The sequence below is a fragment of the Streptomyces spinosus genome, assembly GCF_020400655.1.
GTDB lineage: Bacteria > Actinomycetota > Actinomycetes > Streptomycetales > Streptomycetaceae > Streptomyces > Streptomyces argyrophylli.
In genome coordinates this window covers 115,344-168,446 of the sequence record NZ_JAINRC010000020.1, presented here as the reverse complement: position 1 = coordinate 168,446, position 53,103 = coordinate 115,344, and the positions used below count along the sequence as shown (strand labels likewise).

The window sequence follows — 53,103 nt, the reverse complement described above, 5'->3', positions numbered from 1 at the left end:
CGCCACCGCTCCCCCCTTGTCGTCCCGGGCCGAGGCCCGCAGCGAGACGGAGGACGCGCCGCGGGGCCCGCGCCGGGGCCCGCGCCAGGAGGTGTCCCGGCCGGTGCTCAGGGGGACCGTCCGCCAGGTCGTGCCGTCGTCGTACGACACCTCCAGCCGGCCGCCGCCGAGCCTGCCGGTGCCCGGGGCGTGCGCCACGTACGCGGCGCCGATCCCGACCGGTACCCGCTGCCCGCCGCGCACGGCACCGGCGAGGCCGGTGTCGAGGTCGTAGGAGAGGTTGATCAGCGGCAGGTACGTCCAGTGGTCCTCGGGGGTGGCCGCCGAGCGGAAGGTCCACTCGGTGTGGCCCCGGGTGCCGAGCGGCCACCGGGCGGCGTCGAGGGCGGTGTCGGTGACGACCTGGTAGGTGTGCTCGTCGGCGGGCGCGTCCCAGACGTAGGCGGCGGAGCCGGTGTTCCGGTCGGCCAGGGTGCCGTCGAGCCGGACGGAGGTGGTCTGGCGCATCCCGCTGTCCTCGCTCCACACGTCGCCGAAGCCGGTGTGGTCGGGTCCGCCGTCGCCCCAGCCGGGCACGTTCACCTGGATCCGGTTCCCGGCCCGCTGCTGGCCCCAGCCGAGTCCGGTGCCCAGCCAGGGGTGCCACACCGGCCGGAACCAGTGCAGCTCCGGCCGGGTCCCGCCGTCGTAGCGGACGAGCCCGCCGCGCTCCTCCAGCGCGCCGTCGCCGGCGGTGACGGACTCGTGCCACAGCTGGCCGGGGCCGGTGGAGACGTAGTCGGTGCGCTCGGCGGGCAGGGCGACGCGCTCCCGGAAGCCGAGGCCGACCGGGAAGGTGCCGGTGATCGAGTAGCGGAACTCGTCGCCGCTCCGCGGCCCCGCGGCGTGGAAGGTGACGTGCACGGCGGCCAGTCGCCGGGCGCCGGGCGCGTACGTGAGGTCCCGGTCGGGGACGGCTCCGCGGTGGCCCTCGGAGAGGTCGTACACGTACGGCGAGTCGGTGGTGCCGGTCATGTCCGCCCGGCCCGCCGCCCTGAGGCGCGCCGCGTCCGCCTGGTCGACGGTGGCGATCAGCAGGGGCCGGTCGGCGTTGTCGTCGGTACCCCACCAGGCCATCAGCCGGCCGGGCACGTCGTCCGTGACGAACAGGGCCCGGGCACCCGCGTCCTGCGCGGCCCGCGCGAGCGCGGCCGGGTCGGCGCCGGGGGCGAGGCGGGCGAGGACGGCCTTGCCGGACACCCCGGTGACGGGCCCGTCGCCGACGTCCACCAGCGGGAGCCGGGTGCGGCCCGCGGTGAGGGTGCCGCCCGGCTGGACGGTGGCCTCGCCGACGCCCTCGACCTCCAGCCGCGGCTTGGCCAGCCGCCACACGGTCCGGTACTCGAAGGTGCCCTGCGTGACCCGTGGAGTGGGCGCGGCGAAGACGCTGTCGTAGGTGAGGGGCACCTGGACCGCGCCGAACAGGTCGGCGCCGTTCGCGTTCCGGTCGTACTCCATGACGAGCTGGCGGGTCTCGGTGCGCCGGTCCACGTCCGCGCGGACCTCGCGCAGGGTGCGGCCGTCCAGGGTGATGTCGCGGTCCCGGTCGAGGGTGATCTCGGGGGCGGTGAGGAAACCGAGGCCGAGGGAGTCGGGGCCGTGGCTGCCGGGCACGTCGAGGAAGGTGGCGAGGGAATAGGTGCCGGGTTCGAGACGCAGCCGGAGCGTGCCCGAGTCGCCGACGCGGGCGGGTTCGGCGTCCGCGCCCTCGGCGAGCCGCCGCACGGTGAGGTCGGCGGCGGCGGGCGCGCCCGACCGGTCCTTGACGTGGACGGTGAGCGTGTACCGCTCCTCCTCCTTGACCAGTCCGAACACGGTGTGCGCGACCGGGTCGCCGGCCGGGTCGGTGGCCACGATCTGCCCGCTGGTGGCGCCTGTCGGAGCCTTGGCGGCGTGGCCGGTGACGGTGGTGGAGGCCGTGCCGTGGGCGGGCACGGTGAGACGGTCGTCGGCGAGGCGGGCGACGCCGTCCGGGGCGCCCCGCACCGACAGCCGCAACTCGGCCGGCGAGCCGGAGGAGTTGGTGTAGGTGACGGTCCGGGTGACCGGTTCGTCCGCCGCGTACGGCCAGCGGTGGAAGCCGAGGTCGGCGCTGCCGGTGGCGGTCACCGTCGCGCGCACCGCGTCCGGCACGCTCACCCGGCCCGCGCCCAGGGTGTAGGCGGGGGCGTCGAGCTGTGCGGAGCTGGACATCAGCGCGTCCTTCAGCCGCGCGCCGGTCCAGTCCGGATGCCGCTCGGCGAGCAGTGCCGCGGCCCCCGCGACCTGGGGGGTGGCCATGGAGGTACCGCTCATGGAGGTGTAGGGGCCGGTGCCGCCGGTGAGCCCCGAGCGGGCGGCGAGGATGTCCACGCCGGGGGCGGCGAGGTCGGGTTTGAGGGCGTTGTCGCCGTACCGGGGTCCGGCGGAGCTGAACCAGGCGGCCTGGTCGGCGGAGTCGACGGCGCCGACGGTGAGGGCGGCGTCGGCGGCGCCCGGTGAGCCGATGGAGGAGGGGGCGCCGGTGTTGCCGGCGGCGACGACGAACAGCGCGCCGGTCTCCTGCGAGAGGGTGTCCACCGCCTGTGCCATGGGGTCGGTGCCGTCGCTCGCCTCCGTGGAGCCCAGGCTCATGGAGACGATCCGGGCGTGCACGTCCCGTGCCGCCCACTCCATCCCGGCGATGATCTGGGACTCGCTGCCCGAGCCCTGGTCACCGAGCACCTTGCCGACGGCGAGGGTCGCGCCCGGCGCCACCCCCTTCTCCTTGCCGTCGGAGGCGGCGCCGCTGCCGCCGACGGTGGAGGTGACGTGGGTGCCGTGGCCGTTGCGGTCGGCGACGTCCTGGCCCTCGACGAAGCTCTTGGCGGCGCTCACCCGGTCCACGAGGTCGGGATGGCCGAGGTCGGCGCCGGTGTCCAGGACGGCGACGGTGACGCCCTTGCCGGTCAGCCCCGCGTCCCAGGCCGCCGCCGTGCCGATCTGGGCGTTGCTCTCGGCGAGTTCGGCCTTCACCCGCCCGTCGAGCCACACCTTGTCGATGCCGGGCGTCCGGGTGAACGACCGCCAGAAGGCGCGCCCTCTGCCGGCCTCCACGGCGGCGCCGCGCAGGCTGGGCAGCGCACGGGTCCGCTCGGCACCGGCCGGGGTCGCCGCCCGCGCGTTCCTGCCGTAGGCGACGATCAGCGGCAGGGTGCCGGCCTGGGCGTCGGTGAGCCCCTGCCGGATCAGCCCGCTGACGTCGAACAGCCGCCGGTCCAGGGTGCCGGCCCGCAGATACGGCAGTGCCTCGTCCGGGACGACGGTGAGGCGGCCGTCGACGCGTTGTGTGCGTACGGCGCCGGTGGCGCCCACGGGCCGTTGTACGGTGACGGTCTGTCTGCCGTGCCCGAGGTCGGTGACGGCCACCTTGTCGCCGGTGACGAGGGTGACGGTGGTGGTGCCGCTCGCGCCGGGGCCCTGGGGACGCGGTGCCGCGACCGCCGGGCCGGCCGGGAGCAGGGCGCTCACCAGCCCCGCGGCGAGCAGGGCGGCCCCGCGTCTGACTGATCCTGTGCTCATCCACGCCTCTTCTCGTGTGCGCCGAGTGCGTCGCGTGCTGGAACGAGTGTGATGTGCCGCTTGTCGTACGGGAGTTGGCCGGCGCTGACGGAAAGACGCCGTGGCGGGTTCTCGCCCGCCCCGGAACACGGCCCGCTCCTCGGTGCCGTATGTGTGACTCCCGCCGCACCGTCCGTAACATGGGGTGGTCACTGGTCGGGTACGACGGGGGAGCGAGCGTCACCGTGGACGAATTGGTGGAGTTCAGGACCGAGGACGGCGCGCTCGTCGTGGTGGAGGGCGCCGCGGGCACCCGGTCGGGAGCCCGCCTCGTCTCGCGCGGCGACGGACCGGCGCAGGCCGCGCGCACCTTCGAGGGAGCGCTCGACGGCGTACGGGCGGCCGCCGCGTCCGCGCTGCGGGTCTTCCGGGACGGCAGCCTGTGCCCGGACGCGGTGGAGATCGAGTTCGGTGTGCGGCTGTCCGCCGAGGCCGGTGCCGTCATCGCGAAGGGGTCGGCGGAGGGCCATCTCGTCGTCAAGCTCAGCTGGTCCCCCGGGCAGGTGCCGGACCAGGCCGCCGTGGTGCAGCACCCGCCCGCGCGGGCCGCGTCCGCGCAGCACGCCTCACCGCCGGCCCTGCCCGGCCAGGCCACGCCCGACCGGACCGTGCCCGGCCCGGAGTCCGCCGACCGGTGATGCGTGCCGCTGCCTGGCAGGCCCGGATCGCCTGCGGCGACGCGGTCGGGGCGGGATTCCTGGTCACCGGCCGCCGGCTGCTCACCTGCGCCCACGTCGTGGGCCGGAGCGAGGCGGCGGCGGTGACCGTCACCTTCCCGCACGCCAGGGAGCTGGGCGTGCTGTCCGCCTCGGTCGTCGCCCACGGCGGCTGGGCGGGCGAGGTCACCGACCCCGGCGATGTCGCCGTGCTCGAACTGGACCGTGACGTCCCGCTCGCCCCGGCCGGTTTCGCCCCGCCCGACGCCGCGTACACCGAGCCGTACCCGCGGCTGGTCGCGTACGGCTTCCCCGAGGGCTACGACGAGGGCACGCTCGCCGAGTGCCAGGCCGTCTCCGGCCAGTTGATCGCCGGGGAGTGGCTGGAGCTGGTGGCGTGGCAGGGGCACGGGCAGCCGCTCGTGGACGGGTTCAGCGGGGCGGCGGCGACGCTCCCGGACGGCCGGGTGGCCGGGATGGTCACCGCGGCCGTGGGGTCGTCGCCGGACGTGCGCAAGGGCCGGATGCTGCCACCGGACGTGCTGGCCCGGTACTGGCCCGAGCTGGGCGAACTGGTGCCCGCGCCCGGCTCGGACGACGCCCGCAGGCGGCTGTACGCCCTGCTGCGCCGGGCCGGGGCCGCCGCGGGCCGGGTGGGCGACCCGAACCGGCTGTACGTGGACGCGGTGGGCGCCTTCGGGCCCCCGCTGCCCCCGGGCGGTTTCCCCTCGCTGTGGGCCGCCGCCGCCTACGTGCAGTGGGAGGTCCCCGATCCGCGGGCGGTGGACAGGTTCGCCGGCCGGCTGCTGGAACTGCTGGAGGCCAAGGCGGCGTTACCGACCCCGGCGGCCCCGGACACCCGGGCCCCGGACACCCCGGCCCCGGACACGCGGGTCCCGGCCGGCACGCCGGCGGCCCCCGCCTGGTCCCCGGTCGTCGTGGAGATCGACCACAGCGGTGCCGGTCCCGACCAGGTGACGGTGGAGGTGTCCGCCTACCGCGACGGGCGGCGTCGGCCGGTGGGCGCCCGCAGGCTGCCGCGCACCGGGGTGCGGGCCTACGTCCAGAGCCGCATCGACGAAGCCGTCGCCCACCTCGCCCCCGACGCGGACGAGCTGGTGACGTTCGTCCTGCCGCGCGAGTGGCTCAACGAGGCGGTGGCGCACTGGGAGTGCGGCACGGACGACAGCACACCGCTCGGCTGCGCCTACCCCCTCGTGGTGACCGACCGGGCGCGCCACCACAGCGGCCGGCTGCGCCACCAGCTGCGCAAGAAGTGGCAGAAGCTGGACTCCGGCGGCGGGGTCGAGGTGCACCGGGTCGAGTGCGGCACCCGGGAGCGGCCGCCCAGCCTGCGCAAACGGCTCTGGGACGGCGACGCCGGGGTGGCGGGTTACGCGGCCCCGCCCGCCGCGGCACGGCAGCACTTCGAGGTCGGTCTCACCGTGCCCGTCCCGATCCTGCTGTGGCCGCGCACCGGTTCCCCCTGCGCCGCGCACGAGGACCCGCCCGGCCCGCGCACCGGGCCCGCCGCTCCCCCCGGTCCCGGCACCGCCCCCGCCGATCCACCCCGCGCGGACACCGCCCCCGCTGGTCCGCCCTGCCCCGGCACCGCCTTCCTCGACCGGCTCGCCGCCTCGGTCGCCGGTGTGCCGCCCGCCGAACTCCCGCGCCACGTCCTGTCGTTGCGGCTGACCGCGGACGCCGCCGACGAGCCGGAGCTGCACTGGGCGAGAGACCTCCAGCTGCTCTGGGACGACCCGCGCTGCTTCCCCGGGACCACCGCGAGCCTGCACTCGCCCGTCGCCTGACCCACCGCCCGGCCGAACCGCCCCCACGGAGAAGAAGAGCCCATGCCCCTGTGGCCCGTCTACACCGGTACGAACGCGCCGCACGACGGCATCACCGAGCTGCCCCCGCCGCCGCCCTGGCGGGACTTCGACGGCGGGCCGGCGCTCCCGGCACCGGACGCGTCCGCCGACGCCTCCGCCGTCTCCCCCGACCGCACCCACCGCGCCGAGACGTACCAGGCCACCGCGGAGACGGTCCAACTGGTCAACGCGGCCCTGTACCTGCGCCGCCCGCTGCTGGTCACCGGCCCGCCCGGCACCGGCAAGTCCTCGCTCGTGTACGCGGTCGCCCGTGAGCTGCGGCTCGGCCCGGTGCTGCGCTGGAACATCACCAGCCGCAGCACGCTCCACGACGGCCTCTACCAGTACGACCCGCTCTCGCGGCTGTACGCGGCCCGGCAGGGCGGGGCCGGGGACGCGGACGACCGGTCGGGCGTCGAGCACCATCTGCGCCTGGGCCCGCTCGGTACCGCCCTCCTGCCGTACGCCCGGCCCCGCGCGCTGCTCATCGACGAGATCGACAAGAGCGACCTCGACCTGCCCAACGACCTGCTGAACGTGCTGGAGGAGGGCCAGTACGAGATCCCCGAGCTGGTGCGTGCCGCGCGGCACGCGCCGGACGGCGTCGCCGAGGTGCTGGCCGACGGCACCGACGAGCGGGTCCCGGTGGCCCGCGGGCGGGTCCGCTGCCGGGCCTTCCCCTTCGTCGTCCTCACCAGCAACGGCGAGCGCGAGTTCCCGCCCGCCTTCCTGCGCCGCTGCGTCACCCTGCACCTGCGGCAGCCCGACGACCGGCAGCTCGCCGGGATCGTCCGCGCCCACCTGGGCGAACCCGACGCCCACGCGCGCACCCTGATCGACCGGTTCCTGTCCCGCGCGGGCACCGGCGACCTGGCCACGGACCAGCTCCTCAACGCGATCTACCTGGCCCGCTCCGCCGACCTGGACGCCGATTCCCTCGACCGGCTGGCCGAACAGCTGATGCCGTACCTGGGGCAGACCGCGCCGTCCGACGTCTTCTGAGACCCCTGACGGCTCCTGATGGCTTCCGAATCCTCCCGGGCCGCTGAACGCCCCGGCTCCGCGGACCCCTTCGTCCGCCTGGCCGACATCCTGGCCGAGGCGTCCCACGGGGTGCGCCCGACCCCGCGGGAACTGGCCGAACTGCTCTGGCTGGCCCGGCACATGACGCCCGGCGCCGGCGACGACGCTCCCGCCGGCCCCGCCGCACCGGCCGCCGCCGGGCCCGGGACCCCGGACCGGGAAGCCCCGGCCTCGGCTCCGCCCCCTCCGCCGGGCGAGCCGGTGCGGGAGCCGGAGCCCGCCGCCCAGCCGCCCTCCCGCGTCCCCCTGTACCTGCCCGCCCGCCGTCCCGCCCCGGCCGCGAAGCGGTCCCACACCCCGCTCCTGGCCCCCGCGCCCCCGATGCTGCGCCACCCGCTCGCGCTGCAACGCGCGCTGCGCCCCCTGGGACGCCGGGTGGAGGCGCCCGTGGGCCTGGAACTGGACGAGCCGGCCACCGCCGACCGCATCGCCCGCCTCGGCGCCGACCCCGCCTGGTGGCTGCCGGTGCTGCGGCCCGCGCGGGAACGCTGGCTGCGCCTGAACCTGGTCCACGACACCGGCCCCACCATGCCGGTCTGGCGGCCCCTGGTCCGCGAACTGCACACGGTCCTCGCCCAGTCCGGCGCCTTCCGCACGGTCGCCCTGCACCGCGCCGCCGCCGACGGCACCGTGCACGGCCCGCACGCCCCCGCCGACGGCCGTACCGTCACCCTCCTGATCAGCGACTGCACGGGCCCGCAGTGGCGGGAGGGCCCCGCCGGCACCCGCTGGTTCGCCACCCTGCGCCGCTGGGCGCGACGGATGCCCCTTGCCGTCGTCCAACCGCTCCCGGAACACCTGTGGCGGGACACCGCCCTGCCCACCGTCCCGGGCACCCTGTCGGCCCCGCACCCCGCCGCCCCCACGGCGACGCTCGCGTTCACCCCGTACGAGCCGCCCGAGTCCGCCGTGTCCGGCGGCACGGTCCCGCTCCCCGTACTGGAGCCGGAGCCGCGGTGGCTCGCGCACTGGGCCGGGCTGCTCGCGGCCCCGGGCGGCGGGGGGTTCCCGGGCGCCGCCGCCCGGCTGGGGCGCCCCCTGCCGGCGGACGCCGCAGACCGTACGGACGTCGGGCTGCTGTCCGCCGAGGAACTGGTCCTGCGGTTCCGGGCGACCGCCTCCCCGGAGGCGGTCCGGCTGGCCGGCCATCTCGCGGTGGGCCGCCCCGACCTGCCGGTGATGCGCCTGGTCCAGGCCGCCGTCGAACCCGATCCGCGCCCCCGGCACCTGGCCGAGGTGATCGTCAGCGGGATGCTCACCACCGCCCCGGACGGCCCGCCCGGCTCCTATGCCTTCCGGGACGGCGTACGCGAGCTGCTGCTGCTCGGCCTGCCCCGCACCGAACGCCACCGCACCACCGGACTCCTGCGGAGCGTGGGCGAGTTCATCGACCGCAGGGCGGGCCGGGCACCGGGCGAGTTCCGGGCGTCGGTCCCGGCCGCGCGGGACGCGGGGACGGCCGCGGAGGGCGATCCGTTCGCCACGGTCAGCGAGGACAGCGTCCGGCGGCTGACCGCGGACGGCGCCGGGGAGCTGTTCGCGGGACGGTACCGGCTGCTGCGGCGGGCCGAGGACACGGACGGCACGGGCTGGCTCGCGCGGGACACCCGGGACGGTGACTCCCTCGTCGTGCTGCGCCGGTATCCGCCGGGCCCCTCCCCCGCCGCCTTCCTGGACCTCGGCCGGCGCCTCGGCGAGGTGCGCCACCCCGGGATCGCACGGGTGCGGGACCACGGCGTCGCCGACGGATCCCCGTACCTGGTCCGGGAGTCCGTCGCCGGCCCGACCCTGCGCCGGCGCCTGCGGGACGCCCCGGACGGCCTGCCCGCCGAGGAGGTCCGCGCACTGCTGCCGCCGCTGGCCGAGGCGGTCCTCGCCCTGCACGCGCAGGACGGGCCGCGCGGCGAGCTGACCACGCGCTCCGTCGTGCTCGCCGCCGGCGGGCCGGTGCTGACCTGCCTGGACTCCGCGCCACTGGTCCACGGGGACCGGGAGGAGGCGCTCCGGGCGCTCGGGGGCATCGCGCGCGCCCTGTACCCCGGCGCCTCCGACGTGCTCGGGACGGAGCTGGCCCCGGCCGTCGCCGCGCTGCTCTCCGGCGGCCCGGAGGAACAGCGGCGCGGTGCCGAGCGGCTGCTGCGGCTGGGGCGGGGGCCGCGGAGCGAGCCGGCCGCGGCGGCCGCCGGCCGGGCCGAGATCCACTTCACCGCCGACGGCCTCACCGGCCGCCCGGAGGCCCGCGTCACGCTCGAAGCCACCGTGCACGAGATCCTCGCGCGCGGCTCCCTCGGCCCCCGGCGCTACGAGGCGGAGGTCCGCCCGGACGGCTACCTGGTGCGCACCGCGCCCGGCGCCTATCTCCTGCCGGTCCTCGTCGCCGTGCTGCGCGAACTCCCCCAGGCGCTCGCCCGGCTGAGCGACCCGCCGCGGCTGCGGGTGACGTTCGGCCGGCCGCCCGTCCGGCCGCCGGAGGAAGCCGCGGACGTGGTGGTCGTCGTACCGCCCGCCCTCTACGACGACTTCGCCGCCAGCTCCGTCGCCCGGCGCTCGCAGCGGTTCCGGCCGCTGTTCCGCGACAGCGCCCCGGACAGCCCGCCGGCCGCCTGGTACTGCCCGCTCGGGCCGGGGTCCGCCGAGCCCGGGGAGCGGGATCTGGTGCGGGGCCCGTTCATCACGGCCGACCTGCGCGAGCTGGGCGTGCCCGCACCGGGGCGCACGGCCGTCGTCCACACCCGCCCCGGCGGCCCGCTGGCGCTGCTCGACCCGATCCGCCCCTACGGCACGCGTCCGCCCCGCCCGGAGACGTACTACACGGTCGACCTCACCCCGCACGAGACGCGGGAGATCGTGTCCCTGCCGAGTTCCGGCAAGGGCGCGTTCACCGCCGCGGTGAAACTGTCCTGGCGGGTCGACGATCCGGTGGCGTTCGTCCGCGCCGAGGTCACCGGTGTCTCCGGAGTCCTGCTGGAGCACCTGCGCGGCGCGGCGGCCCCCGTCACGGGCCGCTATCCGCCGCGCCGGGCGGGCGCGGCCCAGCGGGCGGTGAACGCCGCGGTGGACGACTGGCCGGTACCGGGACTGGCGGTGTCGTACGCCGTGCAGCTGGTCCCCGAGTGGGCGCCCGCGCCGGCGGCGGAGCCACCGGTCCCGTCCCGGCGGCGGCTGGCGGCGCTGCTGTCGGGCGCCGAGACGGTGCTGGTCGGCTTCGACGGGCCCCTCGCCCGGCTGTTCCCGGGGCAGACGGCCCGGGAGGCCGTCCTCGACCTGCTGTCCGTCGTCGCCGACCACCGCGATCCGCCGGACGCGCTCAGCGGCCGGCCGCTGCCGGTCGCGGGCGCCCTGGGCCGGGAGGCGTTCGCGCACCCGCTGGACCTGCTGCGCGCCTTCGCCCACGACGGGCTCGGCCCGCTGCTGCGGGCGCGGCTCGACGAGCTGGAGCTGCGGGCCGTGCCGGACGCGCCCACGACCCACCGCTCCCTCGCGCTCGTCCGTGCCCTGCACCGGTCCGGCCGCCGGGTCTGCGTGGTGACGGACGTGTCCACCCAGGCCGTCCACCGCTGTCTGGAGCCCCACCGGCTGCCCCTCGCGGGCGTCCACGGCCGCCGCGCCGACCTCAGCCTGCTCACGCCGCACCCCGACTGTCTGCTGCGCGCCCTGGACGCCGTCGGCACGCCGGCCCGCTCGTGTGTGCTGATCAGCTCCTCGGTCGCCGAACTCACCGCCGCCCAGCAGCTGGGCCTCCGCTTCGTCGGCTACGCGCCCACCGCCGCCGGCCGGCGCCTGCTGCGCGAGGGCGGCAGCGAGGTCACGGTCTCCTCCCTCGAACCGCTGGAGGAGGCCCTGCGCGCCCGCTGACACGCCGACACCCCGTGGCGGCCGGGAAATACGCCCGTTCGGCGGCACCCCGCCCGGCGGCCCAGGAAAGGCGCCCGCTCCCGGGCCAGCGCAGGATTCCAGTGAGCCCGCCGGACAGGCGGGAACCTCAAGGCCCGCGCACTCGGGAGGATCCGCCGTGACCGTCGACCTGGAGCGGCTGCGCCGCTGTCACTTCGCCGTCGACCTGGGGGCGGCCCGCACCCGGGTGTATGTGAAGGGCCCCGGTCTGGTCGTGGACCAGCCCTCGGTCGCCGCCGTGAACACCCGTACCGGCGCGCTGATAGCCGTGGGCGAGTTCGCGGAGAGGATGACGGGGCGCACCCCGGACTACATCAGGGTCGTACGGCCCATCGCCGGTGGCACGGTGGTGGACATCGAGATGGCCCAGCGGATGCTGCGGCACCTGCTCGGCGACAAGATGCGCCGGGCGCTGCGCCGCAGGCCCCGGCTGCGGGCGGCGGCCTGCGCCCCCTACGACGCCGATCCGCTGGCCCGGCGCGCCACGACGGAGACGCTGGTCGGGCTGGGGGCCAGGCGGGTGGAGCTGGTCGACACGCTGATCGCCGCCGCGGTGGGGTGCGGGCTGCCGGTGGAGCGGCCCGAGGCCACCATGGTGATGGTGTGCGGGGCGGCGGCGACCCAGGTCGCGGTGCTCTCGCTGGGCTCCATCGTCACCGCCGAGCGGATCCCGGTGGGCGGCGAGGCCGTGGACCACGCGATCGTGCAGCACCTGCGGCACGCGCACGCGCTGATGCTGCCCAGCCAGGCGGTGCGGCCGCTGCAACTGGCCCTGTCGGGCAACGGGCTGACCCCGCACGGTCCGGCGTCGACCGAGATCCACGGCCGGGACGTGGCGACGGGGCTGGCGCGCAGTGTGCGGGTGGACACCGCAGCCGTGCGCAACGCGATCCAGACGCCGCTGACGGCCGTCCTGGACGCCATCGGCAAGGTGCTGCGCGAGTGCCCGCCGGACCTGGTGGCCGACCTCGCCGACCGCGGGATCGTGATGGTCGGCGGTTCGGCGCTGCTGCCCGGCTTCGACCAGATGCTGCGGCGGGCCACCGGGATGCCGGTGCACATCGCCGAGCGGCCCGACGTGTGCGCGGCGCAGGGCCTGGGCGCCATGCTGGAGGGCCGGATCGAACCGCTGGTCCTGGACCCGCTCGCCACCTGAGCCCGTCCGGGGCGTGCCGTCAGCGGGGCAGGTAGGCGCGGATCGTCGTGCCCTGCGGGCCGGTGTGCGTACGGACCAGGTCCGCCACCAGATTGACCAGCAGCAGTCCGCGTCCGCCCCGCTGGTCGCGGGTGGCGGGGCGGCGGCCGGCCAGCGGGTCGGCGAGGCGGCCCTCGTCGCGGACCTCGCACAGCACGTACCCGTCCTCGGGCCACACGGTGAGGGTGCCGGTGCCGCCGCCGTGGACGACGCTGTTCGTGGTCAGCTCGGCGGTGATCAGCGCCAGGTTCTCCAGGCCCAGGCCGGTCAGGCCCAGCCGGGCGCCGTGGTCGGTGGCCAGGTGCCGTACGGCGGACAGGGAGTCCTCGTCGAAGGAGAGGCGCAGCACACCGGGGCCGGCGCCGGGGGCGGACGGGAGCGGCTCGTTGTAACGGGAGACCACGGTGTCGGGGTCGTAGGCCGCGCTGGGCCGTTCGGTGCCGGAGCCTTCCGCGATGACGACCGGGTGGGTGGCGTGCGCGTCGGCGAGCGCCCGCTCGTCCAGGCGGGCGGTGTCGTAGGGGCACAGGATGGTGACCGCGCGGCCCTGGAACGCGGCGTTGATGAGCGCCTCGTGCTGGGCGCAGGCCGGGTACTCGGCGGGGCTGCGGTCCGCCCAGACCGGCTCGCCGATGATGTGGACCCGGCGGCCGGGCTGCTGGGCGTCGGCGAAGGCGCGCAGCACACCGGGGATGATCCGGCCGGGGTTGCGTCCCGCCTCACGCATGTCGAGGAAGCGCACGGTGGCGCCGTCGGCGCCCAGCTCGTCCTTGATCAGCCGCAGGTTCTCGCCGGGGACGGCGACCGCGACCGGCTCGCCGGCCGTCAGCGCGGCCCGGACGAACGGCACGGTGCCGGCGAGGTACTCGCGCGCGCCGGCGTAGAAGAAGGCGGGATGCACGAACGGGTCCACGGGCTCGGTCGTGGTCGTCATGACGCCCGCACCTCGATCCCCGGCAGACCGGGCCACAGCAGGTCCAGTATCCGTGGCAGGGCGTGCGGGGGCCGGTCCAGCACCAGACGCCGGTGCCCGCCGAGGCCGCCGGCGGCGGCCGCCAGCGCGCCGGCGCCCGCGACGTCTACGAAGGTCAGCGCGGAAAGCTCCAAGTAGTACACGTCCTCGCCCTCGCGAACGGCCCGCTCCAGCGCGCGCTCCCAGATGCCGCGCGTGCGCAGGCTCACCTCCCCCGCCGCCCGGAATCCGCTCCGCCCGGCCAACGGGGACACGTCGAGCCGCGGCGCCGCGGGCTTCGGCCCCGGCACGACGGCCGGCCGGGGCCGCGCCGGTTCAGCTGCGTTCACGCCGTCTCCCAGCCGCACGGTTCCATGAGTGCCCAGTATGCGCCTCGGCTCCCCTGGACGGGGTGCGCGTCCGCGCGGGGCGGGCGGGCGAGGCGCCGCGCGGCCTTCGAGACCGGGGGGACGGGCCGGCGGTCAGTACGGCAGGATGCGTCCCGAGGGCGTCCTGCGGTCGATCTCCTGCCCGCGCGGCGCGGCGGGCCGCCGGCTGACACGTACCCGGATCCGACGGTCCATGAGGCCCTCCTGCTGCCGACACCGTCCGGCTGCGCGCCGGTAGGAGGTCCGTGCCCAGGACACGACCGCTTCAAGCCTGGACCGGCTCAAGTCTTCTCGCCGGCGCGGTGGTTGACGGGGGCCGGCCCAGGTTCTCCGCTCTGCGCCGAGGGCGGGGCCCGGCGGGCTGACGCGGTGCGTTGACGCCCCGTCAGCTCAGCAGTACTTGTCCTCGGCCCGCGTGTACCCGTCCGAGTAGCCGTCGGTGTAACCACGGGTGTAAGAGCCGTTGTTCCTGGCGAAGTTGTTGCTCCCACCGCTCTTCTCGCAGTCGTCCTTGGCGTCGGACCACCCGGCACGGAACCCGGCCTTGTAACCCTGCCGGTAGCTGTTGTCGCGCTGGAGCGTGGTGGTGGCGCCGGCGTGCGTTCCGCTCGGCGACGCCGCCGACGCCTGCTGGATGCCGACGGGGCTCAGGGCGAGAGTGGCGGCGATGAGGGTGGTGCCCAGGACGGCGGATCGCTTGCAGTGGCTGGCACGCATGATCTGCCCCCTTTGACGTATAGGTTACTTTCTGTCACTTTCCACCCTAATCACCCTGGTCACTCTCGCAACCGGCCGCACTCCGGCCACACGGGAACCCCCTTCTCATGGGGAGAGACGTTCCGCGGCCCTGTCCGCGTATGTGACGACGACCCCGCAGCACCCGCCCGATGCGCCATGCTTGGAGGCCGTACGGCACAGCGCCTCTCGCCCTGCCTGTCGGCGAAGCGCGGCATCCCCCTCGACGAGGTGCACTGATCAGTGAAGTCCGGTAAGTCGACCCTCGCGGCATGGCTCCACCACCTCGACGCCGAAGCGTTGGAGCAGGTGCTCACGGCACGGCCGGATGCCGTGTCCCCGCCGGAGCCCCGGTCTGTGAGCGAACTGGCCGAACGCCTGCAACGCCCGGGCTCGGTCGCGCTCGCGCTGCCCCGGCTCACGCTGCCCGCCCTCCAGACGACCGAAGCGCTGGCGGCACTGGGCGCGCCGGCCTCTCGGGACGCCCTGGCGAGCCTGTTGGACGCTACGGAGGACGAGGCCGCACGCGGTCTGGAAGCGGCGCTCCGGACACTGTCCACGTATGCGCTGGTCTGGCCGGACAGCGAGGGAACGCTGCGCATGGCCACGCCCTTGCGGCAGGCCTGGGACACGCCGCTCGGACTCGACCAGCCGCTGGCAACGCTGTTGAAGGACACGACCTCAGAGGAGTTGCGCCGCACGCTCATGGCTCTGGGCGTGCGGCCTCCCGGCACCAAACCGCAGCGCCTGGCGACGCTCGTGGAGCACCACAGCGACCCGGCACGCCTCGCCGCCGTGCTCGCTCAGGCACCGGGTGAGACCCGGAGACTGCTGGGGCGCAAGGCGGACCCCGCACACCGCCCGCGGGCGTTCGTCCCCTCCGGAGGGTGGTCGGCTCCCGAACCGGGCGCTCACTGGGCGCTGGAGCGGGGATTGCTGGTCCAGCCGCGATACGGCCATGGCCCTGTACGGATGCCCGCGGAGGTGGCGCTCGCCCTGCGCGGGCCGGACTGGCACGCTCCGTTCGACCCCACGCCGCCCGTCACACCCCTGGTACCCGTCTCCCCGGCGGAGATTGACAGTGAGGCGTCCGCCGCGGCCTCGGCCTTCGCCGTCCACGCCGCCTCGGTCCTGTCGGTGTGCGCGACGACTCCGCCCGCCCGGCTGAAGTCGGGCGGCGTCGGGTCCCGCGAACTGGCCAGAATCGGCAAGGCGGCACGCTGCGAGGAGCCCGTCGTACGCCTCACTCTCGAGACGGCGCACGCAGCCGGTCTCGTGGCCCGTGACGGTGACCGGGTCGCGACGACGGACGCCTACGACACCTGGGCGGAGTCGGAGCCCGCAGAGCGACTTCCGGTGTTGCTGCACGCCTGGTGGACACTTGGGCTCACCCCCTCACAGGCCCGGGACGACGACAACAAGGTGCTGCCCGCCCTGGCCGGGACCCCGTCGTGCACCGGCTGTCTCCAGGCCCGGAAGGGGCTGCTCGCCGCCGCTTCCCGTCTCCCGGCCGGGCAAGGTGCGAAGAACGCGGCCGAACTGGGTCCTCTTGCCCACTGGTCACGGCCACTGGCCGAGGTGCTGCCACAGGACGCGACACCCTTCATCACCGTGATCCGGGAGGCGGAGCTGGTCGGTGTCCTCGCTCGCGGTGCACTGTCCCCGATCGGCGCCGCTCTGCTGGCCGACAGCGGCGAGGAACTGGCCGCCGCCTGCCACCGCCTGCTTCCCGCCGCCACCGCGACGGCCCGTCTCGGCAGCGACCTGACCGCCGTCGTCACCGGCACGCCCGCAGCGCGGCTGGTCACGCTGCTGGACTCGTGCGCCGACCGGGAGACCAGCGGCACGGCTTCGCTGTGGCGGTTCAGCCCGGCGAGCGTCCGCCGCGCCCTGGACGCCGGCCGCAGCCCGGAGTCCATCGAGGCCGACTTGGCTGCCGTCGCCGCGGGCCCGCTGCCCCAGCCGCTGTCCTACCTGATCACGGACACGGCACGCAGCCACGGCCGGATCCGCGTCGCCTCGGCCGCCTGCGTCATCCACGGCGAGGAACCCGCCCTCCTCACCGAGATCGCCGCCCACCGCAAACTCTCCGGACTGGGCCTGCGGCGCCTCGCCCCGACCGTCCTCCTCAGCCGCACCCCGCTGGAGAAAACCCTCGCCGCACTGCGGACCGAGGGATACGCGCCGGTCGCGGAGGCAGCCGACGGGACCGTGCGCGTCGAACGGCCCCGCAGCCACCGGGCGACCACGCCGGTACCGCCCCCGCGCAAAGCGGCCGGCGGGCCCGGCACCGGTTCCCGTACGACCGACGCCCCGGAGCGAGCCGAACTGACCACACTGGCCACCCGGCTCGTGGGCACCCCGCTCGCCCCTCCCGAGCCCGACCCGTACGACGGCGTTACCTTCGCCACCGACACCGAAGAGATCATCGCCGGGTACGCGACCCGCCTCCCCTCGTGCGATGTCCGTCAACTCGCCCACGCCGTCGACAGCGGGGCGGCGGTCGTCATCGAGTACGCCGCCGCCACGGGCAGCCGCACGATCCGCACCATCAGTGACCTCGACCTCGATCCCCCGTATCTGCGTGCCTGGTGCCATCTGCGCGATGCGGATCGGGTGTTCACCCTGTCGCGGATCCACGGGGTGATGCCCCCGGCGTAACGCCGGAGCGGCGGACCGGGGCGTTCTGTCACAGCGGTCGCCCGCGCGTTCACCAAGGGGCGCGACGCGCCCAGTGGCGGGCGGCCCTCCTGCCGAAAGGAGACGCTCGCGCACGAGAGGCGAGATGTGGTGGGGCGGGTGGGACTCGAACCCACGGCCGACGGATTATGAGTCCGCTGCTCTAACCGGCTGAGCTACCGCCCCATAGCGGCGTGTCGCGTACAAGTGTGCGCGCCGTCTGCCGCAGCATAGCCGCTCATACGATCTCCTGCCTCGGATGGTCGGCTTCCGCGCTGCTCATGACCGTGAGGACAGCGCCGCAGGCCGCGACGGTTCCCGGGGACATGAAAAAGGACCCCGGAGGGGTCCTCGTTCAGCGCTCCCCCGACTGGACTCGAACCAGTAACCTGCCGGTTAACAGCCGGCTGCTCTGCCAATTGAGCTACGGAGGACCGAAGCTCCCCCGACTGGACTCGAACCAGTAACCTGCCGGTTAACAGCCGGCTGCTCTGCCAATTGAGCTACGGAGGATCGCCTCGTTGCATCGAACGTACCTACCTGGGTATTCGCCAGGGGGCGGGCGCTCGCTGCGACACATACATTAGCGCAAGCAGGGGGGTGCTTCGCCAATCGGTATCCCCGGCGCCAGCGCGGTACCAGAAACCTACGCACGGGAAGGGTGGCAGCCATGCGCTACCGGCTCACGTTCCTCGCCGGACTGGCCCTCGGTTACGTACTCGGCACCAGGGCCGGTCGCGAGCGCTACGAGCAGCTGAAGAAGTCGGCCCGCCGGATCGCGCAGAACCCCGCGGTGCGCAACACCGCCGAGACGGCCGCCCAGCAGGGCCGCGTCTACGCGGGCAAGGCCCTGCACACGGTCAGCGACAAGGTCGGCGACCGGGTCCCGGAGTCGGTGGCCCACCCCGTGCGCTCGCTGCGTGACCGCAACGGCGACGGCAGGACCGAGGACGACTGGGGCACCAGCAACACGTAAGGGCCACTCCCGGGAATGCGGCAAAATTCTCCGCATGGGGATAGTCGCCGGCTTGGACAGCTCACCGGACTTCACACGCATCGTGGTCTGCGACACGGACACCGGTGCCGTACTACGGCAGGGGTACGCCCCGCACCCGGTCGAGGGCCGGCCCAGCGACATCGACCCGCAGGCCTGGCTGCTCTCACTCGGTGAGGCGGCCGGCGGCGGGCTGCTGGAGGGCGTGCAGGCCATCGGCGTGTCGGCCCAGCAGAACGCGGTGATCCCGCTCGACGCCCAGGGCAACACCGTGCGTCCCGCGATGGTCGGCGGCGACAAGCGCGCCCAGGTCGCGGCCGCCGACCTCGTGGACGCGCTCGGCGGCCGGGAGGCGTGGGCGCAGGCGGTCGGATCCGTCCCGCAGGCGGCCCAGCCCGTCACCAAACTGCGCTGGCTCGCGAAGAACGAACCCGAGAACGCGTTGCGCACGGCCGTCCTGCTCCAGGCCCACGACTGGCTGGTGTGGCAGCTGCTCGGGCGCCCCGTGCGGCGGACCACCGACCGCGGCGGGGCCTCCGGCACCGGCTACTGGTCGGCGGCCACCGGCGCCTACCGGCCCGACCTGGTCGAGCTGGCCCTCGGTCACCAGGCGGTGCTGCCGGAGGTGATCGGCCCGTCCGACGCGGCCGGTACGACCCCGGAGGGCCTGCTGATCTCCGCCGGCACCGGGGAGACCATGGCCGCCGCGTTCGGGCTCGGCATCGGGCTGGGTGACGCGGTCGTGTCCCTCGGGGCGTCCGGCTCCGTGATGGCCGTGCACCCGGAGGCGCTCACCGACCAGTCCGGGATGATCACCTCCCTCGCCGACGCCACCGGCATGCACCTGCCGGTCGTCACCACTCTCAACGCCGTACGCGCCCTGCGCGGCGCCGCGGAGCTGCTCGGTCTGCCGGACCTGGAGAGCCTGTCCGAGCTGGCGATGAAGTCCACGCCGGGCTCGCACGGCCTGGTGCTGCTGCCGTACCTGGAGGGTGAGCGGACGCCGAACCTGCCGCACACCGCGGGGACCCTCGCGGGACTGCGGCGCGAGTCGATGAAGCCGGAGCACCTGGCACGGGCCGCGTTCGAGGGCATGCTGTGCGGGCTGGCCGACGCGCTGGACGTGCTGCGCGGGCGGGGCGTGGACGTGCGCCGGATCTTCCTGCTCGGCCCGGCCGCCGAGCTGCCCGCCGTACAGGCCTCGGCGCCGTCGCTGTTCGGCGCGCAGGTCGTCGTACCGCAGCCCGCCGACTACACGGCGATCGGCGCGGCCCGGCAGGCGGCCTGGGCGCTCGGCGTGTCGCAGGGCACGCTCGACCCCCGCACCCCGCCGGCCTGGCAGGGCGCGGCGGCCCAGGTGCTGGAGCCCGGCGAGGAGCTGGCCGTGGGGCAGGCGGTGCGTCAGCAGTACACGGCCGTACGGGAGCAGACCCATCCGGGGGCCTTCCGCTCGTGAGGACCGGCGGCGGATTAAACAGTTGAGGTAACGCCGGTGGAGTGTCCGACGATAGGGGCCAAGGGCAACCGACCAGCCCCTGTCGCCGACTCCGAGAGACGTAGCGTGCTCATACGACTTCTGCGGACCTATCTCAGGCCCTACAAGAAACCCATCGCCCTGCTGGTGGTGCTGCAGTTCCTGCAGACCTGCGCCACCCTCTACCTGCCCACCCTGAACGCGGACATCATCGACAACGGTGTCGTGAAGGGTGACACCGGTTACATCCTGTCCTTCGGTGCCCTGATGATCGGCATCTCACTGGTGCAGGTGGTGTGCAACATCGGTGCCGTGTACCACGGCGCCCGGACCGCCTCCGCGCTCGGCAGGGACGTGCGCGGTGCCGTCTTCGACCGGGTCCAGTCGTTCTCCGCGCGTGAGGTGGGTCACTTCGGGGCGCCCTCGCTCATCACCCGTACGACGAACGACGTGCAGCAGGTCCAGATGCTGGTCCTGCTGACGTTCACCCTGATGGTGTCGGCACCCATCATGTGCGTGGGCGGCATCGTGCTGGCCCTCGGACTGGACGTGCCGCTGTCCGGGGTACTGGTCGCGGTGGTGCCGGTGCTCGGCGTCTCGGTGACGCTGATCGTGCGCCGGCTGCGCCCGCTGTTCCGCGCGATGCAGGTCCGGCTGGACACGGTGAACCGGGTGCTGCGCGAGCAGATCACCGGCAACCGGGTGATCCGCGCCTTCGTCCGGGACGAGTACGAGCAGGGCCGGTTCGGGAAGGCCAACGGCGAGCTGACCGACATGCAGCTGGCCACCGGCCGGCTGCTGGCCCTGATGTTCCCGATCGTCATGACGGTGGTGAACCTGTCGTCCATCGCGGTGGTCTGGTTCGGCGCCCACCGGATCGACAGCGGCGGGATGGCCATCGGTGACCTCACCGCGTTCCTCGCCTACCTGATGCAGATCGTCATGTCCGTGATGATGGCCACCTTCATGTTCATGATGGTGCCGCGCGCGGAGGTGTGCGCCGAGCGCATCCAGGACGTCCTCGGGACCGATTCGAGCGTCGTACCGCCGGCGGCCCCGGTCACCGAGCTGCGGGCGCACGGGCACCTGGAGATCCGGGGCGCGGGCTTCCGCTACCCGGGTGCCGAGGAGCCGGTGCTGAAGTCCATCGACCTGGTGGCCCGGCCGGGGCAGACGACCGCCGTGATCGGCTCCACCGGCAGCGGCAAGTCGACCCTGCTGGGTCTGGTCCCCCGGCTGTTCGACGCCACCGAGGGCGAGGTCCTGGTGGACGGCGTGGACGTCCGCGAGGTCGAGCAGCACCTGCTCGCCCGGACGGTCGGGCTCGTGCCGCAGAAGCCGTACCTGTTCGCGGGCACCGTCGCGACCAACCTGCGGTACGGCAACCCGGACGCCACCGACGAGGAACTGTGGCACGCGCTGGAGGTGGCGCAGGCCGCCGGCTTCGTGCGGAAGCTGGAGGGCGGCCTGGACGCGCCGATCGCCCAGGGAGGCACCAACGTCTCCGGTGGCCAGCGGCAGCGGCTCGCCATCGCCCGCACGCTGGTGCAGCGCCCGGAGATCTACCTCTTCGACGACTCCTTCTCCGCGCTGGACTACGCCACGGACGCGGCCCTGCGCGCCGCGCTCGCCCGGGAGACCGCCGAGGCGACCGTCGTGATCGTCGCCCAGCGGGTGGCGACCATCCGGGACGCGGACCGGATCATCGTGCTGGACGAGGGCCGGGTGGTCGGTTCCGGCCGGCACGCCGAGCTGATGGCATCCAACGAGACCTACCGGGAGATCGTGCTCTCCCAGCTGACGGAAGCGGAGGCCGCCTGATGGCCGGGCCCATGGGACGCATGATGGCCGGGGGCGGCCCCGACCAGCGCTCGATGGACTTCAAGGGGTCGGGCAAACGGCTCGTCGCCCGGTTCGGACCGGAACGCCTCACGATCTACGGCCTGCTGCTGTGCGTGGTCGTCAGCGTGAGCCTGAGCGTGATCGGCCCGAAGATCCTCGGCCGGGCCACCGACCTGGTGTTCGCGGGCATCGTGGGCCGGCGGTTCCCGGCCGGCGCCACCAAGGAGCAGGTGCTCGACTCCCTGCGCGAGCGCGGCCAGGGCCGCATCGCGGACGTGCTGGGGGGCACCGACTTCACGCCCGGCAAGGGCATCGACTTCGACGCGGTCGGGCACGTCCTGCTGCTCGCGCTCGGTGTGTTCCTGGTCGCCGGCCTGCTGATGGCGGTCGCGACGCGGCTGGTCAACCGGGCCGTGAACCGCACGATGTACCGGCTGCGCCAGGACGTGCAGGCGAAGCTGTCGCGGCTGCCGCTGTCGTACTTCGACAAGCGCCAGCGCGGTGAGGTGCTGTCCCGGGCGACCAACGACATCGACAACATCGGGCAGACGCTCCAGCAGTCGATGGGCCAGTTGATCAACTCGGTGCTGACCATCGTCGGCGTGCTCGTGGTGATGTTCTGGGTGTCCTGGCTGCTGGCGCTGGTCGCGCTGGTCACCGTGCCGCTGTCGTTCGTGGTCGCCACCCGGGTCGGCAAGCGGTCGCAGCCGCACTTCGTGCAGCAGTGGCGCTCCACCGGCCAGCTGAACGCGCACATCGAGGAGATGTACACCGGGCACACCCTGGTGAAGGTGTTCGGGCGGCAGGAGGAGTCGGCCCGTCAGTTCGCCGAGCAGAACGAGGCGCTGTACCAGGCCGCGTTCAAGGCGCAGTTCCACAGCGGTGTGATGCAGCCGCTGATGATGTTCGTGTCGAACCTGAACTACGTGCTGGTGGCGGTCGTCGGCGGTCTGCGGGTCGCCTCCGGCGCCCTGTCCATCGGCGATGTGCAGGCCTTCATCCAGTACTCGCGGCAGTTCTCGATGCCGCTGACACAGGTCGCGTCGATGGCGAACCTGGTGCAGTCCGGTGTCGCCTCGGCCGAGCGGGTCTTCGAACTCCTGGACGCGGAGGAGCAGGAGGCGGATCCGGTGCCGGGCGAGCGGCCCGAGCAGCTGCGCGGGCGGGTGCGCCTGGAGCACGTGTCGTTCCGGTACGACCCCGAGAAGCCGCTGATCGAGGACCTGTCGCTCACGGTGGAGCCGGGGCACACGGTGGCGATCGTCGGCCCGACCGGCGCGGGCAAGACCACGCTGGTCAACCTGCTGATGCGGTTCTACGACGTCTCCGGCGGCCGGATCACCCTGGACGGGGTCGACATCCGGAGCATGACCCGGGACGAGCTGCGGGCCGGGATCGGCATGGTGCTCCAGGACACCTGGCTGTTCGGCGGCACCATCGCGGAGAACATCGCCTACGGCGCCTCCCGCGAGGTCACCCGCGGGGAGATCGAGGAGGCGGCACGGGCGGCCCACGCGGACCGCTTCATCCGCACCCTGCCCGACGGCTACGACACCGTGATCGACGACGAGGGCACGGGCGTCAGCGCCGGTGAGAAGCAGCTGATCACCATCGCGCGGGCGTTCCTGTCCGACCCGGTGATCCTGGTGCTGGACGAGGCGACGAGTTCCGTGGACACACGGACGGAGGTGCTGATCCAGAAGGCGATGGCCAAGCTGGCGTCCGGCCGCACGTCGTTCGTGATCGCGCACCGGCTGTCGACCATCCGGGACGCGGACACCATCCTCGTGATGGAGAACGGCTCCATCGTGGAACAGGGCGCGCACCAGGAGCTGTTGGCTGCGGACGGGGCCTACGCCCGGTTGTACAAGGCGCAGTTCGCGCAGGCGGTGGCCGAGGTCGACTAGGCACGAGAGGGGGGCCGCCGCGCGGCGGCGGCCCCCCTCAGTCCAGGTAGCCCCGCAGCTGGTCCGCGAACGCGTGGTCCCGGAGCTTGTTCAGCGTCTTGGACTCGATCTGGCGTATCCGTTCGCGGGTCACGCCGAAGATGCGGCCTATCTCCTCCAGGGTGCGCGGGCGGCCGTCGACCAGGCCGTACCGGAGCTGGACGACCTTCCGCTCGCGCTCCCCCAGCGTGGACAGCACCGCTTCCAGGTGCTCGCGCAGCAGCAGGAAGGCGGCGGACTCGACGGGGCTCGCCGCGTCGCCGTCCTCGATGAGGTCGCCGAGCGCGACGTCGTCCTCCTCGCCGACCGGCGCGTGCAGCGACACCGGCTCCTGGGCGAGCCGCAGCACCTCGCCGACCCGCTCGGGCGGCAGGTCCAGATGGGCGCCGACCTCCTCCGCCGTCGGCTCGTAGCCGCGCTCCTGGAGCATCCGCCGCTGGACCCGCACGACCCGGTTGATCAGCTCCACGACGTGGACCGGGACCCGGATGGTGCGGGCCTGGTCGGCGAGGGCGCGGGACATGGCCTGCCGGATCCACCAGGTGGCGTAGGTGGAGAACTTGTAGCCGCGCGCGTAGTCGAACTTCTCCACGGCCCGGATGAGCCCGAGGTTGCCCTCCTGGACGAGGTCGAGCATGGTCAGGCCGCGGCCGACGTACCTCTTGGCCACGGAGACGACGAGCCGCAGGTTCGCCTCGATGAGCCGGCGCTTGGCCATGCGGCCCATGACGACGAGCCGGTCCAGGTCCAGCGCGAGTTCGCTGTCCAGGTCGGGGGTGGTGCCGAGCTTCTCCTCCGCGAACAGGCCGGCCTCCACCCGGCGGGCCAGCTCGACCTCCTCGGCGGCGGTGAGGAGCGGGATGCGGCCGATCTCGCGCAGGTACTGGCGGAACAGGTCGGCGGAGGGCCCGCCGGACTCGACCCGGGCGACGGCCGGGACCTCGACGGGTTCCTCGGGCTCGTCCGCGAGCGCCTCGGCGGGCGGCTCCGCCTCGGGACGCAGGCCGGCAGGGCTCTGCGGGGGCACGGCCGCGAGGACGTCCGCCTCCGCGTCCGGGTCGTCCGCGGTGATGACGGTGGCGCTGGTGCTGCTGTCGGTCTGGGTGAGGGTCTGGGTCTGCACGGGGGCGACCTCCAGGATGATCGCTGCTGAAGGTGTGCGGCAGCGTGCGCTCCGAGGCTCGGGCACCGCCCCCAGTGTGGAGTACGACACAAGTCCGCCACGAGGGGCGTGCGGTGACTTTTTGCGTCCGGTCCGTCACCGGCCGGTTACCCGTCTCGTTGGACTATGCGCCTGGCAACCGCGGGCCCCGGATGCCGGGACGGTCCGGGGCGCGCACCGCGCGGCGGAGAGGACCAGCCCCCGCTACAGCGCCTCCGCGCCCCGTTCGCGCAGTGCCTGGTCGTACTGCTGGAGGATCCAGAGCTCGTTCTGCACGGCGGCCAGCCGGGCCGGGTCGCCGGCGGTGGACAGGCGGGTCATCTGGGACTGGATGTCGCGGATGCGGCGTTCCACGGCGCGGCGGCGGATCTGGACGAGGACCGTGCCGGCGTACGTCTCGTCCACCGTGCGGCGCAGGATCGGCTCGACGGCCAGCTCCGTGACCATCGCGCGTACGGTGTCGTCGGGGGCCGCCTCACGGACGCGGACCAGGTACTCCTGCGGGTCCGGGACGCCGTACTCGGCGCCGCCCGCCTCCGCGACGGCCTGGCGCACGGCGGCGTACGGCGGGGCGGTGAACTCGTCCACGCCGTAGGCGTCGAAGGCCGGGGAGACCAGTTCGGGGCGCTGGAGGGCGAGTTTGAGCAGTTCGCGTTCGGCGGCGAAGACCGGGTTGCGCAGGGTCAGGGCGGGTCCGGAGCCGGAGGGGCGCGGCGCCTGTGCCCACTGCTGCTCGGCCGGGCGGCGCCGGTCCTGCTGCCGGGGGTCCTTGCCCTCGCGGGCCCAGCGGGCCAGCTGGGCCACCCGGCGGACCACGAACTGGGTGTCGAGGATGCCGAGCATGCCGGCCAGCTCTACGGCGACCTCGTGCTGGGCGCCGCTGTTCTTGATCCGGGCGACGATCGGCGCGGCCTCGTCCAGCGCCGCGGCGCGGCCCGCCGGGGTGTCCAGGTCGTAGCGGCTCACGATCTGGCGGAGCGCGAACTCGAAGAGGGGCGTGCGCGGTTCGACGAGGTCCGCCACGGCCTCGTCGCCCTTGGCCAGGCGCAGTTCGCAGGGGTCCATGCCGTCGGGAGCGATGGCGATGTACGTCTCGGCGGCGAACTTCTGGTCGTCCTCGAAGGCGCGCAGGGCGGCCTTCTGCCCGGCCGCGTCACCGTCGAAGGTGAAGATCACCCGGGCCGAGCCGTTGTCCATCAGCAGCCGGCGCAGGATCTTGATGTGGTCGCCGCCGAAGGCCGTGCCGCAGGTCGCGATGGCCGTGGTCACGCCGGCGAGGTGGCAGGCCATGACGTCGGTGTAGCCCTCGACCACCACCGCGCGGCTGCTCTTCGCGATCTCCTTCTTCGCCAGGTCGATGCCGTACAGCACCTGGCTCTTGCGGTAGATCGGCGTGTCCGGCGTGTTGAGGTACTTCGGGCCGGTGTCGGCCTCGTACAGCTTGCGGGCGCCGAAGCCGACGACGTCGCCGCCGATGTCCCGGATCGGCCACATCAGCCGGCCCCGGAACCGGTCGATGGGTCCCCGGCGGCCCTCCTGGGCGAGGCCGGAGAGGACCAGCTCCTTGTCGGTGAAGCCCTTGCCGCGCAGGTAGCGGGTCAGGTGGTCCCAGCCCTGGGGGCTGTAGCCGACGCCGAAGTGGACGGCGGCGGCCTGGTCGAATCCGCGCTCGGCGAGGAAGACCCGGCCGGTCTCTGCCTCGGGGCTGGCGGCGAGCTGCTCGGCGTACCACTGTGCGGCGATCTTGTGCGCCTCGACCAGGCGGATGCGCTCACCGCGCTGGTGGGCCGGGTTGTACCCGCCCTCCTCGTACCGCAGCGTGATGCCGGCCTGCGCGGCCAGCCGCTCCACCGCCTCGGAGAAGGAGAGGTGGTCCACCTTCATCACGAAGGTGATGGTGTCGCCGCCCTCCTGGCAGCCGAAGCAGTGGAAGAGTCCCTTGCTGGGGCTGACCTGGAAGGACGGCGACTTCTCGTCGTGGAACGGGCACAGTCCCTTGAGGTTGCCGCCGCCCGCGTTGCGCAGCTGGAGGTACTCGGAGACCACGGCGTCGATCGGGACCGCGTCCCGTACCGCCTTCACGTCCTCGTCGTTGATCCGTCCTGCCACGCGTGAATTCTACGGGGGCGCGGTGACAGTCCCGGTGCCCGCGGAGGTCACGGGACGAGGCTGTCGAGGGGGACGTGCGGGTCGGAGAGCGCCTCGACGTTCACCTGGGCCCGGGAACGGATGAGCTTCTGGACGGGCTCTGTGACATCCCACACGTTCACGTTCATCCCGGCCAGCACGCGTCCCTCCTTCACCCAGAACGCGATGAACTCCCGCTTCCCCGCGTCGCCCCGGATCACCACCTCGTCGTACGTCCCCGGCGGCGCCCATCCGCTGTACTCCATGCCCAGGTCGTACTGGTCGGTGAAGAAGTACGGCACCCGGTCGTAGACCGCCTCCTCGCCCAGCATCGCGCGTGCCGCCGCCGGGCCGCCGTTCAGCGCGTTCGCCCAGTGCTCGACGCGCAGCCGGGTGCCGAACAGGGCGAATGGGAAGGACGCCACGTCGCCGGCGGCGTAGATGTCGGGGTCGGACGTGCGCAGCCGTTCGTCGACGACGATGCCGCCGCCGTGCGCCCGCTCGGCGATCTCCAGGCCGGCCGCCTCCGCGAGGGCGACCCGGGGTGCCGCGCCGATCGCCGCGAGGACGGCGTGCGCCGGGTGCTCCTCGCCGTCGTCCGTGCGGGCCGCGAGGACCACGCCGTCCTGGCCGACGATCTCGGTGAGCCGCACCCCGAAGTGGAAGCGGACGCCGTGCTCGCGGTGCAGAGCGGCGAAGACGTTGCCCAGCTCGGGGCCGAGCACACCGTGCAGCGGGGTCGGCGCCGGTTCGATCACCGTGACCTCCGCGCCGTAGCCCCGGGCCGCCGCCGCGACCTCCAGGCCGATCCAGCCGCCGCCGGCGATCACCAGGTGCCCGTTGTCCCGGCCGAGGTGCTGCAGGACGCCCTTGAGGCGCTCGGCGTGCGCGAGGCGGCGCAGGTGGTGGACGCCGGCCAGGTCGGTGCCGGGGATGTCCAGGCGGCGCGGTTCGGCGCCGGTGACCAGCAGCAGCTTGTCGTAGCGGACGAGCGTGCCGTCGTCACCGAAGCGGACCGTCTTCGCCGCACGGTCGATCCGGTCCACGGTCTGGCCCAGGTGCAGCTCGACGTCGTTGCGCGCGTACCAGGCGGGCTCGTGCACGAAGACGCTGTCCCGCTCCTCCTTGCCGAGCAGGTAGCCCTTGGACAGCGGCGGGCGCTCGTAGGGGTGGTCGCGTTCGTCGCAGATCAGTATCACCCGGCCGGTGAAGCCCTCCGCCCGGAGCGTCTCGGCCGCCTTGGCGCCGGCGAGACCGCCTCCCACGATGACGAATGTCTGGTCCGCGTCGACCACTTGATGCCTCCTCGTAAGGGTGCCGCCACATGCGAGCCTCCCGCACGCGGCGTGCTGCGGGAAGAGGGTGTGACCCGATCAGGCCATGCAGGGTCATGTTCCTCTCACATATGCCCCGTAAGTCTCGCGTGCAGCGAGAGCGCGGAGGCGTCGGTCAGGGAGGCGATCTGGTCCACGATCACCCGCTTGCGCGCCTCGTCGTCGTCGGCCGCGTCGAACAGCGCCCGGAACTGCGGGTCCAGGCCCTCGGGCGCGCGGGCGGTCAGCGCCCCGGCCAGCTCCGCGACGATGACCCGCTGGTCGGCGCGGAGCCGCTCCTGCTCCGCGCGCTGCATCACGAACCGGTCCGCGACCGCCTTGAGCACCGCGCACTCCATGCGGGTCCCCCGGGGTACGACGAGTTCGGCGTCGTAGCGGGTGAGCGGTCCGGCGCCCCACGCGGCGCGGGTGGCGCCCTCGGCGGCCAGGCAGAAGCGGCCGATGAGCTGACTGGTGGCGTCCTTCAGCCGGGCCTGGGCGACCGCCGTGCCGTCGTAGCCGTGCGGCCACCACTCCTCGTCCTGGAGGCGGTCGAGGGCGGCGGCGAGTTCGGCGGGGTCGGTGTCCACGGGGACGTACCGGCCGAGGGCGGCCTCGAACACCGCCCGCCGTTCCGGCTCGGCGTGCAGGCAGTCGGGGTCGATGTGGCCGGCGTGCAGGCCGTCCTCGACGTCGTGGACCGAGTAGGCGACGTCGTCCGACCAGTCCATGACCTGTGCCTCGAAGCAGGTGCGGGTGCCGGGGGCGTGCCGTCTCACCCAGTCGAACACCGGGCGGTCGTCCTCGTACACGCCGAACTTCCGGGACGCCGGGTCGGTGGGGTGGGCGCCGCGCTGCCAGGGGTACTTGGTGGCGGCGTCGAGGGCGGCGCGGGTCAGGTTGAGGCCGACGGAGCCCTCGGGGGTGAACCGTTTGGGCTCGATGCGGGTGAGGAGCCTGAGGGACTGGGCGTTGCCCTCGAAGCCGCCGCAGTCGTCGGCGAACTCGTTGAGCGCGGTCTCGCCGTTGTGGCCGAAGGGCGGGTGACCGAGGTCGTGGGCGAGGCAGGCCGCCTCGACCAGGTCGGGGTCGCAGCCGAGCGCGGCGCCCAGTTCCCGGCCGACCTGGGCGCATTCGAGGGAGTGGGTGAGGCGGGTGCGGGGGCTGGCGTCCCAGGCCCGGCTCCTGGTTCCCGGCGTCACCACCTGCGTCTTGCCGGCGAGACGCCGCAGGGCGGCGGAGTGCAGGATGCGGGCGCGGTCGCGCTGGAAGGCGGTGCGGCCCGGGCGTTTGTCGGGTTCGGGGGCCCAGCGCTCGACTGACGCCGGGTCGTATGCCGTGGGGAGTGCGGTGCCTTCCATGGGTCGACAGTAAGCCCAATCGGGCGCCGGGTTGGGTTCGCGCCGGCGGGCGCGGGTGCGCTGTGGCCGTTCAGGCGGCCGCCGTGGACCTTTCCGTCAGGCTCCGGTCGTAGCGGTGCAGGACCAGGCGCGCCATCGCCTCGTGGGCGCCGAGGGGGGCCGACGCGATCCAGGGGGCCTCGGCCGCGCACCGGGTCGCGAAGCGGCCCGGGGCCATGAAGGACGACGCCACCGCCACCCGGTGCCGGCCGCGTGCCGCCAGTTGGCGCAGGGCCGCCGGAACCGTCGGCGTCGTCGCCGACGCGTACGCGGGGAGCACCGGGACGCCCAGGCGGGCGGCCAGCAGCCGGGCCGTGTGCCGGGTGTCCGTGGCCGAGTCGGGGTCGCGGGAGCCGGCCGCGGCGAGGACGACCGCGGCCTCGCGGCGGGCGGTGCCGTCCATGGCCGCGGGCCAGCCGGCCTGGAGGAGGCGGGCGTGCAGGGCCTCGGCGAGGAGCGGGTGGGGGCCGAGCGGGGCGGCCACGCGTGCGCGTACCGGTGCCGCCGCCGCCATCTTCGGGATGTCCCGCTTCACGTGGTAGCCCCTGCTGAGCAGGAGCGGGACGAGGACGGCCGGGGCGTCGCCGAGGGCGGCGAGGGTGCCGGGGAGCAGGGGCTCGTTCAGCTCAATGTGGCCCAGGTGGACGGACAGGCCGGGGCGCAGCGCGCGGACCTGGTCCATCAGGGCCCGCACGGTGGTGAGCGCCCGGGGGTCCCGGCTGCCGTGGGCGACCAGCACGAGGGCCGGCGGGGCCGGGCGGCGGCCGGGCGGGGCGAGGAGCCGGCTGCCGGTGCGAAGGGGGATGGACGCCGTCATGGGAACGATCCTGACCGGGAGACGTTGCGTGCCCGTTGCACGGCCGTCACCGGTGTTTTCCCCGGGTTCACGGCGTACGGATGCACGGTGTGAGGCGAACCGGGACGGCGCCCGTGGCGTCCTCCCTTGTCGGGAGCGAGACAGGGGGGCCGTATGAGGATGCGCCGACCGCGATGGCCGCGCACGCGGACCGGGCAGCGGCGGCTGGTGCAGGCCGTGATGGCCGGCTGTGTGCTGGCGCTGCTGCCGTCGGCCTGGCTGTACGTGTCGACGGCGGACCGGCTGCGGACGACGGCGGACGTGCCGCGCACCGAGGTCGCGGTGGTGTTCGGGGCGGGACTGTGGAAGCAGGGGCAGCCCTCGCCCTACCTCGCGCACCGGCTGGACGCGGCGGCCGCGCTGTACCGGGCGGGACGGATCGAGGTGGTGCTGGTCACCGGGGACAACAGCCGGAAGGACTACGACGAGCCCGACGCCATGCGCGCCTACCTCACGAGGCACGGGGTGCCGGACGCGCGGATCGTCGGTGACTACGCCGGGTTCGACACCTGGGACTCGTGTGTCCGGGCGAAGAAGATCTTCGGGGTGGACCGGGCGGTGCTGATCAGCCAGGACTTCCACATCCGGCGGGCGGTGGCCCTGTGCGAGGCGGCGGGAGTCACCTCGTACGGGGTCGGGGTCGACGCCGAGCACGACGTGACCTGGTACTACGGCGGGACGCGCGAGGTGTTCGCGGCGGGCAAGGCGGTGCTGGACGCCGTCTTCCAGCCGGACCCGACGTTCCTGGGGCCCAGGGAGCCGGGGGTGGCGCGGGCGCTGGCCGCCGGCCGGTGAGCGCGGCCTCACGACCCGCCGGCCGGCGCGGGGAGGTCGCCGTGCCGGGCGTGTAACCGGAGGCGACCGGGGGCCGTAACACGTACGACGCACGCTGGGCGGCATGGAGAACACCTCGACGCCCACCCACTGCCCGTACTGCGCCCTGCAGTGCGGGATGAACATCACGCCCCTGCCCCGGGGGGGCGTCGAGGTCACCGAGCGCGCCGACTTCCCGGTGAACCGGGGCGCGCTGTGCGGCAAGGGCCGTACGGCGGCGGAGGTGCTGTCGCCCGCGGTACGGCTGACCGTGCCGCTGGTGCGCGACGGCGGCCGGCTGGTGGAGGCGGGCTGGCCCGAGGCGCTGGACCGGATCGCCGAGCGGCTCGGGGCGACGCGGGAGCGGTACGGCGCCGACGCGCTGGGGGTGTTCGGCGGGGGCGGGCTCACCAACGAGAAGGCGTACGCGCTCGGCAAGTTCGCCCGGGTGGTGCTGGGCACCTCGCAGATCGACTACAACGGCCGGTTCTGCATGTCGTCGGCGGCGGCGGCCGGTACGAGGGCGTTCGGCCTGGACCGGGGGCTGCCGTTCCCGCTGGAGGACGTCCCGAGGACCGGGTGCGTGATCCTCGTCGGGTCCAACCCGGCCGAGACCATGCCGCCGTCGCTGCGGTTCTTCTCGGAACTGCGGGAGAACGGCGGCACGCTGATCGTCGTCGACCCGCGCCGGACGCGGACCGCCGAGCAGGCGGACCTGCACCTCGCGCCCCGGCCCGGGACCGATCTCGCCCTCGCGCTGGGGCTGCTGCACCTGGTGGTGGCCGAGGGGCGCACGGACGAGGAGTACATCCGGGAGCGGACCACCGGGTGGGAGGAGGCCCGGGCCGCGGCGATGGCGCACTGGCCGGAGTACGTGGAGCGGATCACCGGGGTGCCGGTGCCGCTGCTGCGTGAGGCGGTGCGGATGTTCTGCGAGCCGGAGGCGGCGATGGTGCTCACCGCGCGCGGGCCGGAGCAGCAGTCCAAGGGCACGGACACGGTGGGCGCCTGGATCAACCTGTGCCTGGCGACCGGCCGCGCGGGCCGCCCCTTCTCCGGGTACGGCTGTCTGACCGGGCAGGGCAACGGGCAGGGCGGGCGCGAACACGGCCAGAAGGCCGACCAGTTGCCCGGGTACCGCAGGCTGGACGACCCGGCGGCGCGGCGGCACGTGGCCGGGGTGTGGGGCGTGGACCCGGACAGCCTGCCGGGTCCCGGGCGCAGCGCGTACGAACTCCTCGACGCGCTCGGCACGGACGTCCGGGCGCTGCTGCTGATGGGTTCCAACCCGGTGGTGTCGGCCCCGCGCGCGGCCCACGTCGAGCGGCGCCTGCGCTCGCTGGAGTTCCTCGCCGTGGCCGACGTCGTCCTGTCGGAGACGGCGGAGCTGGCGGACGTCGTGCTGCCGGTGACCCAGTGGGCGGAGGAGACGGGCACGACGACCAGCCTGGAGGGCCGGGTGCTGCTGCGCCGCCAGGCCGTCGCTCCCCCGCCCGGCGTCCGCAGCGACCTGTACGTCCTGCGGGAACTGGCCGACCGCCTCGGGGTGGAGAAGGGTTTCCCGGCGGATCCGGCGGAGGTCTTCGAGGAACTCCGCCGCGCGAGCGCCGGCGGGCCCGCGGACTACTCCGGCATCACCTACCGCCGCCTGGCCGAGGAGAACGGCGTCTTCTGGCCGTGCCCCGAGGGTCCGGGTGAGACGGGGGGTACGGGTGTGGCCGACGGCGAGGACGCGGTGTCGGACACGCTGCCGGACGACCCGGCGGCGGACCCCGGCGACACCGCCGGGGTGCCGCCCGCCCGCCTCACGGCGGACGCCCGCGCCCTGACGGCGGCGGCCGGGACCGCCGGGGACGCCGGGACCGCCCGCGACGTCCTGCCCGGCCGGCCTACGGCGGACGCCGGTGCCCGCGCGCTCCCCGGCGCTCCCGTGGCGGGCTCCGGCCCGGCCGTCGCGCACCCCGGCACCCCGCGCCTGTTCCTGGACCGTTTCGCCACCCCGGACGGCCGGGCCCGGTTCGTGCCCGTGGTGCACCGGGCCACGGCCGAGGAGCCGGACGACGAGTACCCGCTGCTGCTGACCACCGGGCGGGTGGTGTCGCAGTACCAGTCGGGGGCGCAGACCCGGCGGGTGGCGGAGCTGAACGCGGCGGCGCCCGGCCCGTTCGTGGAGCTGCACCCGCGGCTCGCGGCCCGGCTGGGGGCGGCCGACGGCGATCGGCTGGCGGTGGTGTCCCGGCGCGGCCGGGCCGTCGCGCCCGCGCGGATCACCGGTGCCATCCGGCCGGACACGGTGTTCATGCCCTTCCACTGGCCGGGTGAGGGCCGCGCCAACACGCTCACCAACCCGGCCCTGGACCCGACGTCGCGGATGCCGGAGTTCAAGTCGTGCGCGGTGCGGGTGGAGGTCGTGGGGCCGGCGGACCAGTGAGGTCCGGTCCGCCGGCCGAGGCACGAGGGGGTGGCGTTCGCATAGGTTCGGGGTATGTCCGACACCGACCTGAGCGAGCAGAGCGAGCCGTACGACCTCGACGCCTATCTCGACCGCATCGGCTGGACGGGCGGGCGGCGGGCCGATCGGGCCACCCTGCGCGGGGTGCACCTGGCGCACGCGCTGTCGCTGCCCTTCGAGAACCTGGACCCGGTGCGGGGCACGGCCCCCTCCCTCGCGCCCGCCGACCTGATGGCCAAGATGGTCCGCGGCCGGCGCGGCGGCTACTGCTACGAGCACAACCTCTTGCTCCGGCTGGCGCTGGAGGCGCTCGGCTTCCGGGTGACCCAGCTGGCCGGCCGGGTCGTGGTGGGCGCGCGGACGCCGGAGAGCCGGCCCCGGACGCACGCGATGCTCCGGGTCGAGGTGCCCGGCGAGCCGCTGCCGTACCTCGCGGACGTCGGCTTCGGCGCGCCCGGCGCGCTGCTGCTGCCGGTACCGCTGGTGACCGGGACCGAGTTCGAGGGCGCCTGCCGCCGGCACCGGCTGGTGCGCCTGCCGCACGACGGGCCGCTTCAGCTGTGGGAGTTGCAGGCCCGCGACCCCCGCGGCGGCCCGGGGGAAGGGGCGTGGGCCGGTCAGTACGCGTTCACCCAGGAGCCGTTCGCCGCGTCCGACCTGGAGGTGTTCAACTGGTTCGTCGGCACCCACCCCCGGTCCCCGTTCACCCGCCGTCCCTACCTTCAGCGGACCACCGCGGACCGTCATCTCGCCCTGGACGGCGCCCGGTTCACCGAGACGCGGGCCGACGGCACGGTGAGCGGGCGCACGCTGGCCGAGGAGGCCGAGGCGCGGCGCCTGGTGGAGGAGGAGTTCGGCATCGAGGTGCCCGAGGGGGTCACCCTGCTGTCCTGACTCAGCGGCGGGAGAGCCAGTCGCCGTCCGTGATGCGGGTGCCGGTGGCGCGCAGCCGGGCGGCGACGCGCGGGGCGGCCAGGTAGACCCAGGCCCGGACGGTGCCGCCGGCGGTGCGCAGGACGTCCCGGGCGAGGCGTTCGTAGAGGTTGCGGGGGCCGTCCGGCTCGTACTCCTCCAGCCGGTCCAGGGCGGCCAGCAGTTCCCCGTACGCCTCGGGGCGGGCGGTCACCAGTTCCCCGCGCACGGTGCCGCCGGGCTCCTCGACGGCGTAGGGGTAGCCGGGGCCGTCGTAGAGCACGGCGCCGGTGAGACGGGCCGGTTCCTCGGCGAGGGTGCGGCCGCGCAGGTAGAGGTCGTGGTTGGCCTCGCCGGGGCGGAGGGTGCCGTAGACGAAGAAGGGCAGGGGGCAGGGGTCCTCGGCGGTCACGGAAACGATTCTGGACCCTCGCCGGCTCCCCACACATCTCCCCGAAGATCCATGAACGCGCTATGGACATGACATGTCATGCCCTCTTAAATCTCGGTGACACGTCAGCGCCACCCCACTCCCAGCCTGGCGCCTCCCCGAGGAGACAGATGAGCCGGATACGGCAGCACGTCCGAGGAACCCGCCGCACAGCCACCGCCGGTGTCGCCCTGACCACCGCGACCCTGCTGGCCGTCGCCCTCTCCCCCGCCGCCCACGCCGACGCCCGGCCGACCCGGGCCACCGCGGTCGAGAACGCGGCCTCGGCCCTCCTGGCCCACGCGACGGCCCTGGGCCTCACCGCGCCCCAGGACACCAGCGTCCGGGACGTGATCGTGGACAAGGACGGCACCCAGCACGTCCGCTACGACCGCACCTACCGTCAGCTTCCCGTCCTGGGCGGCGACTTCGTCGTCCACCTCGCCCCCGACGGCGCCTACCGCGGCGCCGACCGCGCCACCCGGCAGGCGGTCTCCGTGCCCTCCGTCACCCCGCGGGTCTCCGGCCCCAAGGCCGCCGGCCTCGCGGTGAGCGCCCTGCGCGCTGCCCACCCCCGCACGACGCTGAAGCAGGCCAAGGCCAAGCCGGTGCTGGTGGTCGACGCCCTGCACGGCAGCCCGAAGCTGGCCTGGCGCACCGACGCGGCCGCCCTGGACTCGCTCGGCAACCCCGTCGCCCGCACCGTGCTGACCGACGCGCGCACCGGCGCGCAGATCGACGCCTGGGACAGCATCGAGACGGCCACCGGCGACGGCAAGGGCCTCTACAGCGGCACGGTTCCGCTGGAGACCACCCAGTCGGGGACCTCGTACCAGCTCAAGGACCCGACGCGGGGCAACACCTACACCGGTGACGCCGAGGGCAAGACCGACCTGTGCATCTTCGGCATCTGCTTCAGCCGGGCCCCCGCGACCCTGTTCACGGACGCCGACAACCACTGGGGCTCGGGCACCACCGCGGACCGCGCCTCGGCCGCCGTCGACGCCCAGTACGGCACCGACGAGACCTGGGACTACTACAGATACGTCCACGGCCGCAACGGCATCGCCGGCGACGGCAAGGGCTCGTACAACCGCGTCCACTACGGCAGCAACTACAACAACGCCTTCTGGGACGACAGTTGCTTCTGCATGACCTACGGCGACGGTGACGGCACCACCTTCGGGCCGCTGGTCGCCCTGGACGTCGCCGGGCACGAGATGACCCACGGCGTGACGTCCAAGACCGCCGCGCTGACCTACTCGGGCGAGTCGGGCGGGCTGAACGAGGCCACCTCCGACATCCTCGGCACGATGGTGGAGTGGTACGCGGACAACTCCTCCGACACCGGTGACTACCTCATCGGCGAGAAGATCGTGAAGCCCGGCTTCGGCAAGGCGGCCCTGCGCTTCATGGACAAGCCGTCCAAGGACGGCAGTTCGGCCGACTACTGGAGCTCGTCGGTCGGGAACCTGGACGTCCACTACTCCTCGGGCGTCGCCAACCACTTCGCCTACCTGCTCGCCGAGGGCAGCGGTGCCAAGACCATCAACGGCGTCGGCTACGACTCGCCGACGTACAACGGCTCCACGGTCACCGGCATCGGCCGGGACAAGGTCGGCAAGATCTGGTACCGGGCGCTGACGGTCTACATGACCTCCTCGACCAACTACGCGGGCGCGCGCACGGCCACCCTCAACGCGGCCAAGGACCTCTACGGCGCGGGCAGCACCGAGTACAACGCGGTGGCCGCCGCCTGGAGCGCGGTCAACGTGAACTGAGCCCACGGCCTCCCCCGGCGGGTGTGGGCCAATCGTGTGCTCTTCGTACCCGGCCCCTCACACGGCCCTGACCTGCCGGAACACGCTCCGGCTGGGCCGTGTGGGGGGCCTTTCGCGCCACCCGTTCACCGCATTGCCGGCGCCGCCTCGGCAAGCGGATCCCCGCGAGTGCGACTTACCTCGGAAGGGCAGGGGCGCACCCCTGGACGAGTCGGACAAGCCCTGGGGAGCACCATGCGACGCACTGCCCGTCTGCTGGCCGGTACCGCGCTCGCCGTGGCCACCGCGGCGCCCGCCCACGCGGCCGGGACCGGCCGTCTGGACCTGTACCCGACGACCGTGGCACCCGGCGGCCGGGTCACGGTGAACACGGCCGCGTGCGGGGACACGGGACCCGCGACCGGGGACGCGGGAGCGGTCGGTGCCGGCACGTTCATGCTGGCGCCCACCGCGCACGAGGGCGAGGCGATCGGGCAGTTCCGGGTGCCGCCCGGCGCGCAGCCGGGGACCTACGAGATCGTCGCCCGGTGCGCCGAGGGCGACCGGCAGGTGGCGGGCGACCTGGTGGTGGCCCTGAGCGCGGTGCACCAGCAGGTGCTGCCGCGAGGAAGCGTGAAGACGGGGGTCGGCGGCGGACTGGGCCCCGACCCCGTGCAGACCGCGGCGGGCGTGGCGGCACTGGCCGTCGCCGCCGCGGGCGGTACCTGGCTCCTGCATCGCCGGGCGAGAGGCGACGGGATCTGACGGACACCCTCCGCTGTCCGTCCGCCGGTACCGCAACATCCCGCCCCCTCCGGGTCCGACGCCCCTCGCGGCCCGGAGGGGGAAGGGGCCCTTCGGGGGCACGCCCCCGGGAGAGGGGATTGGCATGCGCAAGGCCGCCGGGAACCGCGGGACCGCCCGCGGCGCCAGGGCCGCCCGGCTCGGCGACACCGCCATAGCCGCCGTCACCCTCGTCGCCCTCGGCTCCGGCGTGTGGCTGCTGGGCGGCGGCACCGGCCCGCACACCCCGCCACAGCCGTCCGCCGCCGAGGGCCGCCCCGACCCGGGCGGTACGCGGGCCGGGGCGCCCGGTCTCGCGCCGTCCCCGCCCCTGCGCATCCGCATCCCCGCGATCCGGGTGAACGCGCCCCTGGTGGGCCTGGCCCTGACCCGCTCCGGCAGCCTGGACGCGCCGCCCGCCAAGGAGAAGAACCTGGCCGGCTGGTACGAGGCCGGCACCACTCCCGGCGAGACGGGCACCGCGATCGTCGCCGGCCATGTCGACAACACCGAGGGCCCCGCCGTCTTCTACGACCTGGGCGCGCTGAAGCGGGGCGCCCGCGTCGAGGTGGACCGCCGGGACGGCTCGGTGGCCGTGTTCACCGTGGACGCGGTGGAGGTGTACTCGGCGCACGACTTCCCCGACGAGAAGGTGTACGGCGCCGCCCGCCGCCCCGAACTCCGCGTCATCACCTGCGGCGGCGGCTACTCGAGGGCCACCGGCTACCAGGGCAACGTGGTGGTGTTCGCCCATCTGACGGGCAGCCGCTGAGCGCCCGGGGTCTTCCGCCGGGACCAGGCCGGATCAGGGACCCGCGAGCCCGGCACGGTCCCACGCGAGGCCCTGGCCCCCCGGACCGCTCAGTGCGGCGCCGGTGCCCCGCCCAGGACGTGTCTCCTGCCCCAGCTGCCGAGCGGCTCCAGCGCCTCGTTCAGCTGGAGACCGCTCCGGGTCAGCGTGTACTCGACGCGCGGCGGCACCTCGTCGTACTCCTCGCGGTGCACGACCCCGTCGGCCTCCAGTTCGCGCAGCTGCGCGGCGAGCACCTTCTCCGTCACGCCGGGCAGCCGCCGGCGCAGCTCACCGAAGCGGCACGTACCGCGCTCGCCGAGCACCCACAGGATCGACACCTTCCACTTGCCGTCGATGATGTCCATCGCCGCGTCGGTCCCGCACAGGTACGCCCCCGGCCGCCTTCCCACCGGCATGGTCCTCCCCCTTCCGACCCGCATGCTTTCCCGCCGGTAACCACCCACTCGGAAGTACGTACTTCTGCGCGGCGGCTCCACGGGCGAGCCTAGTCGCCATGACCGACACCTCCCTTTCCCCCGCGTCCCCCACTCCCCTGACCCTGCTCGGCACCGGTGCGATGGGCACCGCGCTCGGGCGGGCCTGGCTCGCCGCCGGGCACCCGCTGACCGTGTGGAACCGCACGCCCGGGCGGACGGCCGCGCTGACCGCCGAGGGCGCGGTGGCGGCCGGGAGCGCGGCCGAGGCGGTCGCCGCGAGCCGGCTCGTCGTGGCCTGTCTGCTGGACGACGCCTCGGTGGGCGCCGCCCTGGACTCCGCCGAGCTGGCCGGCCGGGACCTGGTGAACCTCACCACCGGCACCCCCGCCGACGCCCGGGAACGCGCCGCCTGGGCCGAGAAGCGGGGCGCCCGGTTCCTGGACGGCGGGATCATGGCCGTACCGCCGATGATCGGCGCGCCCGGGGCCTTCGTCCTCTACAGCGGCGACGCGGAGCTGTTCGAGGAGCACCGGGCCGCCCTCGCCGTCCCGGCCGCCACCGAGTACGTCGGTGCCGACCCCGGTCTCGCCGCGCTGCAGGACGTGGCGTTGCTGAGCGCGATGTACGGCATGTTCGCCGGGGTCACCCACGCGTTCGCGCTGCTGCGCGGGACGCGGGTGGCGCCCGGGGACTTCGCCGCGCTGCTCGTGCCCTGGCTGAACGCGATGGCCGGCACGGCCGAGGAGACGGCCGGCCGGCTTTCGTCCGGTGACTACACCACCGGGGTCGTCTCCCACCTGGGCATGCAGGTCGCCGGCAGCGGGACGCTGCTGCGCACGGCCGGAGAACAGGGCGTGAGCACGGAACTGCTCACCCCGTTCCTGGACCTGATGCGCGAACGGGCGGCGGCGGGCCACGCCACGGAGGACACCACCGGCCTGGTGGACCTGCTGCGCACCCGCTGAGCGCGTCCTCGCCGCCGCCGGGCCGGCCCCGCCTCACACCCCCCGGCCCCGCGCAACCCCCTCACACCCCCCGCCCCGGTCCACTGAGGGCAGCGTTCCTCCCGGGAAACAGACGTGATGCCGCCGGGTAACGTCGGGGACGCACGCTCGGGACATGACCTCGGATACGCGTGTGGTGGTGATCGGCGCCGGGCTCGCGGGCGTACGGCTCGCCCGGCGGCTCGGCGAACTGGGCACGCCCGCGCTGCTCGTCGGCGAGGAGGAGCACGCGCCGTACAACCGGGTGCTGCTGGCCGAGGTGCTGGCCGGCCGGTACGCCCCGGAGGTGATCGCCCTCCCGCCGCCCGCCGGCCTGCTGCGCACCCGGGTCACCGGCATCAACCGGGCCGCCCGCACCGTCACCTGCGCCGACGGCACGCGCATCGCGTACGACGCGCTGGTGCTGGCCACCGGCTCCAACCCGGTGCTGCCCCCACTGCGCGGCCTGTTCGCACCCGGCCACCGGCTGCCCGAGGGCGTCCACGCGTTCCGCACCATGGACGACTGCCTGGGCCTCGCCGGTGCCGTGCGGCCCGGCGTGCGGGCGGTCGTCATCGGCGGCGGGCTGCTCGGCGTCTCCGCGGCCCGCGCGCTCGCCGTGCGCGGCGCCCAGGTGGTGCTCGCCCAGCAGGCCGAGCGGCTCATGGAGCGCCAGCTCGACCCGGACGCCTCCCGGCTGGTGCTGCGGCACCTGACCGACCTGGGCGTCGAGGTGCACACCGAGTGCCGGGTGCGGGACGTGCGCTGCGTCGCCGGCACGGTCCGCTCGGTGGAACTGGCCGACGGGTACGCGCTCGGCGCCGACCTCGTGGTCCTCGCCTGCGGGGTGCGGCCCCGCACGGGTCTCGCCGAACAGGCGGGCATCGCCGTCCGCAAGGGCGTCCTCGTCGACGACGAGCTGCGCACCTCCGACCCGCGCGTGCACGCCATCGGCGACTGCGCCCAGCACGACGGCACGGTCTACGGCCTTGCCGCCCCGGCCCTGGAACAGGCCGACGCGCTCGCCGAGCTGCTCGCGGGCGACTCCCGTGCCCGCTACACCGGCACCCGCTCGCTGACCCGGCTGACCCTCACCGGCCCCGGCTCCCCCTTCGACCTCGCCGCGTTCGGCGAGACCGAGCCGCTCCCGGGTGACGACGTCGTGCGGATCGCCGACGCCACCCGCGGCACCTACCGCAAGGTCGTCGTCCGCGACGACCGCCTGGTCGGCGGGGTCCTCGTCGGCGAACTCGGCACCGTCGGCGCGCTCGCCCGCGCCTGGGAGGGAGCGGAGCCGCTCCCCGACGACGGCCCCCTGCTCCACCTGCTCACCAACGATGGAGGCTCCTGAATGACCGCCACCCCGGGGGCCACCCCCACGATCGTGCTCGTCGGCCACGGCATGGTCGGCCAGCGCTTCCTCGAGGCGCTCGCCGAGCGCGGCCTGACCGCCACGCACCGCGTGGTCGTGCTGTGCGAGGAGCCGCGTCCGGCGTACGACCGCGTCCAGCTGACCTCGTACTTCTCCGGCAGGACGCCCGAGGACCTCTCCATGACCGACATGCGGTTCATCGAGGACCACGGCATCGAGCTGCACCTGGGCGACCCGGCGGAGACGATCGACCGCGCGGCGCGCACGGTGACCGCCCGCTCGGGCCTGGCCGTGGACTACGACGTCCTCGTCCTGGCCACCGGCTCCTACCCGTTCGTGCCGCCGGTGCCGAACAAGGACGCCACGGGCTGCTTCGTGTACCGGACCATCGAGGACCTGCTGGCGATCGAGGAGTACGCGAGGACCCGGGCGCGGACGGGTGCCGTGGTCGGCGGCGGCCTGCTCGGCCTGGAGGCCGCCGGCGCGCTCAAGGGGCTCGGACTCGACGCGCACATCGTGGAGTTCGCGCCGCGCCTGATGCCGGTGCAGGTGGACGACGGGGGCGGCGCGGCCCTGCTGCGGACCATCCGGGACATGGGCCTGACCGTCCACACCGGTGTGGGCACCCAGGAGGTCGTGACGGACGGCTCCGGTGCCGTCACCGGCATGAAGCTGTCCGACGGCTCCGAACTCGCCACCGACATGGTGGTGTTCAGCGCCGGCGTCCGCCCCCGCGACCAGCTGGCCCGCGCCGCGGGCCTGACGGTCGGCGAGCGCGGCGGCATCGCGGTGGACGAGCAGTGCCGGACCGTCACCGACCCCCACGTGTTCGCGATCGGCGAGTGCGCGCTGGCCGCCGACGGCCGGGTCTACGGCCTGGTGGCGCCGGGCTACGAGCAGGCCGAGACGGCCGCCGCGACCATCGCCGCCGACGAGGCCTCCTTCACCGGCGCCGACCTGTCCACCAAGCTGAAGCTGCTCGGCGTCGACGTGGCCTCCTTCGGCGACGCGCACGGCACCACCGAGAACTGCCTGGACGTCGTCTACTCCGACTCCCGCGCGGGCCTGTACAAGAAGCTGGTCATCGGCGCCGACGGCACGCTGCTCGGCGGCATCCTGGTCGGCGACGCGGAGGCCTACGGCACCCTGCGCGCGCTCACCGGCTCGGTGCCGCCCGTCTCCCCCGAGTCGCTCGTGCTGCCCGCCGGGGCCGACCCGGGGGCGCAGCTGGGCGTGACCGCGCTGCCGGACGACGCGATCGTCTGCTCCTGCAACAACGTCCGCAAGGGCACCATCCGCGAGGCGGTCACCCAGCACCGGTGCACCACGGTGCCCGAGGTGAAGAAGTGCACCAAGGCCGGCACCACGTGCGGCAGTTGCGTGAAGGTGCTGGGCCGGCTGGTCGAGGCCGAGCTGGAGGCGTCCGGCGTCGAGGTCGACAAGGGCCTGTGCGGCTGCTTCGCCCAGACCCGCGAGGAGCTGTACGAGATCGTCCTGGCCCTGCGCCTCACGTCGTACCGGGAGCTGCTGGACCGCCACGGCCGCGAGGGCGCCCGGGGCGGGGACGGCTGCGAGGTGTGCAAGCCGGCCGTCGGCTCGATCATCGCCTCCCTCGCCCCGGTGATCGGCGCGAGCGGCTACGTCCTGGACGGCGAGCAGGCAGCGCTGCAGGACACCAACGACCACTTCCTCGCCAACCTCCAGAAGAACGGCTCGTACTCGGTGGTGCCGCGCATCCCCGGCGGGGAGATCGCACCGGAGAAGCTGATCGTGCTCGGCGAGATCGCCCGGGACTTCGGCCTCTACACGAAGATCACCGGCGGACAGCGGATCGACATGTTCGGGGCCCGTGTCGAACAGCTCCCGCTGATCTGGGCCCGGCTGGTGGACGCCGGCTTCGAGTCCGGCCACGCCTACGGCAAGTCGCTGCGCACCGTGAAGTCCTGCGTGGGCTCCACCTGGTGCCGCTACGGCGTGCAGGACTCGGTCCGCATGGCGATCGACCTGGAGCTGCGCTACCGGGGCCTGAGGTCCCCGCACAAGCTGAAGTCGGCGGTGTCCGGGTGCGCCCGGGAGTGCGCGGAGGCCCAGTCCAAGGACTTCGGGGTGATCGCCACCTCGGGCGGCTGGAACCTGTACGTCGGCGGCAACGGCGGCGCCACCCCGCGCCACGCCGACCTGCTGGCCCAGGACCTGTCCGACGCGGAGCTGGTCCGGCTGATCGACCGGTTCCTGATGTTCTACATCCGTACGGCCGACCGTCTGGAGCGCACCAGCACCTGGCTGGAGCGGCTCCCGGGAGGCCTGGAGCACGTACGGGACGTGGTGGTGCACGACTCGCTCGGCATCTGCGACGAGCTGGAGAGGCTGATGCGGGCGCACGTCGCGAACTACCGCGACGAGTGGGCGGAGACGGTCGACGACCCCGAGAAGCTGGCCCGGTTCGTGTCCTTCGTGAACGCCCCGGACACCCCGGACCCGGTCGTCTCCTTCGTCCCCGAGCGCGACCAGATCAAGCCCGACCTGCCGCTGCTGGCCATCGGCCTGCGGCCCGCCGACGACGTCCTGGAAGGAAGCGCCCAGCGATGACCCTGACAGTCGAGACGACCGACCTGAAGGTCCAGCTCCGGCTGGCGGACGACTGGTTCACGGTCTGCGACCTGAGCCTGCTGGTCCCGGGCCGCGGAGTGGCGGCCCTGCTGCCGGACGGCCGCCAGGTGGCCCTCTTCCGCGACCGCGCGGACCGGCTGTACGCCGTCGGCAACCGCGACCCCTTCACCGGCGCCGCCGTCCTCTCCCGCGGTCTGACCGGCACCCACCGGGGCCGCCCGTTCGTGGCGTCCCCGCTGCTGAAGCAGCGCTTCGACCTGCTCACCGGGGAGTGCCTGGACGACGAGTCGGTGCGGGTGACGGCGTACGAGGTGCGGGCCCTGTAGCGCCACCGGCGGACCGGGCGGGGTCAGGCCGGGTCCGTGCGCAGCACGACCCGGCGGCCCCGCAGCTCTCCCCGCTCCATCCGCGCGTGCGCCTCGGCGGCGGCGCCCAGCGGGAGCACCTCCAGGGTCCGGGGGCGCAGCTGCCCCTGCCCGAGCAGGTCGTTGACGGCTCTCGCGGCGGCGGCGAGTTCGACGGTCGTCGCGTGCGAGATGACGAAGCCCACGACGGAGCCGCCGTTCATGTACAGCGGTCCGGCGGGCAGCACGGGCCGGGTCCCCGCACCGGCGAGCAGCACCACCCGGCCACGGCGGGCGAGCAGGCCGACCGAGGTCTCCAGGTCGTTCACGCCCGCCGTGTCCAGGTACACGTCGACACCGGCCGGCGCCGCCCGGTGGATCCGCCCGGTCAGCTCCGGGTCGCGGTAGTCGAACACCTCGGCGGCGCCGGACCGGGCGCAGTACCCGGCGTCCCGGGCGCCGGCCGTGGCGAGGACCCGGGCCCCCGCCCGCGCGGCGAACGTCACGAGGGCGCTGCCGACGTTGCCCGCGGCGCCCACGACCAGCACGGTCTCGCCGAGGCGGAGGCGGCCGTGGACGAACAGGGCGAGGTAGGCGGTGGCGGCCGGGTGCACAGCGGCCACGGCGAGGTCCGGGTCGACGCCGGCGGGCAGGGGGTAGAGCCGGTCGGCCGCCACCACCGCCTGCTCGGCGGCCGCGCCCTGCCGTCCCTCGTGCCCGAGGCTGTTGCACCACACGCGGTCACCGGCCCGGAAGCCGGTCACACCGGGCCCGGTCTCCGCGACCGTCCCCACCAGGTCCCGGCCGATGACGAACGGGAAGTCCAGGGCCGTACGGAAGGCTCCCGACCGGACGAGGGCGTCCACCGGGTCCACGGCGGTGGCGAGCACGTCCACCAGGACGTCGGTCGGGCCGGGGCGGGGCGCGGGCAGCTCGCCGTACCGGATCACGTCCGGGGGACCCGGCTGCTCGATGTACGCGGCACGCATGGCCCTCCATGCTGCCACCGGGGGCCACAACGCGCGCGGCGCCCTCGCGAGCCCTTCGTCGCCATGGCAGTTTCTTGACCGATCGGTTCAGATGGGCCTAGCCTGCCTCCATGGCCCGACCCAAGGAATTCGACCCCGACGCGGCGCTCCAGTCGGCCCTGGAGCTGTTCTGGCGGCGCGGCTACGAGGCGACGTCGATGGCCGACCTGGTCGGGCACCTGGGCATCGGCAAGGCCAGCCTGTACGCCACGTTCGGCAGCAAGCACGAGCTGTACCTGCGGGCACTGGACCGCTACGGGCAGACGCAGGACCCGGTGCTGACGCGGGAGCTGTCCCGGCCCGGCCCGGTACTGCCGGCCGTGCGCGGGCTGGTCCGGCGGTTCGCCGCCGAGGCCGCCGCCGAGGCGACGCGGGAGCAGGGCTGCCTGGTCACGAACACGGCGGTCGAGCTGGCCCCGCACGACCGGGAGGCCGCCCGCCGGGTGGAGCGCAGCTGGGACACCGTCGAGACCCTGCTGCACTCCGCCCTCGTCCGCGCCCAGGAGCGGGGCGAGCTGGCCGGGGACCGCGACCCGCTGACCCTCGCGCGCATGCTGCTGGTCCTGCTCCAGGGCCTGCGGGTGGTGGGCAAGGCCTCGACGGACCCGGCCAGGGTCCGGGACGCGGCGGAGCAGGCCCTGGCGCTGCTGGACGCCTGAGCAGGGCCCCGGAGAACGCGCTTGCCGGCCGCGCCTCCCGGACGCGCTGATTACGCAAGGCGCGCTCCTGAGGGCGCGTTTTTTCCCACCCTCATACTGAACCTCTCGTTCCAGAAAAGGGAACCTCATATGACGCACCGCTTCTCCGGTCGGACCGCCCTCGTCACCGGCGCCGGCTCCGGCATCGGCCGCGGGGTGGCCCTCGCCCTGGCCCGGGAGGGCGCCCGGGTCGTCGTCGCCGGCCGGCGCCGGGAACCGCTGGACGAGACCGTGGCCCTGATCGAGGCCGAGGGCGGCAAGGGGCTCGCCGTGACCGCCGACGTCTCCCGCGCCGACGATCTGCGCGCCCTGGTGGACGCCACCGTGGACCGCTTCGGCTCCCTCGACGTGGCCGTGAACAACGCCGGGGTCCTTCAGGGCCGGGGGCGGTCCGTGGGCGACCTGGCCGAGGAGGACTGGCGCCGGATGCTCGACATCAACGTCACCGGTGTCTTCCTCGCCCTCCAGGCCGAGATCGCGCAGATGCGCACCCAGCCGGACGGCGGCGCCATCGTGAACATCGCCTCCCGGATCGGCGTGCACAGCAGGCGGCCCGGCACCGCCGGCTACGCCGTCAGCAAGGCGGCCGTGTCCGTCCTCACCCGCGCCGCCGCCCTGGACCACATCGCCGACGGTGTGCGCGTCAACGCCGTCAGCCCCGGCCCCACCGCCACGGACATGTCGTTCCGGGACGGGGAGACCGAGGCCGGACGGGCCGCGCGCATGCGCGACGAGGTGCCGCTCGGCCGGGTCTCCACCGTCGCGGAGGTGGCCGCCGCCGTGCTGTACCTGGCCTCGGACGACGCGGCCTCGGTGGTCGGCGCCGACCTGGTGATCGACGGCGGCGCCACGGCCTGACTCCGGCCGCGTCAGTCGATCCCGGACCGCTCCACCCCGGCCACGATCCACCGCTGGAAACACAGGAACACCAGGAGCAGCGGCAGGATCGACACGGCCGCCGCGACGAACAGTTCGTGCAGCCGTACGACCTGGGCGGTGGTGAACGAGGACAGGGCCACCTGCACGGTCCAGGCGTTCTGGTCCTGCCCGATCACCAGCGGCCACAGGAAGGAGTTCCACGCGCCGAGGAACACGATCGTCCCGACGGCCGCGAACACCGGACGGGCGCCCGGGACGACGACGAGCCAGTACGTCCGCCAGTACCCGAGCCCGTCCACCTGTGCCGCGTCCTCCAGCTCCCGGGGGAAGCCGAGGAAGTACTGCCGGAACACGAAGCAGGCGAAGGCCGGGAACAGGGTCGGCACGATCAGTCCGCGCAGCGTGGAGACCCAGCCCAGCGACGACACCAGCACGAAGCTGGGCACGAAGGTGACGGCCGCCGGGACGAGCAGGGTGCCCAGCACGGCGTAGAAGACCTTGTTCGCGTGGCGGTAGGGGATGCGGGCGAGGCCGTACCCGGCGAGGGAGGCGAGGAGCAGGGTGCCGAGGGTGGTGGCGACGGCGATCAGCGCGGAGTTGAGCAGGGACCGGGCGAACGGCACGGACGGGTCGCCGAACAGTTCGCCGACGTTGCCCCACCGCAGGTGGCGGGGGAGGAAGGTCCACTCGGGGGAGGTGATCTCCTTCTCGTCGGCCAGCCCGTTGCGCACGAGCAGGTAGAAGGGGATCAGGAAGAGCAGGGCGAGCGCGATCAGCAGCACCAGCCGCAGCGCCCGCCCGGCCCGTACCAGGGCGTCATCCATCGCCGTCCGTCCTCCCCAGCCGCAGCCAGCGCGCCTGCCCCACCGTGACGACTGCGATGACCAGCGCGAGGATCACCGCGCCCGCGCTGCCGAGCCCGAGGTTCTGCCCCTGCCCGAGGGCGGTGTAGTAGAGGTAGACCAACGGCGGCCGGGCGTACGGCGGATAGCCGCGGGCGTCGGACAGCAGGTTGTAGAACTCGTCGAAGGCCTGGAAGGCGCCCACGCCGAGCAGCAGCACCACCGCGGCCGAGGTGGCCCGCAGCTGGGGCAGGGTGATGTGCCGCAGCACCGTCCAGCCGGGCCGGGCGCCGTCCACCGCCGCCGCCTCGTACAGCGCCGGGTCGATCCGCTGGAGCCCGGCGAGGAACAGGATCATGTAGAAGCCGGCCTGGAGCCACAGCCGTACGGTCACGATGACCAGCCAGTACCAGGGCGGATCGGTGGTTGCCAGCCAGGCGACGGGTTCGCCGCCGAACCATCCCAGCACGGTGTTGGCGAGCCCGAACCGCACCCCGTTGAACAGCGACATCTTCCAGATGAGCGCGGCCACGACGTAACTGCACGCGGCCGGCAGGAAGAACACGGACCGGAAGAAGGCCCGGGCGGCCCTGAGGCGGTTGACCATCAGGGCGAGGGAGAGGGAGAAGACGTAGGTGACGGGCACGATGAAGGCCGTGAAGACGACGAAGGTCTTCAGGCTGTCCACGAACGCCCGGTCCCGCAGCATGGCCGTGTAGTTGTCCAGCCCGACGAAGTGCGTCGGCGTGACCGTGTTGTGCGCGTCGAAGAAGCCGAGCGCCACGCTCCACAGCAGCGGGACGTACGTGAACAGCGCGAGCCCGAACGCGAAGGGCCCGACGAACACCCAGAACCAGAGCGCCGCACGCCGCCTCACGACGTCTTCTTCACGCGGTCGAGTTCGGCCGACACCTTCCGTACGACGGCCCGCAGTTCCGGCTCCGGGCCGGCCCCGTCCCTGATGATCCGGCTGAGCGCGTCCTGGTAGGCGGTCTGGCTCGCCGGGGTCCACAGCAGCGGCTGGGCGTAGCCGTGGTCGGTGGTGAAGCGAACGGCGTCGGCGGCGGGACCGTGCTTCAGCGCGGTGGCCTTCTCGGCGAGGGAGATCCGGGCGGGGATGTGGAACCCGTAGGAGAGCGCGAAGTCCTCCTGGTGGTCGGTGCGTTCGACCCAGAGCCACTTCACGTACTCCTTGGCCGGCTCCTCGTGCCGGCTGCGGGCGCTGACGGCGGCGCCGTACGCCCCGATGGGCACGGAGGGCCGCCCGTGGCTCCCGTCGCGCGGGAAGGGCAGCACCCCGAAATCGTCCCCGAGTTCCTCGCGGATCCGCGGCAGCGCCCACAGCCCGGTCCACTGCATCGCGGTCAGCCCCTGTACGAAGGCGGACGGGTCCGACCAGTCGCTGGGCGCGCCGAGGAGCAGGGACTTGTCGGCGTACAGCCGGTGCAGCTTGCCGAGGGTGCGGGCGGCGGCGGGGTCGTCGAAGCCGACCTCGCCGTCGTCGCCGACGAACCGGAATCCGGCCGCGTACAGGGGGGTCCCGCCGAGCACGCCCGCTCCGCCGTCGTTCCCGAGGAAGAGCCCCTTCACCTTGCCGGTGGTGAGCCGGTGCGCGGCGTCGACCAGGGCGTCCAGGGTGGCGGGCGGCTCGACACCGGCGTCCTCCAGCAGGCTCTTGCGGTAGTAGAGCATCTGCATGTCGATGACCTGCGGAATGCCGTAGACCCTGCCCTCGTGGGTCTTCGGCGCGAGCACGGCCGGATTGAAGTCGTCCTTCACCTCCCGCACCAGGTCGGTGAGGTCGAGCACCTGCCCGCCCCGGATCTGGTCGAGGGTGGGCCCGTTGACCTCGAAGACGTCGGGCCCGGAGTCGGTGAGCAGTGCGGCTGCGGTCTGCTGGTCGTAGTTCCCCGGCCGCCACTGCACCGAGACGCGTGCCCTGCCGAAGCCGGCCGCGTACCGCCGCACGGCCCGCTCGGTTCCGGGCTCGCCGTACTGGTGGTACCACTGCGTCAGCTGCGGCCCCGGACCACCGCCGCCCCGGCCGGTGTTGGACCCGCAGGCCGTGAGCACCCCGGCGCCCGCCCCTGCGGCCAGCAGATCCCTACGGCTGATCGTCATCGTGTGCCCCCTGACGTCCGTCATCGATGCACGGCCCAACGATCAACCATGCGCCCCGATTACGAAAGACGAGTTGCGGCCGTGTGTCACCGCTCCCGGGAGAGGTCCCGCAGCCGGCCGGTCCGGCCGTACGTCAGCGCACAGAGGGGCGACACCCCCCGCACCGGGGTGTCGCCCCTCCTCTTTCGTGCGCCGGAGCCGCCGCCGATCGGTGAGGGTCGGGGACCGACGGCGGCTCCGGGGACCGGGTGGGTCAGCGGTGGTCGCTGCCCGCCGACTGGGTGGCCGCGCGGCCCGCCTCCAGGCGGGCGACCGGGATGCGGAACGGGGAGCAGGAGACGTAGTCCAGGCCGGCCTCGTGGAAGAAGTGGACCGACTCCGGGTCACCGCCGTGCTCGCCGCAGACGCCGAGCTTGAGGTCGGGGCGGGTACGACGGCCCGCTTCGGCGGCCGCCTTCACCAGGGAGCCGACGCCGTCCTTGTCGATCGTCTCGAACGGGCTGACGCCGAAGATGCCCTTCTCCAGGTACGCCGTGAAGAACGAGGCCTCCACGTCGTCCCGGCTGAAGCCCCACACCGTCTGCGTCAGGTCGTTCGTGCCGAAGGAGAAGAACTCCGCCGCCTCGGCGATCTGGCCGGCGGTCAGGGCGGCCCGCGGCAGCTCGATCATCGTGCCGATCGCCAGCTTCAGCCGCGTACCGGTCGCCGCCTCGACCTCGGCGATCACCTGGTCCGCCTCCTCGCGGACGATCTCCAGCTCCTGGACCGTACCGACGAGCGGGATCATGATCTCCGCGCGCGGGTCGCCCTTGGCCGCCTTGCGCTCGGCCGCCGCTTCCGCGATGGCCCGGACCTGCATGGTGAACAGGCCGGGGATGACCAGGCCCAGGCGTACGCCGCGCAGGCCCAGCATCGGGTTCTGCTCGTGCAGCCGGTGCACGGCCTGGAGCAGGCGCAGCTCGTTCTCGTGCGGCTCCTGGCGGGACTCGGCGAGGGCCACGCGGACGGAGAGTTCCGTGATGTCCGGCAGGAACTCGTGCAGCGGCGGGTCCAGGAGACGGATCGTCACCGGGAGTCCGTCCATCGCCTCGAAGAGTTCGACGAAGTCCTTCTTCTGCAGGGGCAGCAGGGCCTTCAGGGACTCCTCGCGCTCGTCCTGGGTGTCGGCGAGGATCAGGCGTTCGACCAGCTCACGGCGGTCGCCGAGGAACATGTGCTCCGTGCGGCACAGGCCGATGCCCTGGGCACCGAAGCGGCGGGCGCGCAGCGCGTCCTCGGCGTTGTCCGCGTTGGCGCGCACCCGCAGGCGGCGCTTGCGGTCGGCGAAGGCCATCATGCGGTGGACCGCCTCGACCAGCTCGTCGGCGTCGTCGGCGCCCGGGTGCATACGGCCCTCGAAGTACTCCACCACCGGGGAGGGCACGACCGGGACCTCGCCCAGGTAGACCTTGCCGGTCGAGCCGTCGATGGAGATCAGGTCGCCCTCCTCCACGACGTGTCCGCCGGGCACCGTCATCCGGCGGCGCTTGGTGTCGACCTCCAGCTCCTCCGCGCCGCAGACGCAGGTCTTGCCCATGCCGCGGGCGACGACGGCCGCGTGGGAGGTCTTGCCGCCGCGGGAGGTGAGGATGCCCTCGGCCGCGATCATGCCGTCCAGGTCGTCGGGGTTGGTCTCCCGGCGGACCAGGATCACCTTCTCGCCCGAACGGGACCACTTGACCGCGGTGTACGAGTCGAAGACCGCCTTGCCGACCGCCGCGCCCGGCGAGGCCGCGATGCCCCGGGCGACCTGCTCGACCTTCGCCTGCTCGTCGAAGCGCGGGAACATCAGCTGGGCGAGCTGGGCGCCGGTGACGCGCTGGAGCGCCTCCGTCTCGTCGATGAGGCCCTGGTCCACCAGCTGGGTGGCGATGCGGAAGGCCGCGCCCGCCGTGCGCTTGCCGACGCGCGTCTGGAGCATCCAGAGCTGGCCGCGCTCGATGGTGAACTCGATGTCGCAGAGATCCTTGTAGTGGTTCTCCAGGGTCTCCATGATCTGCATGAGCTGGTCGTACGACTTCTTGTCGATCTGCTCCAGCTCGGCGAGCGGCACGGTGTTGCGGATGCCGGCGACCACGTCCTCGCCCTGGGCGTTCTGCAGGTAGTCGCCGTAGACGCCCTGATGGCCGGAGGCGGGGTCGCGGGTGAAGGCGACACCGGTGCCGGAGTCGGGGCCGAGGTTGCCGAACACCATCGAGCAGACGTTGACGGCCGTGCCCAGGTCGTGCGGGATGCGTTCCTGGCGCCGGTACAGCTTGGCGCGGTCGCCGTTCCAGGAGTCGAAGACCGCCTTGATGGCGAGGTCCATCTGCTCGCGCGGGTCCTGCGGGAAGTCCCGGCCGGCCTCCTTCTTGACGATCTTCTTGAAGGTGGTGACCAGCTTCTTCAGGTCCGCGGCCTCCAGGTCGGTGTCGACGGCCACCTTCTTGGCGGCCTTCGCCTTGTCGAGGGCCTCCTCGAAGAGGTCGCCGTCGACGCCGAGGACGGTCTTGCCGAACATCTGGATGAGGCGGCGGTAGGAGTCCCAGGCGAACCGCTCGTCGCCGGCCTGGGCCGCCAGGCCCTGCACCGACTTGTCGGACAGGCCGATGTTCAGGACCGTGTCCATCATGCCGGGCATGGAGAACTTCGCACCGGAGCGGACGGAGACGAGCAGCGGGTCGTCGGCCTGGCCGAGCTTCTTGCCCATCTTCGCTTCGAGGGCTTCGAGGTGCGCACTCACCTCGTCACGGAGTGCCGCGGGCTCCTCGCCGCTGTCCAGGTAGACCTTGCAGGCCTCCGTGGTGATCGTGAAGCCGGGAGGGACCGGGAGACCCAGGTTGGTCATCTCGGCCAGATTGGCACCCTTGCCGCCGAGCAGGTCCTTGAGGTCCTTGTTGCCCTCGGTGAAGTCGTAAACGAACTTCGCTGCCTGGGGTTCTTTGTTTTCCGACACGGGTCTCGACTCCTTGAGGCCACGGTGGCTGCCCTGATGGCGAGGAACATACCCAGATCGAAGGTGCCTGGGTACGGCCACTTGCGCGTCATGCGCCTGTAACCACCCGTCCGCCAGCGGATCGAAAGTCAAGGCTTGGCAAGCGAAGCGGGGCTTATGTTTTCACTTCTTGAAGACGGCGGTGCCCACAGGTGCAATTTTATGCTCATGTGAGCACGTCGTGGCACGACTGATTTCGATCGATGAACGATCAAGAGGTGGCACCGAGTGCCACCCCTTGAGGAAGTGCAGCCGTGCTTGATCCGCTCATCTGAGCGCAACCCTTATCAAGGGTGGCGAGAATCACGCTGCCACAGACCGCTCGGTTCCACCATGCGGACCGCCCCGCGGACACCCGCCAGGAGCGGTGACAGCCCTGTCACACACCCATCTCCGACAGCCGCTGCTCCACCCGGTCCGGCGCGTACAGGTGCTCCACCACCAGCGCGCCGGCGCCGATCAGCCCGGCCCGGTCGCCGAGCCGCGAGGTGACGACGGCCAGGTGGCCCGTGGAGCGGGGCAGCGCCCGCTGGTAGAGCAGCTCGCGCACGCCGGTCAGGAAGGGCGTTCCGGCCAGGTCACCCGCGATCATCAGCACGCCCGGGTTCAGCAGGGTCACGACCGTCGCCAGCACGTCCCCGACCTGC

At 73.8% G+C, this 53,103-nt stretch carries 39 protein-coding genes and 3 tRNA genes (1 of these 42 cut by a window edge); 22 read left to right on the top strand and 20 right to left on the bottom strand.

The window, feature by feature from the left end; all coding sequences use genetic code 11:
- The coding region (locus LG395_RS33210; RefSeq protein ID WP_225812315.1) for a S8 family serine peptidase at nucleotides 1–3,579 on the bottom strand (3,579 nt) is incomplete at its 3' end.
- Nucleotides 3,580–3,758: 179 nt separating this feature from the next.
- Between LG395_RS33210 and LG395_RS33205 the strand changes: the two genes are divergently transcribed.
- The 5 genes from LG395_RS33205 to LG395_RS33185 all read left to right on the top strand — a co-directional run bounded on the left by LG395_RS33205 (nucleotide 3,759) and on the right by LG395_RS33185 (nucleotide 12,278).
- Nucleotides 3,759–4,256, top strand: coding sequence for a CU044_2847 family protein (locus LG395_RS33205; RefSeq protein WP_225812314.1), 498 nt, complete (start codon nucleotides 3,759–3,761; stop codon nucleotides 4,254–4,256).
- Entirely contained in the window at nucleotides 4,256–6,085 is a 1,830-nt protein-coding gene (locus tag LG395_RS33200) for a VMAP-C domain-containing protein (RefSeq protein ID WP_225812313.1), read from the top strand. The genes LG395_RS33205 and LG395_RS33200 overlap by 1 nt, the downstream gene beginning before the upstream one ends.
- A 42-nt stretch (nucleotides 6,086–6,127) precedes the next feature.
- Nucleotides 6,128–7,147: an AAA family ATPase gene (locus LG395_RS33195; RefSeq protein WP_171156624.1), complete on the top strand. Its 1,020-nt coding sequence runs from the start codon at nucleotides 6,128–6,130 to the stop codon at nucleotides 7,145–7,147.
- A gap of 18 nt (nucleotides 7,148–7,165) precedes the next feature.
- Nucleotides 7,166–11,083 carry an SAV_2336 N-terminal domain-related protein gene (locus LG395_RS33190; protein ID WP_225812312.1) on the top strand — a complete coding sequence of 1,306 codons (3,918 nt, stop codon included), beginning with the start codon at nucleotides 7,166–7,168 and terminating at the stop codon, nucleotides 11,081–11,083.
- 157 nt (nucleotides 11,084–11,240) lie between these two features.
- Nucleotides 11,241–12,278: a rod shape-determining protein gene (locus tag LG395_RS33185; RefSeq protein WP_171156621.1), complete on the top strand. Its 1,038-nt coding sequence runs from the start codon at nucleotides 11,241–11,243 to the stop codon at nucleotides 12,276–12,278.
- Between the two features lie 19 nt (nucleotides 12,279–12,297).
- On the opposite strand, the gene LG395_RS33180 is transcribed toward LG395_RS33185, so the two are convergent.
- From LG395_RS33180 to LG395_RS33170, 3 genes are all read right to left on the bottom strand, one after another.
- Complete coding sequence (locus tag LG395_RS33180) at nucleotides 12,298–13,251, bottom strand: anti-sigma factor RsbA family regulatory protein (RefSeq protein ID WP_225812311.1); 954 nt, start codon at nucleotides 13,249–13,251, stop codon at nucleotides 12,298–12,300.
- Nucleotides 13,248–13,619, bottom strand: a complete 372-nt coding sequence (locus LG395_RS33175; RefSeq protein ID WP_225812310.1) for an STAS domain-containing protein — start codon at nucleotides 13,617–13,619, stop codon at nucleotides 13,248–13,250. The genes LG395_RS33180 and LG395_RS33175 overlap by 4 nt, the downstream gene beginning before the upstream one ends.
- Nucleotides 13,620–14,048: 429 nt before the next feature.
- Nucleotides 14,049–14,375, bottom strand: coding sequence for a hypothetical protein (locus tag LG395_RS33170; protein ID WP_225812309.1), 327 nt, complete (start codon nucleotides 14,373–14,375; stop codon nucleotides 14,049–14,051).
- Nucleotides 14,376–14,636: 261 nt separating this feature from the next.
- On the opposite strand from LG395_RS33170, the gene LG395_RS33165 reads away from it, so the two are divergent.
- A complete protein-coding gene (locus tag LG395_RS33165) occupies nucleotides 14,637–17,054 on the top strand; it encodes a helicase-associated domain-containing protein (protein ID WP_225812308.1) in 2,418 nt (805 codons plus the stop codon).
- Between the two features lie 127 nt (nucleotides 17,055–17,181).
- On the opposite strand, the gene LG395_RS33160 is transcribed toward LG395_RS33165, so the two are convergent.
- The 3 genes from LG395_RS33160 to LG395_RS33150 all read right to left on the bottom strand — a co-directional run bounded on the left by LG395_RS33160 (nucleotide 17,182) and on the right by LG395_RS33150 (nucleotide 17,585).
- A tRNA-Ile gene (locus tag LG395_RS33160) sits at nucleotides 17,182–17,258 on the bottom strand.
- Between the two features lie 175 nt (nucleotides 17,259–17,433).
- Nucleotides 17,434–17,506 (bottom strand) — tRNA-Asn (locus LG395_RS33155).
- Nucleotides 17,507–17,512: 6 nt separating this feature from the next.
- A tRNA-Asn gene (locus tag LG395_RS33150) sits at nucleotides 17,513–17,585 on the bottom strand.
- A gap of 157 nt (nucleotides 17,586–17,742) precedes the next feature.
- On the opposite strand from LG395_RS33150, the gene LG395_RS33145 reads away from it, so the two are divergent.
- From LG395_RS33145 to LG395_RS33130, 4 genes are all read left to right on the top strand, one after another.
- On the top strand, nucleotides 17,743–18,048 hold the full coding sequence (locus tag LG395_RS33145) for a YtxH domain-containing protein (RefSeq protein WP_171156606.1): 306 nt from the start codon (nucleotides 17,743–17,745) through the stop codon (nucleotides 18,046–18,048).
- Nucleotides 18,049–18,082: 34 nt separating this feature from the next.
- Nucleotides 18,083–19,522, top strand: coding sequence for a xylulokinase (locus LG395_RS33140; protein ID WP_171156604.1), 1,440 nt, complete (start codon nucleotides 18,083–18,085; stop codon nucleotides 19,520–19,522).
- Between the two features lie 105 nt (nucleotides 19,523–19,627).
- On the top strand, nucleotides 19,628–21,361 hold the full coding sequence (locus tag LG395_RS33135; RefSeq protein WP_171156602.1) for an ABC transporter ATP-binding protein: 1,734 nt from the start codon (nucleotides 19,628–19,630) through the stop codon (nucleotides 21,359–21,361).
- Entirely contained in the window at nucleotides 21,361–23,289 is a 1,929-nt protein-coding gene (locus LG395_RS33130; RefSeq protein WP_171156600.1) for an ABC transporter ATP-binding protein, read from the top strand. Before LG395_RS33135 ends, LG395_RS33130 begins: the two co-directional genes overlap by 1 nt.
- A 37-nt stretch (nucleotides 23,290–23,326) precedes the next feature.
- Here LG395_RS33130 and LG395_RS33125 read toward each other — a convergent pair whose 3' ends face one another.
- The 5 genes from LG395_RS33125 to LG395_RS33105 all read right to left on the bottom strand — a co-directional run bounded on the left by LG395_RS33125 (nucleotide 23,327) and on the right by LG395_RS33105 (nucleotide 30,147).
- The gene (locus tag LG395_RS33125; RefSeq protein WP_263983337.1) at nucleotides 23,327–24,526 is read right to left on the bottom strand and encodes an RNA polymerase sigma factor; all 1,200 of its coding nucleotides are present in this window, start codon (nucleotides 24,524–24,526) and stop codon (nucleotides 23,327–23,329) included.
- 168 nt (nucleotides 24,527–24,694) lie between these two features.
- A complete protein-coding gene (dnaG, locus tag LG395_RS33120; protein WP_225812307.1) occupies nucleotides 24,695–26,599 on the bottom strand; it encodes a DNA primase in 1,905 nt (634 codons plus the stop codon).
- A gap of 47 nt (nucleotides 26,600–26,646) precedes the next feature.
- Complete coding sequence (locus LG395_RS33115) at nucleotides 26,647–27,912, bottom strand: NAD(P)/FAD-dependent oxidoreductase (RefSeq protein WP_225812306.1); 1,266 nt, start codon at nucleotides 27,910–27,912, stop codon at nucleotides 26,647–26,649.
- Between the two features lie 104 nt (nucleotides 27,913–28,016).
- A complete protein-coding gene (locus LG395_RS33110; protein ID WP_171156593.1) occupies nucleotides 28,017–29,291 on the bottom strand; it encodes a deoxyguanosinetriphosphate triphosphohydrolase in 1,275 nt (424 codons plus the stop codon).
- Nucleotides 29,292–29,361: 70 nt separating this feature from the next.
- Nucleotides 29,362–30,147 carry a sirohydrochlorin chelatase gene (locus tag LG395_RS33105; RefSeq protein WP_225812305.1) on the bottom strand — a complete coding sequence of 262 codons (786 nt, stop codon included), beginning with the start codon at nucleotides 30,145–30,147 and terminating at the stop codon, nucleotides 29,362–29,364.
- A gap of 153 nt (nucleotides 30,148–30,300) precedes the next feature.
- On the opposite strand from LG395_RS33105, the gene LG395_RS33100 reads away from it, so the two are divergent.
- The 3 genes from LG395_RS33100 to LG395_RS33090 all read left to right on the top strand — a co-directional run bounded on the left by LG395_RS33100 (nucleotide 30,301) and on the right by LG395_RS33090 (nucleotide 34,345).
- Nucleotides 30,301–30,981 carry a SanA/YdcF family protein gene (locus tag LG395_RS33100; protein ID WP_171156590.1) on the top strand — a complete coding sequence of 227 codons (681 nt, stop codon included), beginning with the start codon at nucleotides 30,301–30,303 and terminating at the stop codon, nucleotides 30,979–30,981.
- 103 nt (nucleotides 30,982–31,084) lie between these two features.
- Entirely contained in the window at nucleotides 31,085–33,430 is a 2,346-nt protein-coding gene (locus LG395_RS33095) for a molybdopterin oxidoreductase family protein (protein ID WP_225812304.1), read from the top strand.
- A 54-nt stretch (nucleotides 33,431–33,484) separates the two neighbouring features.
- Nucleotides 33,485–34,345 (top strand): arylamine N-acetyltransferase family protein, encoded by an 861-nt coding sequence (locus LG395_RS33090; protein ID WP_225812303.1) that lies wholly within the window; start codon nucleotides 33,485–33,487, stop codon nucleotides 34,343–34,345.
- A gap of 1 nt (nucleotide 34,346) precedes the next feature.
- On the opposite strand, the gene LG395_RS33085 is transcribed toward LG395_RS33090, so the two are convergent.
- Nucleotides 34,347–34,775, bottom strand: a complete 429-nt coding sequence (locus LG395_RS33085) for a gamma-glutamylcyclotransferase family protein (protein ID WP_171156584.1) — start codon at nucleotides 34,773–34,775, stop codon at nucleotides 34,347–34,349.
- 149 nt (nucleotides 34,776–34,924) lie between these two features.
- On the opposite strand from LG395_RS33085, the gene LG395_RS33080 reads away from it, so the two are divergent.
- The 3 genes from LG395_RS33080 to LG395_RS33070 all read left to right on the top strand — a co-directional run bounded on the left by LG395_RS33080 (nucleotide 34,925) and on the right by LG395_RS33070 (nucleotide 38,108).
- Complete coding sequence (locus LG395_RS33080) at nucleotides 34,925–36,574, top strand: M4 family metallopeptidase (RefSeq protein ID WP_225812302.1); 1,650 nt, start codon at nucleotides 34,925–34,927, stop codon at nucleotides 36,572–36,574.
- Nucleotides 36,575–36,808: 234 nt separating this feature from the next.
- Nucleotides 36,809–37,318 (top strand): hypothetical protein, encoded by a 510-nt coding sequence (locus LG395_RS33075; protein WP_171156581.1) that lies wholly within the window; start codon nucleotides 36,809–36,811, stop codon nucleotides 37,316–37,318.
- A gap of 124 nt (nucleotides 37,319–37,442) precedes the next feature.
- Nucleotides 37,443–38,108 carry a class F sortase gene (locus LG395_RS33070; protein ID WP_225812301.1) on the top strand — a complete coding sequence of 222 codons (666 nt, stop codon included), beginning with the start codon at nucleotides 37,443–37,445 and terminating at the stop codon, nucleotides 38,106–38,108.
- An 89-nt stretch (nucleotides 38,109–38,197) separates the two neighbouring features.
- On the opposite strand, the gene LG395_RS33065 is transcribed toward LG395_RS33070, so the two are convergent.
- The gene (locus LG395_RS33065) at nucleotides 38,198–38,545 is read right to left on the bottom strand and encodes a winged helix-turn-helix transcriptional regulator (protein WP_171156577.1); all 348 of its coding nucleotides are present in this window, start codon (nucleotides 38,543–38,545) and stop codon (nucleotides 38,198–38,200) included.
- Nucleotides 38,546–38,643: 98 nt separating this feature from the next.
- Here LG395_RS33065 and LG395_RS33060 point away from each other — a divergent pair, with 98 nt between their 5' ends.
- The 4 genes from LG395_RS33060 to nirD all read left to right on the top strand — a co-directional run bounded on the left by LG395_RS33060 (nucleotide 38,644) and on the right by nirD (nucleotide 43,857).
- On the top strand, nucleotides 38,644–39,531 hold the full coding sequence (locus tag LG395_RS33060) for an NAD(P)-dependent oxidoreductase (RefSeq protein ID WP_225812300.1): 888 nt from the start codon (nucleotides 38,644–38,646) through the stop codon (nucleotides 39,529–39,531).
- A gap of 154 nt (nucleotides 39,532–39,685) precedes the next feature.
- On the top strand, nucleotides 39,686–40,900 hold the full coding sequence (locus tag LG395_RS33055) for an NAD(P)/FAD-dependent oxidoreductase (protein WP_225812299.1): 1,215 nt from the start codon (nucleotides 39,686–39,688) through the stop codon (nucleotides 40,898–40,900).
- Nucleotides 40,901–43,510, top strand: coding sequence for a nitrite reductase large subunit NirB (nirB, locus tag LG395_RS33050; protein WP_225812298.1), 2,610 nt, complete (start codon nucleotides 40,901–40,903; stop codon nucleotides 43,508–43,510).
- Nucleotides 43,507–43,857 (top strand): nitrite reductase small subunit NirD, encoded by a 351-nt coding sequence (gene nirD / locus LG395_RS33045; RefSeq protein WP_171156569.1) that lies wholly within the window; start codon nucleotides 43,507–43,509, stop codon nucleotides 43,855–43,857. Before nirB ends, nirD begins: the two co-directional genes overlap by 4 nt.
- 23 nt (nucleotides 43,858–43,880) lie before the next feature.
- On the opposite strand, the gene LG395_RS33040 is transcribed toward nirD, so the two are convergent.
- On the bottom strand, nucleotides 43,881–44,864 hold the full coding sequence (locus LG395_RS33040) for an NADPH:quinone reductase (RefSeq protein ID WP_225812297.1): 984 nt from the start codon (nucleotides 44,862–44,864) through the stop codon (nucleotides 43,881–43,883).
- 110 nt (nucleotides 44,865–44,974) lie between these two features.
- Here LG395_RS33040 and LG395_RS33035 point away from each other — a divergent pair, with 110 nt between their 5' ends.
- Nucleotides 44,975–45,562 carry a TetR/AcrR family transcriptional regulator gene (locus tag LG395_RS33035; RefSeq protein ID WP_171156565.1) on the top strand — a complete coding sequence of 196 codons (588 nt, stop codon included), beginning with the start codon at nucleotides 44,975–44,977 and terminating at the stop codon, nucleotides 45,560–45,562.
- A 129-nt stretch (nucleotides 45,563–45,691) separates the two neighbouring features.
- Nucleotides 45,692–46,459 (top strand): SDR family NAD(P)-dependent oxidoreductase, encoded by a 768-nt coding sequence (locus LG395_RS33030; protein ID WP_171156563.1) that lies wholly within the window; start codon nucleotides 45,692–45,694, stop codon nucleotides 46,457–46,459.
- Nucleotides 46,460–46,470: 11 nt separating this feature from the next.
- Here LG395_RS33030 and LG395_RS33025 read toward each other — a convergent pair whose 3' ends face one another.
- The 5 genes from LG395_RS33025 to LG395_RS33005 form a co-directional block, all read right to left on the bottom strand.
- A complete protein-coding gene (locus LG395_RS33025) occupies nucleotides 46,471–47,304 on the bottom strand; it encodes a carbohydrate ABC transporter permease (RefSeq protein ID WP_171156561.1) in 834 nt (277 codons plus the stop codon).
- Nucleotides 47,297–48,199 (bottom strand): carbohydrate ABC transporter permease, encoded by a 903-nt coding sequence (locus LG395_RS33020; protein ID WP_225812296.1) that lies wholly within the window; start codon nucleotides 48,197–48,199, stop codon nucleotides 47,297–47,299. The genes LG395_RS33025 and LG395_RS33020 overlap by 8 nt, the downstream gene beginning before the upstream one ends.
- Nucleotides 48,196–49,443: an ABC transporter substrate-binding protein gene (locus LG395_RS33015; protein ID WP_225812295.1), complete on the bottom strand. Its 1,248-nt coding sequence runs from the start codon at nucleotides 49,441–49,443 to the stop codon at nucleotides 48,196–48,198. The genes LG395_RS33020 and LG395_RS33015 overlap by 4 nt, the downstream gene beginning before the upstream one ends.
- Nucleotides 49,444–49,696: 253 nt before the next feature.
- Nucleotides 49,697–52,417 carry a pyruvate, phosphate dikinase gene (ppdK, locus tag LG395_RS33010; RefSeq protein WP_171156556.1) on the bottom strand — a complete coding sequence of 907 codons (2,721 nt, stop codon included), beginning with the start codon at nucleotides 52,415–52,417 and terminating at the stop codon, nucleotides 49,697–49,699.
- Between the two features lie 418 nt (nucleotides 52,418–52,835).
- A protein-coding gene (locus LG395_RS33005) for an ROK family transcriptional regulator (RefSeq protein WP_171156554.1) crosses the window boundary here: on the bottom strand, nucleotides 52,836–53,103 show its end. 953 nt of this gene lie beyond the right edge of the window; only the last 268 of its 1,221 coding nucleotides appear in the window; its start codon lies off the right edge, out of view; it ends in the stop codon at nucleotides 52,836–52,838.

Coding starts and splice junctions, on each gene's coding strand:
- LG395_RS33200 (WP_225812313.1), top strand. CDS start 4,256: ATGCGTGCCGCTGCCTGGCAGGCCCGGATCGCCTGCGGCGACGCGGTC.
- LG395_RS33095 (WP_225812304.1), top strand. CDS start 31,085: ATGGAGAACACCTCGACGCCCACCCACTGCCCGTACTGCGCCCTGCAG.
- LG395_RS33040 (WP_225812297.1), bottom strand. CDS start 44,864: ATGCGTGCCGCGTACATCGAGCAGCCGGGTCCCCCGGACGTGATCCGG.
- LG395_RS33170 (WP_225812309.1), bottom strand. CDS start 14,375: ATGCGTGCCAGCCACTGCAAGCGATCCGCCGTCCTGGGCACCACCCTC.
- LG395_RS33035 (WP_171156565.1), top strand. CDS start 44,975: ATGGCCCGACCCAAGGAATTCGACCCCGACGCGGCGCTCCAGTCGGCC.
- LG395_RS33080 (WP_225812302.1), top strand. CDS start 34,925: ATGAGCCGGATACGGCAGCACGTCCGAGGAACCCGCCGCACAGCCACC.
- LG395_RS33195 (WP_171156624.1), top strand. CDS start 6,128: ATGCCCCTGTGGCCCGTCTACACCGGTACGAACGCGCCGCACGACGGC.
- LG395_RS33130 (WP_171156600.1), top strand. CDS start 21,361: ATGGCCGGGCCCATGGGACGCATGATGGCCGGGGGCGGCCCCGACCAG.
- LG395_RS33075 (WP_171156581.1), top strand. CDS start 36,809: ATGCGACGCACTGCCCGTCTGCTGGCCGGTACCGCGCTCGCCGTGGCC.
- LG395_RS33205 (WP_225812314.1), top strand. CDS start 3,759: ATGGGGTGGTCACTGGTCGGGTACGACGGGGGAGCGAGCGTCACCGTG.
- nirB (WP_225812298.1), top strand. CDS start 40,901: ATGACCGCCACCCCGGGGGCCACCCCCACGATCGTGCTCGTCGGCCAC.
- LG395_RS33140 (WP_171156604.1), top strand. CDS start 18,083: ATGGGGATAGTCGCCGGCTTGGACAGCTCACCGGACTTCACACGCATC.
- LG395_RS33145 (WP_171156606.1), top strand. CDS start 17,743: ATGCGCTACCGGCTCACGTTCCTCGCCGGACTGGCCCTCGGTTACGTA.
- LG395_RS33190 (WP_225812312.1), top strand. CDS start 7,166: ATGGCTTCCGAATCCTCCCGGGCCGCTGAACGCCCCGGCTCCGCGGAC.
- LG395_RS33015 (WP_225812295.1), bottom strand. CDS start 49,443: ATGACGATCAGCCGTAGGGATCTGCTGGCCGCAGGGGCGGGCGCCGGG.
- LG395_RS33110 (WP_171156593.1), bottom strand. CDS start 29,291: ATGGAAGGCACCGCACTCCCCACGGCATACGACCCGGCGTCAGTCGAG.
- LG395_RS33065 (WP_171156577.1), bottom strand. CDS start 38,545: ATGCCGGTGGGAAGGCGGCCGGGGGCGTACCTGTGCGGGACCGACGCG.
- LG395_RS33060 (WP_225812300.1), top strand. CDS start 38,644: ATGACCGACACCTCCCTTTCCCCCGCGTCCCCCACTCCCCTGACCCTG.
- LG395_RS33070 (WP_225812301.1), top strand. CDS start 37,443: ATGCGCAAGGCCGCCGGGAACCGCGGGACCGCCCGCGGCGCCAGGGCC.
- LG395_RS33180 (WP_225812311.1), bottom strand. CDS start 13,251: ATGACGACCACGACCGAGCCCGTGGACCCGTTCGTGCATCCCGCCTTC.
- LG395_RS33090 (WP_225812303.1), top strand. CDS start 33,485: ATGTCCGACACCGACCTGAGCGAGCAGAGCGAGCCGTACGACCTCGAC.
- nirD (WP_171156569.1), top strand. CDS start 43,507: ATGACCCTGACAGTCGAGACGACCGACCTGAAGGTCCAGCTCCGGCTG.
- LG395_RS33055 (WP_225812299.1), top strand. CDS start 39,686: ATGACCTCGGATACGCGTGTGGTGGTGATCGGCGCCGGGCTCGCGGGC.
- LG395_RS33100 (WP_171156590.1), top strand. CDS start 30,301: ATGAGGATGCGCCGACCGCGATGGCCGCGCACGCGGACCGGGCAGCGG.
- LG395_RS33025 (WP_171156561.1), bottom strand. CDS start 47,304: ATGGATGACGCCCTGGTACGGGCCGGGCGGGCGCTGCGGCTGGTGCTG.
- LG395_RS33030 (WP_171156563.1), top strand. CDS start 45,692: ATGACGCACCGCTTCTCCGGTCGGACCGCCCTCGTCACCGGCGCCGGC.
- LG395_RS33105 (WP_225812305.1), bottom strand. CDS start 30,147: ATGACGGCGTCCATCCCCCTTCGCACCGGCAGCCGGCTCCTCGCCCCG.